48 protein-coding genes and 7 pseudogenes (1 of these 55 running past the window's edge) are annotated in these 56,927 nt (G+C 70.7%); 23 read left to right on the top strand and 32 right to left on the bottom strand.

What is annotated here, in order from left to right:
- Positions 1-835, top strand: the 3' portion of a protein-coding gene (locus ACFXPX_RS18630) for a sensor histidine kinase (protein WP_380642281.1). It extends 362 nt beyond the left edge of the window; 835 of the gene's 1,197 nt are visible here — the last part of the coding sequence; its start codon lies off the left edge, out of view; the stop codon is at positions 833-835.
- A complete protein-coding gene (locus ACFXPX_RS18625; RefSeq protein WP_380642279.1) occupies positions 832-1,494 on the top strand; it encodes a response regulator in 663 nt (220 codons plus the stop codon). The genes ACFXPX_RS18630 and ACFXPX_RS18625 overlap by 4 nt, the downstream gene beginning before the upstream one ends.
- Positions 1,495-1,515: 21 nt before the next feature.
- Here ACFXPX_RS18625 and ACFXPX_RS18620 read toward each other — a convergent pair whose 3' ends face one another.
- The 7 genes from ACFXPX_RS18620 to ACFXPX_RS18590 form a co-directional block, all read right to left on the bottom strand.
- Positions 1,516-2,355 (bottom strand): SAM-dependent methyltransferase, encoded by an 840-nt coding sequence (locus tag ACFXPX_RS18620; RefSeq protein ID WP_375884430.1) that lies wholly within the window; start codon positions 2,353-2,355, stop codon positions 1,516-1,518.
- Positions 2,356-2,430: 75 nt separating this feature from the next.
- Positions 2,431-3,183 carry a hypothetical protein gene (locus tag ACFXPX_RS18615; RefSeq protein WP_380522719.1) on the bottom strand — a complete coding sequence of 251 codons (753 nt, stop codon included), beginning with the start codon at positions 3,181-3,183 and terminating at the stop codon, positions 2,431-2,433.
- 170 nt (positions 3,184-3,353) lie between these two features.
- Complete coding sequence (locus ACFXPX_RS18610; RefSeq protein WP_380642277.1) at positions 3,354-4,673, bottom strand: nitrate/sulfonate/bicarbonate ABC transporter ATP-binding protein; 1,320 nt, start codon at positions 4,671-4,673, stop codon at positions 3,354-3,356.
- A 14-nt stretch (positions 4,674-4,687) separates the two neighbouring features.
- Positions 4,688-6,427 carry an ABC transporter permease gene (locus ACFXPX_RS18605; protein ID WP_380642275.1) on the bottom strand — a complete coding sequence of 580 codons (1,740 nt, stop codon included), beginning with the start codon at positions 6,425-6,427 and terminating at the stop codon, positions 4,688-4,690.
- Between the two features lie 156 nt (positions 6,428-6,583).
- Entirely contained in the window at positions 6,584-7,588 is a 1,005-nt protein-coding gene (locus tag ACFXPX_RS18600) for a DUF1648 domain-containing protein (RefSeq protein WP_380642273.1), read from the bottom strand.
- Positions 7,585-7,932, bottom strand: coding sequence for a GntR family transcriptional regulator (locus tag ACFXPX_RS18595; RefSeq protein ID WP_375884444.1), 348 nt, complete (start codon positions 7,930-7,932; stop codon positions 7,585-7,587). Before ACFXPX_RS18595 ends, ACFXPX_RS18600 begins: the two co-directional genes overlap by 4 nt.
- A gap of 61 nt (positions 7,933-7,993) precedes the next feature.
- On the bottom strand, positions 7,994-8,287 hold the full coding sequence (locus tag ACFXPX_RS18590; protein WP_380642271.1) for a hypothetical protein: 294 nt from the start codon (positions 8,285-8,287) through the stop codon (positions 7,994-7,996).
- Between the two features lie 236 nt (positions 8,288-8,523).
- Between ACFXPX_RS18590 and ACFXPX_RS18585 the strand changes: the two genes are divergently transcribed.
- The 3 genes from ACFXPX_RS18585 to ACFXPX_RS18575 all read left to right on the top strand — a co-directional run bounded on the left by ACFXPX_RS18585 (position 8,524) and on the right by ACFXPX_RS18575 (position 10,394).
- On the top strand, positions 8,524-9,081 hold the full coding sequence (locus ACFXPX_RS18585; RefSeq protein WP_380642269.1) for a universal stress protein: 558 nt from the start codon (positions 8,524-8,526) through the stop codon (positions 9,079-9,081).
- A 9-nt stretch (positions 9,082-9,090) separates the two neighbouring features.
- Positions 9,091-9,501, top strand: a complete 411-nt coding sequence (locus ACFXPX_RS18580; RefSeq protein WP_375884452.1) for a hypothetical protein — start codon at positions 9,091-9,093, stop codon at positions 9,499-9,501.
- Positions 9,502-9,797: 296 nt separating this feature from the next.
- On the top strand, positions 9,798-10,394 hold the full coding sequence (locus ACFXPX_RS18575; protein ID WP_380642289.1) for a GNAT family N-acetyltransferase: 597 nt from the start codon (positions 9,798-9,800) through the stop codon (positions 10,392-10,394).
- Between the two features lie 176 nt (positions 10,395-10,570).
- Here ACFXPX_RS18575 and ACFXPX_RS18570 read toward each other — a convergent pair whose 3' ends face one another.
- Positions 10,571-12,304 carry an alkaline phosphatase family protein gene (locus ACFXPX_RS18570; RefSeq protein WP_380642267.1) on the bottom strand — a complete coding sequence of 578 codons (1,734 nt, stop codon included), beginning with the start codon at positions 12,302-12,304 and terminating at the stop codon, positions 10,571-10,573.
- 60 nt (positions 12,305-12,364) lie between these two features.
- Positions 12,365-13,348, bottom strand: coding sequence for a S1C family serine protease (locus ACFXPX_RS18565; RefSeq protein WP_380642265.1), 984 nt, complete (start codon positions 13,346-13,348; stop codon positions 12,365-12,367).
- Between the two features lie 264 nt (positions 13,349-13,612).
- On the opposite strand from ACFXPX_RS18565, the gene ACFXPX_RS18560 reads away from it, so the two are divergent.
- The gene (locus ACFXPX_RS18560; protein WP_380642263.1) at positions 13,613-14,179 is read left to right on the top strand and encodes a hypothetical protein; all 567 of its coding nucleotides are present in this window, start codon (positions 13,613-13,615) and stop codon (positions 14,177-14,179) included.
- 54 nt (positions 14,180-14,233) lie between these two features.
- A complete protein-coding gene (locus tag ACFXPX_RS18555) occupies positions 14,234-14,908 on the top strand; it encodes a GPP34 family phosphoprotein (protein ID WP_380593667.1) in 675 nt (224 codons plus the stop codon).
- Between the two features lie 41 nt (positions 14,909-14,949).
- Here ACFXPX_RS18555 and tgmC read toward each other — a convergent pair.
- The 9 genes and pseudogenes from tgmC to ACFXPX_RS18510 all read right to left on the bottom strand — a co-directional run bounded on the left by tgmC (position 14,950) and on the right by ACFXPX_RS18510 (position 20,232).
- Positions 14,950-16,124: pseudogene (gene tgmC / locus ACFXPX_RS18550) on the bottom strand (ATP-grasp peptide maturase system methyltransferase).
- Positions 16,121-16,588 (bottom strand): annotated as a pseudogene (locus tag ACFXPX_RS18545) (ATP-grasp ribosomal peptide maturase); the annotation flags it as partial. The pseudogenes tgmC and ACFXPX_RS18545, both read right to left, overlap by 4 nt.
- 57 nt (positions 16,589-16,645) lie before the next feature.
- Positions 16,646-16,837: a hypothetical protein gene (locus ACFXPX_RS18540; protein ID WP_380642261.1), complete on the bottom strand. Its 192-nt coding sequence runs from the start codon at positions 16,835-16,837 to the stop codon at positions 16,646-16,648.
- Entirely contained in the window at positions 16,834-17,262 is a 429-nt protein-coding gene (locus ACFXPX_RS18535) for a hypothetical protein (protein ID WP_380642259.1), read from the bottom strand. Before ACFXPX_RS18535 ends, ACFXPX_RS18540 begins: the two co-directional genes overlap by 4 nt.
- A 96-nt stretch (positions 17,263-17,358) precedes the next feature.
- Entirely contained in the window at positions 17,359-18,207 is an 849-nt protein-coding gene (locus ACFXPX_RS18530) for a helix-turn-helix domain-containing protein (RefSeq protein WP_380642257.1), read from the bottom strand.
- A 9-nt stretch (positions 18,208-18,216) separates the two neighbouring features.
- Positions 18,217-18,729: a DUF6879 family protein gene (locus ACFXPX_RS18525; RefSeq protein WP_375891699.1), complete on the bottom strand. Its 513-nt coding sequence runs from the start codon at positions 18,727-18,729 to the stop codon at positions 18,217-18,219.
- A gap of 1 nt (position 18,730) precedes the next feature.
- Positions 18,731-19,003, bottom strand: coding sequence for a hypothetical protein (locus ACFXPX_RS18520; RefSeq protein WP_380642255.1), 273 nt, complete (start codon positions 19,001-19,003; stop codon positions 18,731-18,733).
- A gap of 201 nt (positions 19,004-19,204) precedes the next feature.
- Positions 19,205-19,405, bottom strand: a complete 201-nt coding sequence (locus ACFXPX_RS18515) for a DUF397 domain-containing protein (RefSeq protein ID WP_380522704.1) — start codon at positions 19,403-19,405, stop codon at positions 19,205-19,207.
- Positions 19,387-20,232, bottom strand: a complete 846-nt coding sequence (locus ACFXPX_RS18510; protein ID WP_380522703.1) for a helix-turn-helix transcriptional regulator — start codon at positions 20,230-20,232, stop codon at positions 19,387-19,389. The genes ACFXPX_RS18515 and ACFXPX_RS18510 overlap by 19 nt, the downstream gene beginning before the upstream one ends.
- Positions 20,233-20,380: 148 nt before the next feature.
- Between ACFXPX_RS18510 and ACFXPX_RS18505 the strand changes: the two genes are divergently transcribed.
- Positions 20,381-20,584: a hypothetical protein gene (locus tag ACFXPX_RS18505; RefSeq protein WP_375891691.1), complete on the top strand. Its 204-nt coding sequence runs from the start codon at positions 20,381-20,383 to the stop codon at positions 20,582-20,584.
- Positions 20,585-20,590: 6 nt separating this feature from the next.
- Here ACFXPX_RS18505 and ACFXPX_RS18500 read toward each other — a convergent pair whose 3' ends face one another.
- The gene (locus tag ACFXPX_RS18500; protein ID WP_380642253.1) at positions 20,591-21,007 is read right to left on the bottom strand and encodes a DUF3592 domain-containing protein; all 417 of its coding nucleotides are present in this window, start codon (positions 21,005-21,007) and stop codon (positions 20,591-20,593) included.
- A gap of 284 nt (positions 21,008-21,291) precedes the next feature.
- Between ACFXPX_RS18500 and ACFXPX_RS18495 the strand changes: the two genes are divergently transcribed.
- Positions 21,292-21,528, top strand: coding sequence for a hypothetical protein (locus ACFXPX_RS18495; RefSeq protein ID WP_380522702.1), 237 nt, complete (start codon positions 21,292-21,294; stop codon positions 21,526-21,528).
- Positions 21,529-21,594: 66 nt separating this feature from the next.
- Positions 21,595-22,779 (top strand): SPFH domain-containing protein, encoded by a 1,185-nt coding sequence (locus ACFXPX_RS18490; protein WP_380642251.1) that lies wholly within the window; start codon positions 21,595-21,597, stop codon positions 22,777-22,779.
- Here ACFXPX_RS18490 and ACFXPX_RS18485 read toward each other — a convergent pair.
- Positions 22,776-23,042: pseudogene (locus ACFXPX_RS18485) on the bottom strand (oxidoreductase C-terminal domain-containing protein); the annotation flags it as partial. The gene ACFXPX_RS18490 and the pseudogene ACFXPX_RS18485 sit on opposite strands and share 4 nt — an antisense overlap.
- Before the next feature lie 739 nt (positions 23,043-23,781).
- Here ACFXPX_RS18485 and ACFXPX_RS18480 point away from each other — a divergent pair.
- Complete coding sequence (locus tag ACFXPX_RS18480) at positions 23,782-24,360, top strand: GIY-YIG nuclease family protein (RefSeq protein WP_380642249.1); 579 nt, start codon at positions 23,782-23,784, stop codon at positions 24,358-24,360.
- Between the two features lie 317 nt (positions 24,361-24,677).
- Here the strand turns inward: ACFXPX_RS18480 and ACFXPX_RS18475 are convergent, their stop codons facing one another.
- The 3 genes from ACFXPX_RS18475 to ACFXPX_RS18465 all read right to left on the bottom strand — a co-directional run bounded on the left by ACFXPX_RS18475 (position 24,678) and on the right by ACFXPX_RS18465 (position 27,269).
- The gene (locus tag ACFXPX_RS18475) at positions 24,678-24,893 is read right to left on the bottom strand and encodes a hypothetical protein (RefSeq protein ID WP_380642247.1); all 216 of its coding nucleotides are present in this window, start codon (positions 24,891-24,893) and stop codon (positions 24,678-24,680) included.
- A gap of 251 nt (positions 24,894-25,144) precedes the next feature.
- Complete coding sequence (locus ACFXPX_RS18470) at positions 25,145-26,509, bottom strand: hypothetical protein (RefSeq protein WP_380642245.1); 1,365 nt, start codon at positions 26,507-26,509, stop codon at positions 25,145-25,147.
- Positions 26,499-27,269 carry a hypothetical protein gene (locus ACFXPX_RS18465; protein ID WP_380642243.1) on the bottom strand — a complete coding sequence of 257 codons (771 nt, stop codon included), beginning with the start codon at positions 27,267-27,269 and terminating at the stop codon, positions 26,499-26,501. The genes ACFXPX_RS18470 and ACFXPX_RS18465 overlap by 11 nt, the downstream gene beginning before the upstream one ends.
- Positions 27,270-27,298: 29 nt before the next feature.
- Here ACFXPX_RS18465 and ACFXPX_RS18460 point away from each other — a divergent pair, with 29 nt between their 5' ends.
- Entirely contained in the window at positions 27,299-28,177 is an 879-nt protein-coding gene (locus tag ACFXPX_RS18460; RefSeq protein ID WP_380642241.1) for a glycosyltransferase family 2 protein, read from the top strand.
- Positions 28,178-28,200: 23 nt separating this feature from the next.
- Here the strand turns inward: ACFXPX_RS18460 and ACFXPX_RS18455 are convergent, their stop codons facing one another.
- The 3 genes from ACFXPX_RS18455 to ACFXPX_RS18445 are packed head-to-tail and all read right to left on the bottom strand — an operon-like array spanning position 28,201 to position 31,508.
- Positions 28,201-29,352: a DegT/DnrJ/EryC1/StrS family aminotransferase gene (locus ACFXPX_RS18455; RefSeq protein WP_380642239.1), complete on the bottom strand. Its 1,152-nt coding sequence runs from the start codon at positions 29,350-29,352 to the stop codon at positions 28,201-28,203.
- An 8-nt stretch (positions 29,353-29,360) separates the two neighbouring features.
- Positions 29,361-30,416, bottom strand: a complete 1,056-nt coding sequence (locus ACFXPX_RS18450; protein ID WP_380642237.1) for an NAD-dependent epimerase/dehydratase family protein — start codon at positions 30,414-30,416, stop codon at positions 29,361-29,363.
- Positions 30,417-30,434: 18 nt separating this feature from the next.
- The gene (locus ACFXPX_RS18445; protein WP_380642234.1) at positions 30,435-31,508 is read right to left on the bottom strand and encodes an NAD-dependent epimerase/dehydratase family protein; all 1,074 of its coding nucleotides are present in this window, start codon (positions 31,506-31,508) and stop codon (positions 30,435-30,437) included.
- A gap of 127 nt (positions 31,509-31,635) precedes the next feature.
- Here ACFXPX_RS18445 and ACFXPX_RS18440 point away from each other — a divergent pair, with 127 nt between their 5' ends.
- The 6 genes and pseudogenes from ACFXPX_RS18440 to ACFXPX_RS18415 all read left to right on the top strand — a co-directional run bounded on the left by ACFXPX_RS18440 (position 31,636) and on the right by ACFXPX_RS18415 (position 39,172).
- Positions 31,636-32,997, top strand: coding sequence for a tetratricopeptide repeat protein (locus ACFXPX_RS18440; RefSeq protein WP_380642232.1), 1,362 nt, complete (start codon positions 31,636-31,638; stop codon positions 32,995-32,997).
- 629 nt (positions 32,998-33,626) lie between these two features.
- A pseudogene (locus ACFXPX_RS18435) lies at positions 33,627-34,439 on the top strand (IS5 family transposase).
- Positions 34,440-34,872: 433 nt separating this feature from the next.
- Positions 34,873-35,943: an ABC-three component system protein gene (locus tag ACFXPX_RS18430; protein ID WP_380642230.1), complete on the top strand. Its 1,071-nt coding sequence runs from the start codon at positions 34,873-34,875 to the stop codon at positions 35,941-35,943.
- Entirely contained in the window at positions 35,940-36,473 is a 534-nt protein-coding gene (locus tag ACFXPX_RS18425) for a three component ABC system middle component (RefSeq protein WP_380642228.1), read from the top strand. The genes ACFXPX_RS18430 and ACFXPX_RS18425 overlap by 4 nt, the downstream gene beginning before the upstream one ends.
- Positions 36,474-36,477: 4 nt before the next feature.
- Positions 36,478-38,427 (top strand): DUF3732 domain-containing protein, encoded by a 1,950-nt coding sequence (locus ACFXPX_RS18420; protein WP_380642226.1) that lies wholly within the window; start codon positions 36,478-36,480, stop codon positions 38,425-38,427.
- An 85-nt stretch (positions 38,428-38,512) separates the two neighbouring features.
- A complete protein-coding gene (locus tag ACFXPX_RS18415) occupies positions 38,513-39,172 on the top strand; it encodes a hypothetical protein (RefSeq protein WP_380642224.1) in 660 nt (219 codons plus the stop codon).
- 122 nt (positions 39,173-39,294) lie between these two features.
- Here the strand turns inward: ACFXPX_RS18415 and ACFXPX_RS18410 are convergent, their stop codons facing one another.
- The 5 genes and pseudogenes from ACFXPX_RS18410 to ACFXPX_RS18390 form a co-directional block, all read right to left on the bottom strand.
- The gene (locus ACFXPX_RS18410) at positions 39,295-41,259 is read right to left on the bottom strand and encodes a DUF3732 domain-containing protein (protein WP_380642222.1); all 1,965 of its coding nucleotides are present in this window, start codon (positions 41,257-41,259) and stop codon (positions 39,295-39,297) included.
- Positions 41,256-41,732, bottom strand: coding sequence for a three component ABC system middle component (locus ACFXPX_RS18405; RefSeq protein WP_380642220.1), 477 nt, complete (start codon positions 41,730-41,732; stop codon positions 41,256-41,258). The genes ACFXPX_RS18410 and ACFXPX_RS18405 overlap by 4 nt, the downstream gene beginning before the upstream one ends.
- Complete coding sequence (locus ACFXPX_RS18400) at positions 41,729-42,868, bottom strand: ABC-three component system protein (protein ID WP_380642218.1); 1,140 nt, start codon at positions 42,866-42,868, stop codon at positions 41,729-41,731. Before ACFXPX_RS18400 ends, ACFXPX_RS18405 begins: the two co-directional genes overlap by 4 nt.
- A gap of 645 nt (positions 42,869-43,513) precedes the next feature.
- Positions 43,514-43,750, bottom strand: a pseudogene (locus tag ACFXPX_RS18395) (oxidoreductase C-terminal domain-containing protein); the annotation flags it as partial.
- Positions 43,751-43,807: 57 nt separating this feature from the next.
- Positions 43,808-44,012: pseudogene (locus ACFXPX_RS18390) on the bottom strand (transposase); the annotation flags it as partial.
- 358 nt (positions 44,013-44,370) lie between these two features.
- Here ACFXPX_RS18390 and ACFXPX_RS18385 point away from each other — a divergent pair.
- From ACFXPX_RS18385 to ACFXPX_RS18365, 5 genes are all read left to right on the top strand, one after another.
- A complete protein-coding gene (locus tag ACFXPX_RS18385; protein WP_380642216.1) occupies positions 44,371-46,950 on the top strand; it encodes a tetratricopeptide repeat protein in 2,580 nt (859 codons plus the stop codon).
- Positions 46,951-47,343: 393 nt separating this feature from the next.
- On the top strand, positions 47,344-48,534 hold the full coding sequence (gene cas7u, locus ACFXPX_RS18380) for a type I-U CRISPR-associated RAMP protein Csb1/Cas7u (RefSeq protein WP_380642214.1): 1,191 nt from the start codon (positions 47,344-47,346) through the stop codon (positions 48,532-48,534).
- Between the two features lie 6 nt (positions 48,535-48,540).
- Positions 48,541-50,013 (top strand): type I-U CRISPR-associated protein Csb2, encoded by a 1,473-nt coding sequence (gene csb2 / locus ACFXPX_RS18375; protein ID WP_380642212.1) that lies wholly within the window; start codon positions 48,541-48,543, stop codon positions 50,011-50,013.
- On the top strand, positions 50,010-53,090 hold the full coding sequence (cas3u, locus tag ACFXPX_RS18370) for a type I-U CRISPR-associated helicase/endonuclease Cas3 (RefSeq protein WP_380642210.1): 3,081 nt from the start codon (positions 50,010-50,012) through the stop codon (positions 53,088-53,090). Before csb2 ends, cas3u begins: the two co-directional genes overlap by 4 nt.
- A gap of 2 nt (positions 53,091-53,092) precedes the next feature.
- Complete coding sequence (locus ACFXPX_RS18365) at positions 53,093-54,193, top strand: hypothetical protein (RefSeq protein WP_380642208.1); 1,101 nt, start codon at positions 53,093-53,095, stop codon at positions 54,191-54,193.
- 2,564 nt (positions 54,194-56,757) lie between these two features.
- Here the strand turns inward: ACFXPX_RS18365 and ACFXPX_RS18360 are convergent.
- Positions 56,758-56,927 (bottom strand): annotated as a pseudogene (locus ACFXPX_RS18360) (NAD(P)/FAD-dependent oxidoreductase); the annotation flags it as partial.

Below are 56,927 nucleotides of genomic sequence, written 5' to 3'. Positions count from 1 at the left end.
CGCCTTCGCACTGGCGGCGGTCTTCCTGGTGCTGCACATGGGCCTGGTCCACGGCAACACCGTCGGCATCTTCACCGGCACCCACATCGGCGAGGCGGACGGCGCCGCGCTGCTCGCCCTGGTCGCCTGGCTGGCCGGGCGCTCGGTGCGGCAGAACCGGGAGCACGCCGAGACCCTGAGCAGCCGGGTGGCCGCCGAGGCGGTGACCGCCGAACGGCTGCGGATCGCCCGGGAGATGCACGACACCGTCGCGCACAGCATGGGCATCGTGGCCCTCCAGGCCGGTGCGGCCCGCCGGGTGATCGACCGCCGGCCGGAGCGGGCCAAGCAGGCCCTGGGCGAGATCGAGGCGGCCGGCCGGGAGACCCTCGCCGCGCTGCGCCGGATGCTGGTCGCGCTGCGCCAGGCCGACGGCGAGGTGTCCGACACCGTCCCGGCGGGCCTGGCCGACCTCGACCGGCTGGCCGCGGCCACCACCGCGGCCGGGGTGCGGGTGGAGGTGCGGCGCACGGGCGAACCGGGGCCGCTGCCACCGGAGATCGACCTCTCGGCGTTCCGGATCATCCAGGAGTCGGTGACCAACGTGGTGCGGCACGCGCGGGCCGCCGAGTGCCTGGTGACCGTCGACCGCAGCCGGGCCGAGGAGCTCCGGGTGGAGGTCACCGACCGGGGCCGGGGCCACGGCGACGCGCCCGGCAGCGGCTTCGGCCTGGCCGGGCTGCGCGAGCGGGTCGCCCTGCTGCACGGCGAGTTCGAGGCCGGGCCGCGCCCGGACGGCGGCTTCCGGGTCGCCGCCCGGCTGCCGGTCCCGCTCCCCGAGGGGGTGACCGCGTGATCCGGGTGGTGCTGGCCGACGACCAGCCCCTGGTGCGGGCCGCGTTGGAGATGGTGATCACCGAGACGACGGACGTCGAGGTGGTCGGCGAGGCGGGCGACGGCGCCGAGGCCGTCCGGCTGGCCGCCGAACTGCGGCCGGACGTCGTGGTGATGGACATCCGCATGCCGGGCACCGACGGCATCGAGGCGACCCGGCGGGTGACCGCGGCGGGCGGGCCGACGAAGGTGGTCGTGCTCACCACCTTCGACGAGGACGAGCACGTGTACGCGGCGCTGCGCGCCGGGGCCTCCGGCTTCCTGGTCAAGGACATGGCGCTGGACGACATCCTCGCCGCGGTGCGGGTGGTGGCCGCGGGGGAGGCGCTGATCGCCCCGAGCGTCACCCGGCGGCTGATCGGGGCGTTCGCGGCCCAGCAGCCGAAGCCCGCACCGGCCGCCGCCGCGCGGCGGCTGGAGGCGATCACCGAGCGGGAGCGGGATATCCTCACCCTGGTCGGCCGGGGCCTGTCCAACACCGAGATCGCCGCCGAACTGGTGCTCAGCATCGCCACGGTGAAGACCTACATGACCCGGCTGCTCGCCAAGCTGGACGCCCGCGACCGGGTCCACCTGGTCATCCTGGCCTACGAGGCGGGCCTGGTCACCGTCCCCGGCTGACCGGACCCGCCCTTCCGGGGCTCAGTCCTTGACCGCCACGCCCGCGTACATCGCGATGTCCCGGTCGCGGACCGCCGGGGCGTGCGGGTCCGGCCGCCAGTGGTGGACCAGGGTGACGCCCGGGTCGAGCAGCCGGTAGCCGTCGAAGAAGGCCTCGGTCTCGGCCCGGTCGCGGATCTGCAGCGGGATGCCCCGGGCGTTGTACTCCCGGCCGACCCCGCCCACCCCGACCGGGTCGGTGTCGCCGGTGAACACGGTGAGGGCGAGGAAGCTGCCGGGCGCCAGCGCGTCCATGAACCGGCGGACGATGCCCTGCGGGTCGTCCTCGTCCAGCACGAAGTGGACGATGGCGATCAGCGAGAGCGCCACCGGCTGCGAGAGGTCGAGCACCTCGCGCAGCCGGGGGTCCTCGATGATCGACTCCGGGTTCCGGAAGTCGGCGTCCACGTAACAGGTGCGCCCCTGGGGCGTGCTGTCCATCAGGGCGCGCGCGTGGGTCAGCACGATCGGGTCGTTGTCGACGTAGCCGACCCGGGCCTCGGGGGCGATCGCCTGGGCGATCTCGTGCACGTTGGGCGAGGTGGGGATGCCGGTGCCGATGTCCAGGAACTGCCGCACCCCGTACTGCTCGGTGAGGTGGCGCACCGAGCGCTGCATGAAGGCGCGGGTGGTCCGCATGGACGTCGGCAGCGCCGGCCAGGCCTGGACGGAGGCGTGCGCGGCGGCCCGGTCCGCCTCGAAGTTGGTCTTCCCGCCGATGAGGTAGTCGTAGACCCGCGCGGAGTGCGGCACGTCCATCCGCAGGTCGATCGAGGGGTAGTGCTCGTCCGTCACGCTCTCGCTCCCCGTTGCTTCGGGCATCCGTCACCGGGCGCCAGGGCGGCCGGTCTTGGTGCGCATGGTAACGGTTCGCCGGTGTGACGGTATGACGAGGGCTCAGGCCAGGGGCGCCTCCGGACTGCGCGCCTCCAGCCCCACCGCCTGCCGGGGCAGCGCCCCCGCCCGGCCGTCCCGCCCGGCCGCCAGCTCCACCGCCGCACCGATCCAGGCCGCACCGAACGCCCAGGTCGCCACCCACTCGCACAGGTAGACCGGCCGCACCGCCCAGTCGGAGCCGAACCCGGACAGCCCCGTCACCACCGCCGCCAGCAGGGCGACCAGGATCAGCACCCCCGCCGCCAGGTACGCCGTCGCCACCCGGGCGGGCTGCGCCGAGCGCGGATTGCGGAAGGAGTACAGGCAGAACAGCGCCAGCATCACGAACAGCAGCCCGGCGAAGGCCAGATGGAACACCCCGACCGTGCGCTGCAACCCGGTCGGGTCCGACGGCGCGGTCGGACACAGCGCGACGCCGAGCGCGAACACCCCGGCGGCCGTGCTCCACCGGTCGTCCCGCCGGTCCAGCCGGTAGCAGATCAGGAACACCCCGAGCGCGCACAGGGCGCCCACGAAGACGTTCCGGGTGCCGCCGTAGTACGCGGCGCTCATCGACGCGGGCCAGAAGCCGTCCGTGGCCCGCCCGGTGAGCTCGTCCGCCAGCCAGTTGCCCAGGGGCAGGGCCGGTGGCAGCAGCACGCCGATCGCGCCGACGCCGAAGCGCAGGAAGGTGATGGTCCGTTCGTCCTGGACGGTCTGTTGTCGGGACTCGGGGGATGCGACGGTGTTCGCGGCACTCCGGTCGTCGGTCACGGATGCCTCCTCGCTGGTGAGCGCGATGGTTGGCCGTCAACTGGTGTACCCGCAACCGGAGATCGACCCACCACCGAATCGGGTGGTTTGGCGGTTCTCCACCACGTGGCGTCAGTCCACCAGGAGGCCTCGGCCGAAAGCGCCGCCTCGGCCGACAGCGCCGCCTCGGTCTACAGCGCCGCCTCGGCGCCGGGTTCGAGGCGGAACTCGGCGTCGTCCGCGTCGTAGTCGTAGAGCTCGCCGTAGCGGCCCCAGTCGATGGCGGTCTCCAACTGGCGCCGGGCGTCCGCGGTGTCGTAGCCGGACCGCAGCAGGTCGAGGAAGAGGTCCTCGCGGAGCTTGTGGTCCCGGGTGGCGGCCAGGGACTGGACGACGGCCCGCACCAGCGGGGCCCGGCGGGCGGCCTGGCGGGCGAACAGCTGCTTCCTGGTGAGGATGTCGGCGGCGGCGAACTCGCGGCCGGCGGCCGTGATGGCGAAGCGGCCGTCGGTGGTGCCGGCGAGGTCGAGCAGGACGGCGGCGTCGACCAGCGGGAGCAGGTCGTCGACCTCGAAGTTGAGCTCGTCGGCGATCTCGGCCAGGCCCTCCTCACCGCCCATGGCCAGCAGGATCTCCAGCAGGCCGGCCAGCCCGCCGACGGTGGCGGGCGGCAGCGGGGTGGTGATCGGGGTGACGGCCGGTCGGGCGGCGGGTTCGGTGGCGGGCTGCTCCTCGCGGCCGGTGAGGATGCCGTAGACGGTGTCGACCAGGGCCTCGAACTGGGGGGTGCGGCGGTCGCGCGGGCGGGGCAGGTCGACGGTCAGCTCGGAGCGGATCCGGCCGGGGTTGGAGGACAGCACGAGGATCCGGTCGGCCAGCAGCACCGCCTCCTCGATGTTGTGGGTGACGATCAGGATGGACTTGACCGGGGCCCCGCGGCCCTCCCACAGGCCGACCAGTTCGTTGCGCAGGTTCTCGGCGGTCAGCACGTCCAGGGCGGAGAACGGCTCGTCCATGAACAGCGCGTCCGGTTCGACCACCAGGGCCCGGGCGAAGCCGACCCGCTGGCGCATCCCGCCGGACAGCTCCTTGGGGTAGGCGCCCTCGAAGCCGTCCAGGCCGATCAGGTCGATCGCCCGCAGCGCCCGCTCGCGCCGTTCCTCCTCGCCCACCCCGCGTGCCTGGAGGCTGAGTTCGACGTTCTGCTGGACGGTCAGCCAGGGCAGCAGGGCGAAGGACTGGAACACCATGGCCACCCCCGGGCTGGCGGCCCGCAGCGGGGTGCCCCGGTAGGTGACCGTCCCGGAGGAGGGCGCGATCAGCCCCGCCAGGCAGCGCAGCAGGGTCGACTTGCCGGAGCCGGACTTGCCGAGCAGGGCGACGATCTCGCCCTCGGCCAGGTGCAGGCCGATGTCGTCCAGCACCGGCAGGGCCCGTCCGTCCGGGGTGGTGAAGGTCTTGGTGACGGCGGAGGCCTCGACGATCGTGGCGCGGGCGGGGGCGGCGGTCATCGTGCGGAGTCTCCTCAGAGGGCGTAGCGGGTCTCGGAGAGCCGGTAGAGCCGGCGCCACAGCAGCCGGTTGAGCGCGACGACGTAGCAGCTCATCACGCTCACCCCGACCAGGATCCTGGGGAGGTCGCCGGTGCCGGTGGCGTCGGCGATGTACGAGCCGAGCCCGGTGGCGGTCAGGTGGTGCGCGCCGTAGTCGACCACCTCGGCGACGATCGAGGCGTTCCAGGCGCCGCCGGCCGCGGTGATGCCGCCGGTGACGTAGTACGGGAAGACCGCCGGCAGGACGAAGGCCCGCCAGCGCAGCCCGCCCCGGACCTGGAAGCCGGTCATCGCCTCGCGCAGGTCGCTGGGGATCGCGGAGGCCCCGGCGATCACGTTGAACAGGATGTACCACTGGGCGCCGAGCGCCATCAGCAGCACCGAGCCGAGGTTCAGCGAGATGCCGAGGGCGACGAACGCGGCGGTGGCGAAGGGGAACAGGAAGTTCGCCGGGAAGCTGGCCAGCACCTGCACCACCGGCTGGGCGAAGCGGGTGACCTTCGGGTTCATGCCGATCCACACCCCGACCGGCACCCAGACGGCGGTGGCCGCCACGAGCAGCACCAGCACCCGTCCGAAGGTGGCCGCGCCGAGCGCGAAGGCGTGGCCGAACTCGCCCAGGCCGACGGTGGTGCGGACGTAGTCGAAGGCCTTCCAGGCGCCGAGGACCACCACGGCGGCCACCGCCCCGGCGAAGAACACGTCCCCGGTGCGCTCCCGGGAGGCGGGCCGGGCGAGCGGGTGCTCGGCGAGGCCGAACACCCGGGTGGCCCGGTCCAGCGCGAGCCCGACCGGCCGCAGCGGGCGGGCGGCCAGCTCCGGCAGGCTGGAGCGGCGCAGCAGGTCCAGGACGAGGCTGCGCGGCCGGTCGGCGGCCTCCGACTCCTCCACCCGGAAGCGTTCGGACCAGGCCGTCATCGGCCGCCAGAACAGCACGTTGACGCCGATCACCATCACGACCATCACGCCGATCGCGATGCCGACCTGGCCCAGGTCGCCGTTGCCGATGGCGGTGGCCGCGTAGGAGCCGATGCCGGGCAGCGCGTAGCGGTGGTTGAGCACGCTGATCGACTCGGAGGCGGCCAGGAAGAACCAGGCCCCGCCGAAGCTCATCATCCCGTTCCAGACCAGCGGGATCATGCCGCCGGGCACGTCCAGGCGCCAGAACCGCTGCCACTTGGTCAGCCGCATCACCCGGGCCGCCTCGTCCAGTTCGCCCGGCTGGCTGACCAGGGAGTAGTAGAACGCGAAGGTCATGTTCCAGGCCATCGAGGTGAAGATGGCGAAGACCGACGCGCATTCGAGGCCGAGGGTGGAGCCGGGGAAGAGGTTGATGAAGGCGGTGACGGTGATCGACAGGAAGCCGAGGATCGGCACCGACTGGAGGATGTCGAGGACCGGCAGCAGCACCTTCTCGGCCCGCCGCATCCGGGCCGCGGCGGTCGCGTAGACGAAGGTGAACAGCACCGAGGCGATCAGGGCGACGAACATCCGCAGCAGCGAGCGCACCGCGTAGAAGGGCAGCCGGGAAGGGTCGGTGGAGACGGTGGCGGGGGCCTGGTCGGGCAGGAACGGGGCGTCGAGCGAGGGGGCGAGCCGCAGCAGCCCGTACAGCCCGGCCACCAGGGCGGCGGCGACCAGGACGTCCACCCAGCGCAGTCCGGGGCGGCGCCACACCCCGCGGGAGGGGAAACCGCCGTCGCCGCCGGTCACCCCTACCACCGTCCGTCCGCTCGTCCGCCCTGCCGGGGCCGACCGCGCCGGTCCGACCGCGCACCAGCCTCGCGGCAGACGGACCGGCCCGCCACCGGAGCGCTGCTCAGGGGTGGCGGGCCGGGCGCGGGGCTCAGCGGGCCGCGTCGGGCGGGGTCAGCCGGTCGGGGCGCCGGCCCGTTCGACGAGTGCGTTGAGCAGGGCCGCGCCGCGCTCGGCGTCGTCGACGCTGATCACGAAGTCCGTCCCGCGCCTGGTGCGGACCACCAGGCACTCGCCGGAGCGCAGGAAGACGCTGGTGCCCCCGCGGAAGACCCGGAAGCCCCAGCCGCCGGCCTGACGGGCGTTGAGCCGGCCGACCCGGGCGGAGGCGATGTCCTCGGGGGCGAGGTGCCGGGCGGGCAGGCCGAACGGGCCGAAGCCGACGTGCAGGCCGTCGTCGCCCACCCGGACCCGGACCGAGGAGCAGAGCAGCAGGGCGAGGGCGCCGAGGCCGAAGAGGACCACCGACGCCCAGTCCACGGACTCGGTGCGCCCGGCCGCGGCGAGCAGCAGGCCCGCCGCCGTGAGCAGGCCCATCAGGGCGGCGACCACCTGCATCCAGTGGTTGGAGGCCCGGGACAGCCACACCAGCCGCTCACCGGCCCGGAGTTCCAGCACCGGCCCGCCGGGCCGGGCGGGCCCGTCGGCGGCCGGCCGGGTCGCCAGCCAGGCCAGCACGCCCGCCAGGCCCGCCGCGAGAGCGATCAGGAGCACCTCGACGCCCATCGGCGCGGCGTCCTGCCAGCGGGCCCGGTCCAGGTTGGCGCGCACGACGGAGGCCTGCGCCCCGCTCAGTAGCACCCCGGTGGCGGCCAGCACCGGAGCGGCGGCGCCGCGGGCGGGGCCGGGCCGGAAGCGCAGCGCGGTGGCCAGACCGGCCGCGACCAGCAGCCAGACGACGGCCGGGAACAGCGCCGCGGCCGTCAGCGGCATCGAGCCGTCCGGCCGGCTGCCGCTCCAGTGCGTGGCCACCTGCTCCGGCAGCCGGTCCCGGGCGGTCAGCGGCAGTGCCACCAGCAGAGCCGTCACGCCGAGGATCCAGACCCCGGCCCCCCACAGCGCCGTCCGGCGCACCGGCCGGTCCGGGGCGGGTTCCCCGGCGGCTGCTTCGTCCTTCACGACATCCCCCTGATCAGATCCACGAGATCGTTCCTGCTGTAGCCGGCCTCGGCCGCGTCCGCGACCAACTGCCGTACCCGCTCGACCAGTTCGCTACGGGTGTCGGCATCGGTGGCGACCGTGATGCCCCGGCCCCGGCGGAACTCCAGCACCCCCTCGTCGCGCAGGGCGCGCAGCCCGCGCAGCACGGTGTTGGTGTTCACGCCGAGGGCCCGGGACAGCTCCCGGGCGGGCGGCAGCTTGTCGCCCGGGGCGCACTCGCCCTCCGCGACGGCCCGTCTGATCGCGCCCGCCACCTGCTCGTGCAGGGGGCGGGCGTCGCCAAGGTCCAGCTTCAGCAACATGGTGCTAGTGACGATAGCACCATTCGGTCATGGTGCCACCGACCGCGCGGGGGCGGACGGTTCAGGGGACGTAGAGGCTCTGCGCGCCGGTGACCCGGGTGTCGTCGCCGGCCGCGACGGTGTCGAGGACCTCCCCGCCGCAGTCCGCGCCGGAGTGGATCTCCACCGCCCGGTCGGTGAGGTTGTCGATGATGCTGCCGCCCTCGTCCAGGGCGTAGCAGCCGGAGGGATCGGTCTGGGTGGTGCCGTTGATGGCCAGGTCCCCGGTGGCGGCGGCGGCCGGAACGGCGGTCAGGGCCAGGGCGGCGGCGGTCATCAGCGGGACGCCGAGAGCGGCGCGAAGAGTGATGGTCATGCCGGATGCATAACCGTTCGAGCGGCGCGCCTCGCCGGGAAGGACCGGGTTGCCCCCGGAGGGCGCACCGGACGGTGGGGAGCGCCGATCCGTGTGGCGGGGAGCGCCGATCCGTGTATGGAGTGCGTACGGGACGCCGTCCGGGGCGTCAGGGAGGCGTCAATGGGCGCCGGGCGGGTGGCCGGGAGGCGATTGGGTGGGGAGCGACGGAGGACCGAACCACACGAGGACGGATCATGCACGGCGACGGACGGCACCAGGACGGCACGGCACCCAGGGTGGTGGTCGGGGTCAGCGGGTCACTGGGCAGTCTGGCCGCGCTCCACCGCGGCCTGGCCGAGGCCCGCTACCGCGGTGCGGTGCTGTGGCCGGTGCTCGCCTGGGAGCCGCCGGGCGGCGAACACGGCTACCGCCGCTCGCCCTGCCCGCAGCTGCTCGCCGCCGTACGGGAGGCCGCCGAGCGGCGCCTGGACGAAGCCCTGGAGGCGGCCTTCGGCGCGGACGGCCCCGACGTGCCGATGCAGCCCGTGGTGATCCGCGGCGAGAGCGGCCCCGCCCTGGCGCACGTCGCCGACCTGCCGGACGACCTGCTGGTGCTCGGCCGCAGCGGCGGCCCGCTGCGCCGCCGGCTGCGGCGGTCGGTGTCCGCGTACTGCGCCCGCCGGGCCGGCTGCCCCGTCCTCGTCGTCCCGGTGCCCGAGCTGCTGCACGACCTGGAGGCGCTCCACCGCCGCACCCGCTGGCACCTGCCGGTCGCCCCGGCGCCCGAACCGCTCGCGGCGAAGGGCCGGTGACGGGTGCGGATGTACTCGGCGCGCCCCGGCGGCAGCCGCTACCGGCCGGTGCTGGACCGGCTCCCGCCCGGCACCTCCGGCACCACCGCCCTGCTCGGCGGCGGGCTGCTCGCGCTCGCCCTCGGCCGGGCCGGCGCCCTGCACTCCGGAACGCCCGCGCTCGCCGCCTACCTGGCGCTGTGCGTCCTGGTCGGACACTTCTCCCGCCCGTGGGCCGCGCCGCTGGTCGGCCTGGCCGCCTGGCTGTGCTGCAACGCCTTCGCCGAGCACCGGCACGGCGAGCTCGGCTGGTCCGGCACCTGGCCCGAGACCTGGCACTACGCGGCGTTCACCGCCGCGGCCCTGCTGCTCCCGCTGCCCGCGGCGCTGCCCCGCCGCAGGGTCCGGGTGGCACTGCTGCGCCCGGACCGTACGGTCTGAGGCGCCCCGTGGACGGCCCACCCCCTCCCCGGGGCCGGGCTGCCGCCGAACCCCCGGGCCCCGGCCGGTACTCCGGAGCCCGCGGCGACCGGTGGAGGACAGGTGAAGGACGGGGCGCCCCGGTGCCCCGCGGTGGAGTGGCCGACGTTCGGACCGCGGGCCCGCCGCCCGCAGCGGCCACTCCACCGCCGCTCCCGCGCACCGCTCCCGTTCCGTCATGTGCTGCGCGCCGTGGCCGAGTTGGTGCCCCCACCCTGGTGGCCGAGGGCAAGGACGCGGAGGATGTCCGTATGCGGATGACGAACGCGGACCGGCCGAGGAGCGTGACGGGCGAGGACGTCGGGGCGACGGCCCGGCTGCTGGCCCGGGCCTTCGGCGACGACCCGATGATGCGCTGGTTCTTCCCCGAGGAGGCCACCCGCCCGGCCGCACTGGCCGGCTACTTCACCACGCTGCTCACCCGGCAGTACCTGCCGTACGGGGTGTGCGAGCGCACCGGGCAGGCGGCCGCGTTCTGGGTCGCGCCGGAGGCGCAGGAGAAGGCCGTGCCGGACGAGGGGACGATCCGCGCGCTGGCCGCCCTGCTCGGCGACCGGGCCGACTGGTTCCGGGACTGCGTCGAGGCGGCCGCCGCGAACGCGCCCCAGGAGGCCCACTGGTACCTGGCGGTGCTCGGCACGGACCCCGCCGCCCAGGGCCGGGGCCGGGGCGCCGAACTGCTCCGCGCCGGTCTGGCCCGGGCGGACGCGGCAGGGCTGCCGGTCCACCTGGAGTCCTCGAAGCGGGAGAACCTCGCCGTCTACCGGCACTTCGGCTTCGAGGTGCTGGAGGAGGTCCGGCTGCCGGCCGACGGCCCGCCCCTGTGGACGATGCGCCGCGCGCCGCAGGCCTAGGGTCCGTCTTCAAACTCCCGTCGTTCGCCCGGAGGGCGGGCGGGGCGGCGTTGGGGTGCGTGCATCGCAAGGCGGAGGAGGGAGCCCAATGCAGCGCATTGGCGACCGACGACAACGCGGCGAGGCGCGTGCCCCGGCGTCGGCCCGCAGACGGGAGTTTGAAGACGGACCCTAGGTCAGCCCTGCGGTGGCCGGGCGATGCGCAGCCCGGCCCGACCGAGTTGTGCGGTGATGTCCGAGAGGTACTGCTCGGCGTCGGCCACCGTGGCGATCCCGGCGGCCCGCTGGCGGATCCGGTCGTGTTCCTGCGGGTGCAGGCGCGCCTCCTGGATCGCGGCCGTCTCGACGAATCCGCGCAGCGTCGCCGTGACGGGCCGGCCGGGGTCGGCCGGCCCGGCGGCCTCCGCCTTCCAGGAGACGCCCGACTCGGCCGGGTCGGGCAGGGTGCGGGGCGCCTCGCGCGGGGCGTCGGCGGAGAGCAGGTGGAGGAAGTCGTTCGCCCGGGCGTCGCGGTCGGTGAGCGGGGCCAGTCCGAACAGTCGCTCGACGGTGGCGAGCAGCGAGCCGTGGTCGTACTGGGTGTGGTCGATCAGGTTGCAGTTCCGCCCGTCCGTGCCGCCGTCCGTGCCACTGCCCGTGCCGCCGTCCGTGCTGCTGTCCGTGCCGGCGGGCGCGGCGGCCGGGATCCACGGGGAGACGACGACGGTGGGCACCCGGACGCCGAGCCGGTCGAAGCGGAAGCCGTGGGCGCTGTGTTCCGGGTCGGTGCGGTCGCCCGGCGGGACGGCCGCGGGCGGCGGCACGTGGTCGTAGAAGCCGCCGTGCTCGTCGTAGGTGATGACGAGCAGGCTGGACTCCCAGAGCGGCGAGCGCCGCAGCCCCTCGTAGACGGACTTGATCAGCGCCTCGCCGTCGGTCACGTCGTCGAGCGGGTGCTGGCTGTTGCCGCAGCGGAAGTCGCCGCCGTGGGTGAGGACGTGGCCGTAGTTCGGCTCGATGAAGGTGTAGGCGGCCGGGTACCCGGGGTCCTGGAGGTGCTTCGCCAGGTCGTCGAGGAGGTGGTAGTGCTCCACCGTCGTCGGCAGGTCCATCCCGGCGAGCGCGCTGACCTGGGGGAGCGCGTCCCCGGCGTAGACGCGCCACGGGAGGCCCTTGCCGTCCAGGGCCTCGTAGAGCGTCCCGTGTTCGAAGGTGTAGCCGCTCAGCTTCGACCGGACGGTGTCGACCGGGTCGGGGCTGTGGTCGAGGCCGGCGGAGCTCGCCGCGTGCAGGAAGAAGCGGTTGGGCCAGGTCGGCCCGGGCAGGGCGGAGAACCAGCGGTCGCAGACGGCGAACTCGCGGGCCAGGGTGCTGAGGACGGGGAGCTGGTCGGCGGTGAAGCAGGCCAGGACGGCGCCGGGGTCGGCGAGGGCCTCGGCGTCCTGCTTCACCGTCGCCTCGTTGACGTAGTTGTCGACGAAGCCGCCCAGGGTGATCGGCGGGTAGGTGCCGTCGTAGGCGCACCGGTCGTCGTGCGGGCGGCCGGTGATGGCGGTCGAGGCGAGCTGGAGCATGACGTCGCAGAACTCGTGCGGCGGGTCGACGGGCAGGGCGAAGGGCGCGCCGATCCGGACGGGGTGGTCCTTGCCCGCGTGGCGGTTGCCCGCGCGGGTGTCGGGGCCGTCGACGGTGGTCGGCGCGCCGGTCACCGCGTCCGTACCGACGCCGTGGCGGAGGCTGCCGTCGGCCACCGTGCCGGTCGACACCCCCAGCATGTGGTCGAACGAGCGGTTCTCCAGGACCAGGACGAAGACGTGCCGGATCCGCCCCTGGGGTGCCGGCGCCCGGCCGGCCCGCAGCCCGGCGAGCCAGGCGTGCCACTCCTCCCGCTCGTGGGTGATCGCCTGCCGGATGCGTTCGATGGGATCCATTCGCCCACCCCAGCACCGGTGGTGACGGACCGTCAAAGACCCACACCGGTCGGTGGTCGGTCAGTCGTCGGCGTGGAGTTCCGTCGGGGTGGCGATGACGTCGACGAGAGCCCCGCCGCGCAGGACGGTGAGCGGGAGCGGGCGGCCGATCGCGTCCGCGAGCATCAGCCGCTGGAGGGCCTGGGCGCTGTCCATGGGTTCGGCGGCGGCGGTGAGCAGCAGGTCGCCCTCGCGCAGGCCGGAGCGGGCGGCCGGGGAGCCGGGGACCACCTCGACGATCCGCAGGCCGGTGCGCTGGCCGGTGCGCGCGCGCAGGGCGGGCGGCAGAGGGGCCGGGACCCCGGCCAGGCCCAGGTGGGCGCGGCGGATCCGGCCGTCGGCGAGCAGGGCGGCGATGATCCGCCGGCTGGTGGCGTTGATCGGCACGGCCAGGCCCAGCCCGTTCCCGGCCACCGCGGTGGTGATGCCGACCACCTCGCCGTCGGCCGTGGCGAGCGCGCCGCCGGAGTTGCCGGGGTTGAGCGCGGCGTCGGTCTGGATCACGTCGTCGATGATCCGTACGGCGCTACCCGCCCGGGCGGGAAGGGAGCGGCCGAGCGCGCTGACCACGCCCGCGGTGACCGTGCCGGCCAGACCGAGCGGGTTGCCGACGGCGACGACCAACTGCCCGACCCACAGCCCGGTGGCCTCGCCGAGGACCGCCGGCGAGGGGGTCGGGCCGTCGGCGCGCAGCACCGCGAGGTCGGACAGCGGGTCGGCGCCGATGGTGTGGAAGGGCGCGGTGGTGCCGTCGGCGAAGGCCAGCGTGCCGGCGTCGGCGTGGCCGACGACGTGGGCGTTGGTGAGCAGGAAGCCGTCCTCGGTGAAGACCACGGCCGAGCCGAGCGCGGTGCTGAACCAGCCGTCCCGGCCGCGCCGGGGGACGTGCAGGGCGGCGACCCGCGGCGTCATGGCGGCGGCCACGGACGTGACGATCCGGGAGTAGGCGTCCAACGGCGATTCCGCCCCGGGCGCGCGCTCCGGGCCGGGGATGGTGTCGGTCAAGGGAGCTCACCCCTTCCGGAGGTCCGGGTCCACCCGGTAGCAACAACGCGGCGCCCCCGGGCCTTCCGTCCGCCGGTATACCGGGCAGGGTATGACGATCGTAGGAATGACTTTCGCCCGGGCGGGGAAGATCGCTTTCGGTGCGGCGGTGCACTGCTCCGTGCCGGGTCGATCCTGACGCCTTCTTGACGTGCGGAAAATGGCAAAGAGCAAGCAAAGTAGGCGTATCGTTCAGGCAAAGCCGCATCCGTGGGAGGGGTTTCGATGGAGACGACCGAGCTGGAGACGACCGAGCTGGAGTCGAAACGGCAGACGCAGGGCGGGACCGGCACCGACGGGCCGGACGGCGGGACCGGCGTCGCCGGGCCGGACGACGCTTCCGCCGCCCTGCTGCGCCCCACCCGGGAGGCGCTGCTCGCCCGCCAAGCCCACCGGGCCCCGCGCTGGAAGCGACTGCTGCCGCCGGGATCCGCCGGGCGCTCGGCCTGGATCCGGCTGGAGGCGGACGCCCAGGCCGAGCGCCTCGGCCGCCGCACGCCCGGCACCGAGCACGTCCTGCTGGCCCTCCTCGCGCTCCACGAAGTGGCCGGGAAGGAGCCGGAGTTGGCGCCCGAGGCGAACGCCGGTGAGCTGCTCGCCGGGCTCGGCCTCGACTACGCCCGGGCCCACGCCGCCCTCGACGCCGGACAGGTGACGCTCCCCGCCGACCCGCGCTCGGTCGAGGCCTACCTGTCCGGCGGCGCGGCGGACGGCGGCGCCGAGCCGCTGCTGAGGGTGCTGCTGGCGGAGGACACCCGGGCCCGGCGCCTGGTCGAGGCCCTGCGATCATGAGAGCCGCTCCGCGCCGCTGAGGGCCGACGGGCGATGACAGAGGAAGGACCCCCGATGCACGTCACCCTCGCCGAGGAACTGGTGCTGCTCTCGCTGGACGACCGGACCGGCGCCCCGAAGGAGGGCGTGAACACCGCCTGGGCCGCCGCGGGCGGCCTGCTGGCCGAACTGGTGCTGGCCGGGCGGGTCGACGTGGCCGACGGCCGACTCGCCGTGGTCGACCGCACTCCGACCGGTGACCCGCTGCTGGACGGCCGACTGGAGCGCCTCGACGAGTGGGTCGGCACCAAGCGACCGGGCAAGGCCAAGGCCGCGGACTGGCTCACCAAGGACCGCTCCACCGTGCTCCGGGACACCGAACTGCGCCTCTGCGAGCGCGGCCTGGTCACCGAGGAGCGGCACCGCGTCCTCGGCATCTTCCCCGTCCGGCACTACCCGGAGGCCGACGGCAGCGTCGAGCGCGCCCTGCGCGAGCGCCTGACCGCCGTCGTCCTGGACGGCGCCGAACCGGAGCTGCGCACCGCCGCCCTGATCGCCCTGCTGCACTCGGCCAAGCTGCACCGGCTGGCCTTCCCCGATCTGCCGCGCAAGCAGGTCGAGCCGCGCTTCGCCGAGATCGCCGCGGGCGACTGGGCGGGCGACTCCGTCCGCGAGGCGATCAAGAACATGCAGCTCATGATGGCCGCCGTGATCGCTGCGACCACCGCCGCCACCGCCGCGACGGCCTGAGAACACCGGGCCCGCGGGGCCCGCCGGGCCCGCGCCCAGGCTCAAGCGGGGCGGTCGAGGCGGTGCTCCCACCGGAGGGCGCCGTCGTCGCCGATCCAGTAACGGTGTGCCCTGCTGGTGATGTGGATCCGTACGGCGGTGATGTCCGGACCACCGGCGCCCCGCCAGGCGAGAAGAGCCCGCTCGACGACGTCCCACAGGGCGACGGGACCACCCTGGCGGACCGTCCACGCCCCGCCTTCGCGGACGAACTCCGCGAAGGACTCGTGCCCCGGGTCGAAGAGGTAGCGGAGCTGCGTGCCATCGTCCGCCGTGGCCCGGACGAACTGAGCGCCGGGCGAGGCGAGTTGGGCGAGGAACGCCGGCATCCACTCGCTCAGGACGGTCGGTGGAACGCGCACAGGCCGCTCGCTCTCGGGAAAGGCGGTGCGGGCGGAGAGGTCACCGGCGATCGGCACGGCGGCCTGCGATCGCGCCTGCATGAACGAGGAACGGTCGATGATTTGACCCTCGGCGGTACCGTCGCCGTTGACCACGACCTTGGCCAGGCCGGTCCCGTACCCCCAGGAGCCGACCGTCGCCAGGACGATCCCGCCCGGCCTGGTCTGGCGAATCCAGGTGTACGGGATGCGGTCGACGGCGCAGGTGGCGATCACGCGGTCATAGGGAGCGCGGCGAGGATGCCCGAGGAGCCCGTCCCCGACGACGGTCCAGGTCGAGAAGCCGACCGTTTCCAGCGCCGCATCGGCGCGGGCCGCGACGTCCGGATCCACCTCGACCGTTGTGACGTTGTCCTCGCCCAGGCGGTGGCACATCAGCGCGGAGGAGTATCCCGTGCCGGTGCCGATCTCCAGCACCTGGTGCCCGGCCGTGACGTCCAGGTGCTCGATCATGCCGACCACGGTGGCGGGCATGGTGGACGAGGACGTGGGCGAGCCCGTCACGAGGCCGAGGACCTGGTCAGCGGTCAGGTGCCCGTCGAGCTGGGTGTCAACGACTCGTCGCTGTAGGCGATCTCCGCCCAGGCGGTCGGCGCGGTACGCGCTGCGGTGGCGGGCCGCCACCGGCCGCCGTCCTCCGGGAGGAAGACCCCGGGAGTGAGGAACTCCTCGCGCGGGATCGCCTCGACGGCGGCGCGCCACTCCGGAGTCCGCAGGACGCCGGCCTCCTCAAGCCGGTCGGCGAGGGCGCGCCGGTAGGTTGCGGTGTCGGTCATGCCGTCTTCCCTCGTGTCAGCAAATCAGCGAATGCGGCGGACATCTCCAGGCCGGTCTCCTGCTCCAGCCAGCCCCATTGGCCGTTCGGATTCAGCTCCAGCCACCAGTGGTCGCCGGCTCGGTCGACAGCGAGGTCGAACGACCCGGAGACGAGACCGAGTTGGTCCAGGATGTCGTGAAGTGCCTTGTCCAGGCGGCCGGGCAGGTCCACCACCGTGTACGAGAGGGCGGAGTAGTCCCTGCGCCAGTCCAGGAGGTCACAGTCGATCCGGACGGCGAACGTGCGCCGACCGACGACCAACACGCGAATGTCGGAGGCCTTGTCGATGCGGGCCTGGAAGAGGTGCGGCGTCACCCGCACGCTCTCGTCAAGCTCGGCTGCGGAAGCTGGCTCCGCCCATCCGGTGTGCTGCATGCCGTCGCGATCGTACGGAGTCCACCGCAGCGTCTTGAAGATCACCTGATGGTCACGAGGCCTCCTTGCAGTGCGATGGTGGGATGTTCACCGGGATGGGAAACATCAGGCGGCTTCCCCCTCGACGTCGTTCTTCTGGGTCCAGATCCGCGCCGAGTCGTACGAGTAGAAGTGCAGCGGCTCGGGACGGGGCGGGAGGGCTTGCACCAGGCGGTTGGTCCTGTGGTCGTGGACGGCCCAGACGGGGAAGCTGGTGCCGGCCGGGGAGTCGGCGGGGACGATGGTGTACCGGCTCACTTCCGGGCCGCCACCTGGATGAACCCGCCGGCCTTTTCAACCGCCCGGGCGAACTCGTCGTACTCGCCGCCGATGGGGGTGATCGTCGCCTGGCTCGGGACGAGGATCGCGCCGGCCTTCCGGTCCTTGAGGTTCTGCAACGCGGCCTTGAGCAAGGGCCGCTCGTCGGGGCCCTTGTCGTTCGCGTGCTCGTCCACGATGGTGAGCGTGATGCCCCAGCCGAAGGTGTCCGCGTACCTCTCGCAGTCGCGCATCTCCCGCTCGGGGAACGCCATTCCCGGCTTGGCCAGGTAGACCACGGCGTGGAACTTCGGCGGCCTGGTCGTCGGCGCCGACACCGGCTCGGCCACGAGCGGGCCGTCGTCGTCCTCGGCGAGACACCTCTGAACACGCTTCGGGATGTCGCGCTTCGCTGTGGCACTCATCGTCGGTTCCCTCTCCTTCGCGCATGGGGGCGTGGGATGGACCGTACGAGGAGCGGCCAGCGACGCCCAACGAAGTTGCACGCAGTTGCACAGCAGTCACCCGAGAGAGTCAAGCGCCCCTGAGATCAGGGCGCGAGCGGCAGCGCCATGCACGGCATCCGTGGACAGTTCCCCGAACCGGCTGACGTACATGCCCACTTCCGAAGGCTGCGTGATCTGGAGGTACCCGGAGACAAGCTCGACGTTTACCTGCGCCGAGTCGTAGATCGAGAACGCTTCGACCTGCATCGAGTGGCGCAACAATCCCCTCGGAACGATCCCCAGGCTCACGTTCGCCAAGGACGCGACGATGTTCAGGTGGGCGAGTTGGCCGGCCGCTACCTCCGGCCCGCCAAGACCGTGGTGCAGGCACGCCTCTTCGATGATGAAGGCGAACGTCCTCCCGTGGTCTCTCAGGATCGCCTGCCGTTCCATGCGGACCTGGACTGCCTCTTCCACATCGTTCACGGCAACACGACGACGTTGGGTGGCTTGTGGTACCGAACGGGTGTAGTCCCGGGTCTGGAGTAGACCGTGAAGGATGCCGGGTGTGTATGCCCGGAACCGGGTCGTTCGCTCGTACAGGGGCAGAACCATCTCCTGGGCGCGCTTGAGCCCGCTGCGCTCCATCCGCCGCCACTCGGTGAACATGGTTTCGACGGTGCGAAGACTGGCCGCCAGGTCTTCGGCCTGGCCGTCAGCGTTGCAGGCATGGCACCAGTCCCGGATGTCCTTCTCGGAGGGCGCAGTGATGGCGTTCTCGATGCGGGAGCACTTTGACTTGCTCCACCCGCAGAGGAGAGCGAGCGCAGGCCCGGTCAGGTGTGCATCCTGACGGATCTCGCGTAGCCGATCTGCTAGCGCCTTCCGGGCCTGCTGAACGCTCGATGAGCGAGAAGTACGCATCTCTTCTGGTTACTTGAGCACGTACTCTTCGTGCGGAGTCGCCCTTTGCCACACGGTCTCGAAGGCATTCTTCACGAGCCGAACGACGTCAGGCTTGGTCGTCCACTCCCGGTCCACCACATCTCCGTCGCCGGAGAAGAAGGTGAACATGATCTTGGAGTCGTCGAACATCCACAGGTCGGTTCCGGGCAGAGCGATGTCTGCCGCCAACCGGCGCGGAAGCCAGCGGACCTGCTCACCGATGGCCAGGTTCAGGAATGTCACGTGGTGCTCGTAGCGGATGTACTCCGTGACCGGCTCGGAGACGATCCGGGCCCGACGCATGATGACGCCACGGTTGATCACCTCCCCGGCGAAGGCGGTCCAGTTCTGGAACCACTCCGGGCGGTCGTCCGGGCCGTAGCGAAGACCCTCCCGATAGCGCCGGAACTGTGGGTCGTTCGGCGTGTAGCTGTCACGCATCTCCAGGTGCACGGCGGAGAACTTGGCCTCGGCCATGGCCGAGGCGATCGGGTTGGCCACGCTATTCCTTCTCGTCCTCTTGAGTCGCCAGCCGTGCGGCGAGGTCCACGACGTACTTGATCATTTCTTCCGGGAGGCGGATCACGGTCTCGTGCTCAGGCACGTCAGTCGAGTGCCCGGGAATCGAACCGACCTCGTTGCAGCGCCTCAAGTCCTCGTCGCTGGCCTTGTACGACTGGATGAGGAGGTCGCCGTTCTCCGGGTCGCGCCAGATCGTCGGCGAGTCGACCTCTGGCGTGTTGGAGATGATCCCGATGAACTGTAGGGGTTCCACGAAGCTCCCTATGAACTCGGCAATCGCGCGTGGCTACGGGCGATCATCGTGTCGTGTGCATGTGGTGGCTGTCAGCCGTTTCGGCCGACCCGGTGAGCCCGTCGCTGATGCTGCTCTCGCTGGACGGGGAGCCCGGCGAGGTCAGCGGACAGTGACTCCGGGCCGCCCCGCCGCGCGGTGGGGCGGCCCGGCTGAACTGCGTCAGAAGTCGCCCGCCTTGATCCCGGAAACGAACGCCGCCCAGGCGTCGGCGGAGAAGCGAAGCGAGGGCCCGTTCGGATCCTTCGAGTCACGGACGGGGACGCCGTGGAAGCCGTCGGCGACCTCGATGCACTGTCCTCCATCGCCGTTGCTGTGGGTGCTCTTGCGCCAGGTGGCGGCGCTCAGGTCGGGGTCGCGCATCGTGCGAAGTCCTCCATCACTGTCTGGATCACAACCGCTGACTCGTCCGGCGGCAAGGCCGAAGCCTTGAGCAGATCGTAGGACAGGCGGAACCCTCTGACGGCCTCCGCGTCCTCCTCAAGTTGTCCCGTGTGACTGCCTTCCATGTAGGCACTCTCGGCTCCGCCGGGAAGCGTGAGTATCGTCAGCGATCCACCCATTGCCGGATGCGCCCCGGACGTGAATGGCAGCACTTGAACCACGACGTTGGGCTGTTGTGCGGCTGTCAGGAGACGGCGCAGCTGTTCCGTCATGACAGCCGGACCACCCACGGGGCGTCGCAGGACGGCTTCGTCGAGGATCAGCCAGAGGTGGGGTGGAGTGGGCCGGCCAAGGATCTTCTGGCGTTCCAGTCGGGCGGCCAGTTGCTCCTCGACGCGTTCATTCGTGTCCCACGGTCTGCCTGCGCGCAGTACGGCGCGGGCGTAGTCCTCGGTTTGCACGAGTCCCAGGACGATCTGCGCGCAATAGACCTGGATCAGGCTGGCCTGTGCTTCGAGGTCCATGTATCGGCGGTACCGGTCGGGAAACTGTTCCCGTCGAATGATCTCCCAGAGGCCTTCGAACAGTTCGCCCGTACCGAATGCGGCATCGAGTTTGCTGGACAGAGGAGGGAGCGGGAGGCGCTCCGCATTTTCGACGCCGTGAAGATGCGTCTTGCTGTAGTTGACGATCTCGGAGAGCCGGTCCAGGGACATCCCCGCGTTCGCCCGATGGCGTTTCAGCTCCTGCCCGTACAAGTGGCGTGCCGAACTCAGCGGATCGAGTTCTCGTGTTCGAGCTGCCATCTGACGTACTCCCGTTGTTCCCAAACAACATACGGAACATGACGCACAGTCAAGGATAGCGATCCTTGCGCAACCATGGAGGTGAGAGGTCTCGGCGACCGCGTGAACGGTCCCGGGGCGTGGCCAACCTGGGCGAAAGCAGGCTGACATGGACGACTTCATCGAATCCCGCCTCGGTGGGCGGATCTACCGGGTGTGGATCTTTCTCCGCTACCAGCCGGGCGACTGGTGGTTCGTCCACATCAGCCAGCGGCCGGTTTCGCGTCGGCTGCGCGCGAGGCGACGCGCGCTCCGGGCGGAGCGGGCGCGGCAGGCCAGACGGGGAGCTGTCATCCGGTCGTGGGCGCGGTGACCGAGCTCAGAGCACAGCGGCACCGAGGGTGATCGAGGCCAGCACCATCAGCAGGCCCAGCGCGACAAAGCCGTACTCCAGCCGTACCCGCTCCCGCCCGTCCACCAGGACCTGCCGGGGGTCTGCTGGGTCGTAGCGCACCGGAATGTAGCCGCCGTCGGGCAGGGGGTGGCGGGCGGTGGACGGGACGGGGGAAAACACCTCGACCACCCGGCCGTCCGCGGTCTCGAACTGGAGCAGCGGCCGCGGCGGCAGCGCCCGGTCCTCCGGCGTCGCGACGCGGGACCGTACCAGGGCCGGGACCGGCACCCCGACCCGGCGCAGCCGACGCAGTTCGCGCAGCCCGACCACTCCGGCGAGGTAGGCGACCACGCCGCCCAGCGCCCCGAGAACCACCACGGCGAACCCGGCCGTCCCGCCCACCGCACGCCTCCCAGCCCAAATACCAGCCCGAATGCCAGCCCCGAGACTCCCCGAACTCCCAGTATCGCCGAGGGCGGGCGGTCCTGACCCCCAGGAATGGTTCAGTCCACTGCGGGCCTGCGGCCGGAGTACCGTGGAAGGCGTCGAGGCATCACTGCCGTCGGCGGATGCCGCAGGTGTTCCCGGTGCGTGACACGGTCGGCGGCCCGGGCTTCTCAGGGTGCTCGGCCGCCGGGCGGCTGTGCACGGCCCGGGTGCGGCGGACCTGATGACCGGAGGCGCCGGTGGCGCATGCGCGTACGTTCCCGGCCGATGACGCCCGGCAGAGCCCGGTCGGGGCCGTCGGCAAGGTGACGGTGCCCATTCCGCTGGACGGTCCGGGCGAAGTGCTGGTGGCCCTGAGGGGCGGTTCGGAGGTGTTCGCGGCCTGGTGCTCGGAGCCGGTCGGCCGGGACGTCCGGGTGGTCGTGGTGGACGCGCTCTCGGCCCGCTCGGTGATCGTCGAGCTCCTGCCGTCCTAGGACGGCCCTTGAGGCGCGCGTCGCAATCCCGCAGGTCAGGTGGCCCAACAGGTCAGGTGGTCGATCATGTTCTTCTGGTACGTTCCCGCGCCCAACGAGGCGATGCTCATCTCCGGTTCCAAGCACCAGGCGCAGGACACCCAGTTCCGCATCGTCACCGGCCACGGCAGCCTGGTCCTGCCGGTCAAGCAGAAGGTCCGGATGCTCTCCCTGGCCCTCCGGGAGGCGGAGATCGCCGAGGACTGCGTCACCCAGCAGGGGATCCGGCTCACCGTGCGTGCGGTCTGCGTGTTCAAGGTCGGCGACGACGCCGTGTCGATCGCCAACGCCGCCCGCCGCTTCCTCTCCGAACAGGACCAGATGGAGGAGCTCGTCGGCCGGATCTTCGCCGGCCACCTGCGGTCGATCATCGGCGGGCTGACCGTGGAGCAGATCATCCGGGAGCGCAGCAGGGTCGCCCAGGAGGTGATGGCGGGCAGCCACGGCGAGATGGAGAAGCTGGGCATCGTGGTCGACGCGCTGCAGATCCAGGAGATCGAGGACTCGACCGGCTACATCGACAACCTGGCCGCGCCGCACGTGGCGGCGGTCGCCAGCCAGGCCCGGATCGCCCAGGCCAAGGCCGACCAGGAGGCCACCGAACGGGAGCAGCAGGCGGCCGCCCTCAAGGCCGAGTACGAGCGCGACACCGCGATCAAGCGGGCCGGCTTCCTCGCCGAGACGGAGCAGTCCAGGGCCCGCGCCGCCCAGGCGGGCCCGCTCGCCGAGGCCCGGGCCTCCCAGGACGTCATCGAGGAGCAGACCGCCCTCGCCCAGCGTCGGGCCGGGCTGGCGGCGCAGCAGTTGGAGGCGGAGGTGCGGCGCCCGGCGGACGCGGAGGCGTACCGGCAGCGGACGCTGGCCGAAGCCGCCCGTGACCGGGTGAAGTTCGAGGCGGACGGCAACGCCTACAGTGAGCGGGCGCTCGCCCAGGCCCAGGCGGACGCCAACACGGCCCGGGCGGACTCCCTGCGCGGCGGCAACCAGGAACTCATCGCCGCCAACCGGATCGTGGAGAACCTTCCGGCCCTCGCGGACGCGGCCGCCCGGGGCATGTCCGGAGCCGAACTCACCGTCCTCAACGGCAGCGACGGCGTCAACCAGATGGCGGCCGGCATCGTCAGCCAGGGCCTCGCGATCCTGCACTCCCTGCAACACTCGACGGCCGTGGCCGGCGACGGCAAGCCCGTACCCCGTCGCCCCGCGGCCTAGACGTCGGTGAGGGGGACGGTCGGGTCTGCCAGGCGGCCGGCGTCCACTTCGCGCCTGGAGACGATCAGTTCGCGGACCGGGTCCACCACGTCCCAGACGTTGACGTTCATCCCGGCGAGCACCCGGCCCCCGGAGAGCCAGAAGGCGATGAACTCCCGCCCGGCGACGTCGCCCCGGAAGACCACCCGGTCGTAGCCGCCGGGCTCGGCGTAGCCGACGTACTCCAGGCCCAGGTCGTACTGGTCGGGCCAGGACCCGGGAACACCCGCGCGAGGGGAAGACGGACTCGTCGCTGGTCAGTGTCGACTCCACGACCGTGCGCGCCCACCACGACACCGCTGGGATGCTCGTAGGCGAAGACGTCATGGCGGCCCTGGAGGAGGCCGCGACAAGGATTCGGCCCGGCAAAAGGGGGCCAGTCGGAGGAACAGAACTGACAGGACGAGCGCGGACGCATCCGACGGCTGCGCAGGATCCGCCTGAAAGAGCCCCGTTCAGTCGGCTGACTGACCAGCAACGGTCTATCTCGGCACCGACCGCCGGTGCGGTCGTCTCGGGGCCGCGCTGAAGGGGGTGGCGGCGGGGCGTAGTCGTTGCTCGGGGCGCCGGCCGCAGCGCGGCGCTGCGCTCCGAGGTCCTGATCAAGGGTTGTGCCGCGCGGCGCAGCGCCGCCCATGGGCGGAAGCGCTCAGCGTGCGTTCTCCGGGGTGACTGATGGGCCGTCCTGGTGCACGGGGTGGTTGCCGTGGAGGGACTTGCCGTAGGCATCTCGACAAGCCTGCGCCTACTGGCTGGCGAGGGGTGAAGCTCTCCGTAGATGGCGAGGTGTCGAGTGGTGGTGTCGCTGTTCATGGTGTCCTTTCGGGTCGGTCCTGACGGCCGGTCGGGGCTGGCGGCCGCGTGTCGCGTGGAAATGGCTCGGGCTGCTCGCCGTCGGCGAGCAGCCCGATTTGAATGTGGGGTCAGTCCTACCAGGGTGGCTAGTTGTGCAATGCTTCCGAAATGGCGCCCTTATCCGAGTCCCAGTACGCCGCCCGGCTCGCGCAGTGCGGACTCGATCCCGAAGAGTTGTTGGGCCTCCTTGAGGAGGACCAGGTCCGCACGGTACTGCTGGACGGGCTTCGTACCGAAGGAACGAACCGCGAGTCCGGAGAAGTAGCCAATCTGGTGCACTTCGTGGAGTGGCTGGCGTTGCGGCGACTCGGGCCGGCTGCCGAACGGCCCCAGATTCCGGGAACGGACCAGCTCTACGTTCTGTCGTTCGCCAGGGCGACCAGTTCGTACGTGAAGGTCGGACGTACCACCCGCTTCGGTGCGGGTCGGCTACGTGAGCTTCGGGCCGAAGCGGAGCGCGGCGGGTACGTGCTGCTCGAGGCCTGGGCCTCCGAGCTGGTCGCCGACGCGCACCCCTGGGAGCACGTGGTGCTCGGAGAGCTTCGGCGCCGACATCCGGGTGAGAGCAGAGGCGAGTACTTCTACGGCCTCGACTTCGACGATGCACGCAGCGTCGTGGACCAGCAGCGGTGCTTGCTCGCGCCCCGCTCGGTCGGTCTCACGGACTCTTCACGGCGGCCGGCTTGAGAAGGAAGGGCGGGGCGAGGCGGCGCATCGTGTCGTGCCTGTCGGGTCCGTCGAGGCGAGGACGCTGTTGATCGCGACGGCGGTGGACACCGGGGTCAGTGCCTGTTGACCAGCCAGCGCTGGGGGATGGCTCGGCCACGTCCTTGATCAGGTACATCCGGCAGACGCAGAAGAGCCCCACCAGGAGCGATCACCCGGTCCTCGCCCGACAACGTCGCCCAGAAGCGGTGTGCCGTGACCCTCAGAGAGGCTTGCCGTTCGGCCTCCGCCAGCTGCTCCTCGTCCAGCCCGCGCAGCGCGGCCCCAAGGTCACCGCCTCACACCGGCGGAGATGAGAGGACTGCCTGCCGCTCGGCCCCCGCAGTCTCCAGTTGCTGCGCCTGACGCAGGTCGGTCAGGTATTCGAAGGCCTTCTGCTTGCCAACGTCGAGAAGCGTACGTGTGAGCGAGTCCTTGCCCATCCGCGCCTCGCCACGATCCCGGTCCGGGAGAATCAAGACCACGGCCCGAAGGGCGCGGGCGGTGTCGCGCACGGCGCCCGAAGTCACCACCCCGGCGGGCGCGAGGCCGGCAGCGAGGCCAGGTGAGCGGGCGGTAGCGCCGGCGCTTCCAATATCAGCCGCGCGGAGCTGTCGACGCCGTTGCCCGGACCGATGAGAACCTCTCCGACTCCGGGGAGGCGGCGAGATGATCGCCAAGCCTTCACCGACAGGACCGCAGGCGCCAGGCTGTACTCGTTTTCCCCACGCAAAGTTGCCCCGCAGGACGATCAGGGCTGGCCGGCTCACGCCTGAGCTGATGACCGGTTGTTCCACCGCTCCTCCTCCGTCCTGTCCCGCAGGTGCGCGACGAGCCAGGGCACCAACCGCGGGGCCGCCACAGCCGCCACCTGTTCGGTCGGGTGAAGGAGGCCGAAGGAGCACTGCTCGGCTGTCCAGACGGTCACCCGGGTCAGCGGCGCGGCCGGGTTCACGCCGAGCTCTCCCTTCGGGCCGCAGGTGCTGTTGAACGGCGCGGTGACGTTCTGGCGGTTCCAGTACGTCCACGCTTCCGCGGCCTTCTCCTGCTCGAAGAGGTGGTAGAGCTGCGGGTACCGGTCCAGGAGGCGGACCTCGCGGAACAGGAGCTGGCCGAGCAGCGGGGTAGCGGACGTCCGCAGCTCGTCAGTGGTCGCCGCGGTGAAGGTGAACGTGGAGGCGTCGGCGGCTGGTGTGAGGGCGGTGGTCGTGAAGCGGTGGGAAAGGCGGTCGCGAACGAAGCCGGCGGCCGTCTCGGAGAGCCCGGGCTCGATGGTGTCGACGAGCTGGAGCAGTCGATGGTGGCCGGGGTAGAAGCGGCCCAGGTCGAAGAGGGTGCCCATGCCATCGACTGCGGTGAGGGCGAGCTGTTTGTAGAGGTGGTTGTTCATCTCGCCCAGCTCGGCGTAGGACTTCGTCGCGGTGCTGGTGGAGTGGAGCATCAGGTACTCGGCGACGGTCTCGAAGTAGAGGTACCCGAGGTAGGGCATCACCGGCACGGTGGCGGCCACCTGGTCGAGGAAGTGCACGGCTTTCGGGCGCGTGCGGCCGGCGGCGAGGCCGAGCATCAGGTCGAGCAGCGGCGCGGCGGCGCGCACCCGGTCGGCCACCGACCGGGCCACCTTCTCGTCCTCGGCGGGCGTCAGGGCATGGCGGTGGCGGTCGAAGGCGCGCCGGTGCACGGCGCCCAGGCGCAGGTAGTCCAGACCCGCCGCCTCGGCCGGACGGTCGGGGGTGATCTCGATGACCAGGGGCGTGCTGCCGCGCCTGCTGTCCAGCTCGGGTCGGGTCTCGAGGAGGTGGGCGCCGAGGTTGTGCGGGCGCAGCGCGCCGCCGGGCAGCGGGGTGAGGGGGGAGCCGTAGATCGCGCCGACGAGGCAGCCGGTGGAGGCGAGCAGGTGGCCGCTGGTGCGGACGGCGTCCAGCGAACGGGTCAGGTGCAGCAGGCGCAGGGGGCGGCCCGAGGCGAGGGCAGTGAGCATGGCGTTGCCGTCGGGCCGTAGCAGGTGCCCGTTGGGGGTGTGCTGGAGGTATTGGCGCCAGTGGTCCGGGGTGGCGGCGAGGCCGGCGGGCAGGTGCGTGCCGGTCGGGGAGTCGAGGCCAGTGTGGGCGAGGTCCCAGTCAGATGGCACAGGGCGTCTCCTCTTCGGTCGACAGGCCGCGAAGCGCCAGGTGGACGGCGTGGGTATCGGTGGCACCGTCAAGGCGGCCCTGTTCGGTGAGCACCACCAGCTCGTGGGCGAGGACGGGTGCCCAGGCGGGGACCTGGAGGCGCAACTGGTGGAGGGCGGGCCACCAGCGGGTGGCGGGGAGGCGGTAGCGGTCGAGGGCGTCGGCGGCCTTGAGCAGGTCGACGGCCAGCCGGTGGCGCCGGTAGGCGGCCTGCTGCCCGGGGGTGAACGCGTGATGGGGGACGTCGTGGAGTGCGACCGCGGTGATCGCCTCCGGACTGGGGGCGTGGCCGAACGCCGTGTGGAGGTTGGCGGGGTGCTGGGTGAGCCAGGCGGCGGCGCGCCGGCCGTGGCCGGGGTCGGTCCGGTCGTTGAGGCGGCGGCAGTCGTGACAGGCCGCTGCCGCGGCGAGCGCGAGCGCCCGGCCGGGTGCGAGGCGGTGGCCGACGGCGACCAACTGGACGAGGACGGCGACCCGGGCGCCGTGCAGGACGCCGTGGATGGAAGTGGCGGTCTCCGTGCGGGCGAACCAGGCCCGATCGGGCACCACGACCGTCGCGGGGTGTGGCAGTCTGGGCCGCGCACCCGGACCGCCCGGCCGCTGGCCGGCGATCCACGCCAGCGTCGGCCGGTCCATCACCTGGTGGTCGGGCAAGCGGCCCGCGGCCGCCAGCTCGTGCAGCGGCCGACGGGCGTCGGAGGTGGGTGCCGGAGAGTTCATCGAGTCCTCGAAGGGTCAGGTCGGTTCACATGGGCGTCACGCTGGGCGTGGTGGTGCTGACGATGGGCAACAGGCCCGCCGAGCTGGCGGCGCTGCTGGAGTCGGTGCAGGCCCAGGACGGCGCCGACACCGGGGTGCGCACGGTGGTCCTCGGGCAGGGTGTCAAGCTGCCGGAGCTGCCCCAGTGGGTGGACGCGGTGGAGCTGCCGGAGAACCTGGGCATCCCCGGGGGCCGCAACGCCGGCGTGGAGCGGCTGCGCGAGCTCGGCGGCACGGATGTGCTGGTGGTGCTGGACGACGACGGACTGCTGCCGCGCACGGACACCTTCCGGCTGATCCGGGAGGCCTTCGACCAGGACCCGAAGCTGGGCATCGTCTCCTTCCGAATCGCGGACGAGACCGGGTTCACCCAGCGCCGCCACGTCCCCCGCCTCGGCGCCTCGGACCCGATGCAGTCCGGCCCGGTCACGACCTTCCTCGGCGGCGGCCACGCCATCCGCATGACCGTGATCGACCAGGTCGGCCTGTTCCCCGCACCGTTCTTCTACGCCCACGAGGAGACCGACTTCGCCTGGCGCGCCCTGGACGCCGGCTGGGGCATCGACTACCGCGCCGACATGGTGCTCCAGCACCCCCGCACCGACCCGGCCCGCCACGCCGCCTACTACCGCATGACCGCCCGCAACCGCGTCTGGCTCGCCAAGCGCCACCTGCCCGCCCTGCTCGTGCCTATCTACCTCGCCTCCTGGATCGGCTACACCCTGCTGCGCCGCCCGCCGATGGAGGGCTTGAAGGCGTGGTGGGGCGGCTTCTTCGAGGGCGTGCGGGTGGCATGCCCGCCGCGTCGGCCGATGCGGTGGAGCACGGTGCGACGGATGGCCCAGCTGGGGCGGCCGCCGATCTTCTGACGGGCGCCCCAGCCAGGGTCGGGTCAGGCCCAGATGGCGTGCATTGCGTCGATGACCCGTTGCACGTCGGCGGCGGTCATGGCTGGGTAGCACGGCAGGGACAGCTGCCGGGCAGCGACCTGTTCGGTGATCGGCAGGTGGCACTCCAGCTGCCGGTACGCCGCGAGCCGGTGTACCGGCGTGAAGTGGACGCTGGTGCCGATCCCGTGCACATCCCTCAGCGCCTCGGCCACCGTGTCCCGCGACCGGCCGGAGGCCGGTTCGACGAGCACCGGGTACAGGAACCAGCCGTGCCGGACCCCGTCGAGGACGGCCGGCAGACGGAGCCCCGGAAGGCCTGCCAGGGACCGGTCGTAGGAGGCGGCGATCCGGGCCCGGGCGGCGGTAAGGTCCTCCAACTTCTCCCACTGCCGAATGCCGACCGCCGCCGTGATATCCGGCATCACGCTCTTGAGGCCGGGGACGGTGACCTCGTAGTCGGCAGTTCGCCGCTCGCCGTGCCGCCGCCAGGCGGAGGAGTCGATGCCGTGCCGGCCCAGCAGCCGCGCTTTCTGGACGAGGTCGTCGCGCCCGGCGAGCATGCCGCCTTCGCCGGTGGTGATGACCTTGTTGGCGTAGAAGGAGAAGACGGCCAGGTCTCCGACGGAGCCGGCCCGCGCGCCGTCGCGCCAGGCGTGCAGCGCGTGGGCGGCGTCCTCGATCAGCAGGAGCCCGTGGTCGTCGGACAGCTTGCGGAACGCGGCCATGTCGCAGGGCTGGCCGGCGTAGTGCATGACGGCGATCGCCTTCGTCCGCGGGGTGATCGCCGCCTCGGCCGCCGCAGGGTCGAGATTGAAGGTCACCGGGTCGACGTCGGCGAACACCGGGCGCGCGCCGCACTGGACGACGGTGTTTGGCACCGCGCAGAACGTCAGACTCGGCGTGATCACCTGGTCCCCGGGCCCGATCCCGGCCGCGAGCAGCGCCAGGTGCACGGCCGTGGTGCAGGACGAGACCGCGAACGCGTCTTGAACGCCGAGCGCGTCCCGCACGGCTTCCTCGAACCGGGCTGCCTTCGGTCCGTGGGTCAGCCAGCCCGAGCGCAGGGTGTCGAGAACCTCCGTCTCCTCTTCCGGTCCGATCGAGGGCCGGTTCCACGGCAGAAACGGCGCGGTGGTGGCTGGCGTGGCTGACACGTCGACGGTCATGACGCCGCCCACGCGCTGGTGTACTCGGCGCCGTACCGGCGGCAGTCGGCGCTCTCCAAACGGCCGACCTTCCCGGAGGTGACGGCGCCGAGCAGGCCCCGGTGGTTGTCGTACTGCGCCTGCCCGGGGTCGGTGACCGCGCCGGTCAGCACCAGGTCGGCGATCTCCCGCACCCCGTCCTTGAGCGTCGTGGCGCACGCGCCGGGCAGCGCCCGCTCGATCCGGGCGAAGCTCACCCGGTAGTCGCGGGCGTCGGCTTCGTTCCGCTCAGGTCCCCGGTCGATCACCGCGCTGGGCACGACCTCGGCCACCGTGGCGGCGATGTCGCCGATAGTGTGGTTCTCCGGGTCGCTGCCCACGTTCCAGGCACCGGTCAGCCGCTGCTCCAGTACCCCGGCCAGGACCCGCGCCACGTCGCCGACGTGTACGAGCGGCCGGCGCTGGGAGCCACCGTTGAGGGGGATGCGGCCGCTGGAGGCCGCGTGGGACGCCATCTTGTTGACCACCGAGTCCAGGCGCTGGCGGGGCGAGGCGCCGTGCACCGTGGCCAGGCGAAGGCACGTCAGCGCGCTCGGCGAGCCGAGGACGTCCGGGAGCCGCCGCTCCGCCAGCACCTTGGTGCGGGCGTAGATGCCCAGCGGGTTGGGCTCGGTGTCCTCGTCCACGGTGCCCTCGTGCAGCCCGTAGACGCTGCACGAGGAGAAGAAGACGTAGTGCCCGACCCCGGCCGCGGTGGCGGCCTCGGCGGCGATCATCGGGGAGCCGTAGTTGAGCTCGACCGCCAGCTGCTCGTCCAGCTGGCTGGCCGGCTCGCCGACGATCCCGCCCAAGTGCACCACGGCGTCCGCGTCCGCGCTCACGCGGGCCAGCAGGGCGGCGTCGCGCAGGTCCCCGTGCACGAAGCGGGCGGTACGGGGAAGCACCGCGGCGGGGTCGTCCTCGCGGTGGTAGATCAGCCCGTCCACCACGGTGACGTCGTGGCCGAGGGCAGCCAGGTGGTGGGAGGCGGCGGTGCCCAGGTAGCCGGCTCCGCCGAGCAGTACGACATGCATCAGGGGTGATCCCTTCGTTCAGGCGGCCAGCGCGGCCGAGGTCGTGGCGGGGGTAAGAGCGGGAGGAGTGGTGAACCAGTCCGGGATCGCTCCGGGGGTGACCTTCAGCCAGGCGACGTAGCGGCTGATGCCGTCGGCCAGGGTGATGCCGGGCTGCCAGCCGAGGAGGTCGGTGGCCAGGCGGGTGTCGGCGCAGCCGCCGCGCGGGTCGCCCGCGGGCATGGGCGTCGTGATGAACTCCGCGCCCGAGTAGTGGCCGGCGATCAGCTCGCCGATCTGCCGGACCGTCGTGGCCACGCCGGTGCCCACGTTGACCGTCCGCCCGGTCATCCGGTCGGTGACCAGGGCGAGGACGGTGGCGCGGGCGATGTCCTCGACGTGCACCATGTCCCGCACCTGACGGCCGCCGCCGTTGAGCCGGATCGGCCGCCCGGTGTGGGCGGACATGGCCATCCACGGCACCATCCACGAGTGCGACTCGGGCTTGGGCACCTGCGGCTCGCCGTAGACGGAGAAGTACCGCACGATCGCGTGCTCCGTCCCGGTGCCGGAGAGCAGTAGCCGCACCTGGTGCTCCGCCCAGACCTTGGTGTTGGCGTAGACGGAGATCGGGTCGAGCGGCTGGTCCTCGGCGAACCGGGACGGGCCGTCCCCGACCGGGAGGCCGTTGCCGTACACGGAGGCGGAGGAGACGAAGACCAGCCGCTTCACCGCGGCCCCGGCGACGGCGTCCAGCAGGACCTGCGTGCCGTGCACGTTGGAGGCGAACGCGATGTCGGGGCGGCGCGTGCAGGCCGCGACGTCCGCGTACGCCGCCGCGTGGACCACGAAGTCCGCCCGTCGGGCCAGCCAGTTCACGGTGGCCCGCTCCCGCACGTCGCCGAGGACGACCTCGGCCGCATGCCGGTCCACCTCGAAACGGTCACGCACCGGGTGCGGGTAGGCGTCGAAGCGGTCGAGCACGAGCGGCCTGGCCCCGGCGGCGGCGAGCTGCGCAACGATGCGGCTGCCGACCAGGCCGCCGCCACCGGTGACCAGCACCGTGGCGCCGTCCAGCTGCCGCAACCGCGGATCGGAGGACACGTCAGCCATGAGGAATGAACCTCCTGAGGGGGTGTGGTTGGGTTCCGCCAGTGAAACGCCGGACCACCCGGCAGCGGTACGGTGGCGGCCCACCGACCCCGTTCAATCTGTTCAAGATCGCTCCAGGGAGGTTTAATTGACTGAACAACAGCTGCGCAACCATCAGCTCGCCTCAGTCATCGAAGAATCCGGGTACACGTACGAAGCCCTCGCCAAGGCGATCCGCACGGTCGCAGCCGAAGCCGGAGAGCCGCTGCGCACCTCCCGTTCGGCCGTCCACTACTGGGTGGCCGGCAGCACGCCGACCGGCCGGACGCCGGGCTACCTCGCCGAAGCCCTCAGTCGGAAGCTCCAGCGCAAGGTGACGCCGACCGAACTCGGCCTAGGCTGCGAACCGGTCGAGGAAGCCATGTACCCCGATCCGTTGGCCGCCGCCGCCGATCTCAGGAGGCTCATCGTGCACCGCCGCCGGGACTTCCTCGCGCTCGCGTTCTCCACCGCCGCCGTCGCGCTCCCGCTCACCTACGACCACCAAGCCGCCGCCGCCATGCTCCGCGCCGTCGCCAACGGCCGCCGCATCGGGGCCGGCGAACTGGAGACCGTACGACAGTTCACCGAGATGTTCCGCACCGCCGACGAACGGCACGGCGGCGGCCACGGCCTGGCCGCCATCACCACCTACCTCGACGACGTCGTCACCCCCATGCTCCACGCGGGCGCCTTCCCGAACGATGAGGTCCGCTGCGGTGCCTTCGGCGCGGCCGCTGAGCTGGCCACCCTGATCGGCTGGAAATGCCACGATGCCGGCCGGGAAGGCGCCGCGCAGCAGTTCTACCTGCTCGCTCACCAGCTCGCCTGCGAGGGCGACCCTGCCGGACACGCGGCATGGACGATGCGCGCCCTCGTCCACCAAGCCCTCGACCTGAAACAGCCCGCCGGCTGCGTCGACCTTGCCCAGGCGGCGATGGAGCGGGCGCACGGAAAGGTCGACCGGCAAACCGAGGCACTGCTGCTGATCACCGCGGCCCGTGCCCACGGGACGGACGGCGATAGCGCGACCGCCGCCAAGCTCATCCTCGCCGCCGAGGACGCCATGCTCGCAGGTGGCGCCGACACCATCCCCACCTACGCCGCAGCAGCCGGCCCGGCCGCGGCCACTGTGGCCTCCCACACCGGCCGGACCCTGACCGCGATGAAGGACAACAAGGCCGCCGAACGTCACTATCGCACCGCCCTCGACAGCCGGCGACCAGAGACCTACCACCGTCTCCGCGGCACCACCCTCGCGAACATCGCCAAGGCCGTCGCAGCCCAAGGACGCTATGAGGAAGCCGTCGAACTGTGGGGCCAGAGCCTCGACCTGATGGACGGCGTCGCCTCCCGCCGCAACCGCACAGAGCTGGACACCATGCACTCCGCCCTCGGCCTCTACACCAGGCGAGGAGTCCACGGCGCCGCCGAGCTCGCCCGCCGAGCCCAACTGCTGCGCACGGACTGACCTACGCATTGACCAGCAGGAGGCCAATGAGCACGTTTATGAACTCTCTTGACTGGGGGTCAAGGGGTCGCAGGTTCAAATCCTGTCGTCCCGACGTTAAAGTCGCAGGTCAAAGGGCCTGGAAGCCTAGAGCTTCCAGGCCTTTTCCTGTTGCCCGGGGACGCTCCGGGGACGCGATGACCGCCGCCGGTACGTCTACGCAGGTCAAAGCTGGTCTACGGTCTTACACGCGGGTGACCCGGGCCCTGTGGGTGGAGCCCAGGTATGTGGGTCTTTGCCATCGATGGGCTCGGAAGTGGCCGGACGATCAACGGATCGTCAGATCGACGCTTTGGTAGGGAAAGTGGCCCCGTTCGCGATCGGCATGTCCGACTCGGTCGAGGGCCAGGCAGCGATCGTTTACGCGGCGCAGTTCTACTCCGCGATAGCCAATGGTCAATCCATTGGCTCGGCTCACGCCCCAGGGAAGGCGGTTGTCGAGGTCGAGGGGTTCCCCGGGCACGAGTTGCTCACGTTGGCCCACACTCCTAACGCTGGCCCTTTCGCAACTGTCTTAAAGGTCCTGACAGAAGCCGCTGCGAGCGTGACTGCAGGTCGTGCTGCTCGTTGGTCGGTGCGTGGGGAAGAGGATCTCTCGTCCGTGGATCGTGTCGGACGAACTGTGGGGACTGATCGAGCCGTTGCTTCCACCGGAGCCGCCGAAGCTCAAGCCGGGGCGCCCTCGGGTGCCGGACCGGCAGGCGCTCTGCGGGATCCTGTTCGTGCTGCACACGGGCATCCAGTGGGAGTACCTGCCGCAGGAGCTCGGCTTCGGCTCGGGCATGACCTGCTGGCGGCGACTCGCGGCCTGGAACGAGGCCGGCGTGTGGGACCGGCTCCACCTGGTCCTGCTGCGAAAGCTGAGGGCGGCCGGACAGCTCGACTGGTCCAGGGCGGTGATCGACTCCAGCCACGTCAGGGCCGCCCGACGGGGCCCAAAAGTGGACCGAGCCCGGTCGACCGCGCGCGACCGGGCAGCAAGCACCACGTCCTCGTCGACGGGCAGGGCATCCCGCTCGCCGTGTCGCTGACCGGCGGCAACCGCAACGACGTCACCCAACTGCTTCCCCTGCTCGCGAAGGTCCCCGCCGTGGCCGGCCTCGTCCGCCGGCCACGGCGCAGACCGGATCTCCTGCTCGCCGCTCGCCGACCGGGGCTACGACCACGACAAGTACCGGCGCCTGGTGTGGAAGCAGGGCATCAAGCCGGTGATCGCCCGACGCGGAGTGCCCCACGGATCAGGACTTGGCGTCCACCGTTGGGTCGTCGAGCGCACTATCGCCTGGCTCCACGGCTTCCGCCGCCTGCGGATCCGCTGGGAACGGCGCGACGACATCCACGAAGGCTTCCTCGGCCTCGCCACCTGCCTGATCACTCACAGGCATGTCCAACGCCTTTGTTAGGACCTTTTAGTCAAGCCGTTCCGCTGATCCCTGGCCCCGCCGTCTCGTCCGACCGTCGTCTTGAAGCCGACGAAGCGCCTGCCAGGCTCGGGGGTGTAGGTGACGAGGCAGGATCATCCCAACCGACTGGATCAACCACGCCCGGGACCTCAGCTCCCGCCCACAGATCGGATGAAAGCACCACACCCGAACAGCGGGCTGCGATGTGGTCCTCACGCTTGGAGCTTGGAGCCCCCGACCAGGCGCGGATAATGGCCTGGTTGACTGCGAGGACCGGCAAAGGCTGCGGCTTGCTTCAGAGGCAGGGGGTTCATTAGTGGCAGACACCTCGCACGGTGCGGCCCCGAGCGCGCTCGGGTACCAACACCAGACGTGGTGGGCCCTCCTGGAACTGCTCCGAACCGGGGATGACCGGCCGGACGGGACAATTGCCTTGGAGCTCTACGATGACGTGTCCTGGGAGGAACACGGGACGCCCACCGAGCTCCTGCAGCTCAAACACCACCGCAAGGGCAGCCGGCTCCTTACAGACCGCTCCCCGGACGTATGGGACACGCTGAAAGTCTGGATGGACACAGCTGCACCCGAAGACCCCGCAGGGCCGACTCTGGTGCTCGTGTCGACGCAGACCGCGAAAAGCGGATCCGCCATCGCTGCACTGCGCCCGCAGTCACGCGACCAGGCATGGGCCCTGGAGGTCCCGGAGTCGGTGGCCCTTGACTCCCAGTCCGACGCGACGGGTCGAGCCCGGCAGCAGTTCCTGGCCCTCGGCTCGTTGGACCGGCAGACGTTCTTGTCCAAGATCCGCGTCGTAGACGACTCCGATCACATCCAGGACATTCCCGCAGCCGTCCGCCGTGCGCTGTCGTGGGCCCTGCCGCCCGGGCACGAAGACGCGTTTCTGGCGCAGGTGTGGCACTGGTGGGACGGTCAGGCCCTCGCCATGTTGCGCCGCCTCCAGGACGGTGTCGAGGTGGGCGCCGCGAAGGCCGCCATCGCAAGGATCCGCGACCGGTTCACCCAAGCGGACCTCCCCACCTATCTTGAGCGTGCCGATGTGGACACCTCCGCGGTGACCGCCGAGCACACAGACGCTCTGTTCGTACAGCAGATGCAGTGGGTGGCCTACCCACCCCGGAACCTCCAGGGAGCGGTCGTCGACTTCTACCGGGCCACCACCCAGACGATCCGCTGGTTGGACGAGTGCCTCATAGGACCTGAGGAACTCAACCGCGTGCAGGAAGAGCTCGTCGACGAATGGGACCGGGCCTTCGAATGGATGGCCCTGGGACTCGCCCCGAACGCCGACGAGGCCACCAAGCAGGCCGCCGGTCGACAGCTACTGCGCGACTTGACGGAACGCGCAGCGAGAACCGTTCGACCGCGCTACAGCGATGCCTTCTTCACCCGGGGACAGCGTCACATTCTGGCCGACTGCGGCCAGGTTGGCTGGCATATTGACTACGCCGATCGTATCCAGGCCCCGCGTGAGGAGCGACCATGACCACGCCGCCCACCCGCCAGGATCAGCCGCCGCTGCTCGGCAGCGCCTGGGCCAAACGCCCGCCGCTGGTCGGTGCCATGTTCAATCCCGCTTTGATCACCTGCCTCCTGGCCAGCACCATCAGCGGTTACAGTGGCGGGCGTTCCTCCCAAGGCATGCCGTGGATGCTCTCCTACATTGCCGCCCCTCTGGTACTGCACCGCAGTACCAGAGAAGCTCTACCAACGGGCGCACGCGCGCGCACTTCCCACCTCGGCGCCTGGGTCCAGGAACACCCCCTCCTTCGCGCCGGCTTTCCCTCCCGGGCCCAAGCTTTGGTCACCCCCGTGCGCGCGGGCCTACGTTTCGGCCTCAGGCACCAGGTCCTCGGCCTCACGGACGACCGCCTACAGACGCGCTTGCACCGGCAACAGCCGCAACCACAGCACCCGGAACTCGACGACATCATCAACTGCGCGCGGAACGCCGGACGATGGCTGTCCAGCCTGGACACCGCCAGTGCCTTCTCTCTGCTCGGCGTGGCACCCTGAACGGGTGCAACTGCTTGCGATCATCCTCTACAGCACCCGCGGGGACCGTCGAATCGTCTCCTTCAAACCGGGCGCGCTCAATGTGGTGACAGGTGACTCGGCCACGGGCAAGAGCAGCCTTCTCGGGATCTTCGAGTACTGCATGGGGCGCTCTACGTTCGATTTGCCCGCCGGACCGGTCGCGGACGCTGTCTCCTGGTATGCCGTGCTCTTCCAGTTGCACAACGGCGGGCGCGCCTTCGTCGCCCGGCGCGCTCCAGGCCCCGGCGGGAAGGCCAGCACGAGGGCCATGCTCAGGCTGAGCTTGGACCAAGGGCCGCTGGAGTACGAAGAGCTCAAGCCTGAGCTCAACATCCACGCCGTAGGTGAGCAACTCGGACGACGCATCGGCATCCGCGAAAACACCTACGAAGACTCAGCCGGCCGTACTGTCGAGGCGAACCTCGGCCACGCGACCCTGCTATGCCTCCAAGGCCAGGCCGAGATCGCCAACAAGGATCTGCTCTTCCATCGGCAAGCCGAGCCATGGATTGGGAAGGCACTCAGGGACACGTTGCCGTACTTCATCGGCGCTGTCCCGCAGGCACAAGCACGCAAGCACGCCCAGTTGGCCACAGCAAGAATGCAGGCACAGCACGCGGAAGACAGCTACCTCACCGCGCAGGAAGCCGAAGCAGCCACTCGCAGGGCGCTCAGCCCGTTGTGGGAGGACGCCCGCAGACTGGGCATGGTTGCTCAGAACCCACCAGCCGGCTCTGCGGCCTGCATCGACGCGCTCCGACAAGCCATCACCGCAGACCACGACCCGAAGCTGATAGAAGGCAACCCACAGGCCGAGCAACGGATGGCCAGCCTGCGCCACCAATGCACGGAGCTACGCGACCAGCTGAGGGCGGTGGTTGCCGACCGTCAGATCCTTCTTGACCACGGCAAAGCAGCAGAGTCCTACGCCACATCCCTGACGATCCCCACCGACCGACTCACCTCGCTGAACCTGCTGGGACTGACAATCGACCAGAGGGAGAATCCCCTGGCCGAGCACGATGCCGCGATCTGCGTGCTGTGCGGTTCGGACCTCCCGGAAGCGGATCCGACCCCGGCTGCCCTCAGCCGCAGCCTCGATCACCTCAGTCGGCAGCTTTCCGCGGTCGTGTCCGTTCCAGCGAACAGCCGGCAGGCGCTGGAAGAACTCGACGCCCGTGCCCAGGAGCTGCGTGACCGCCTCCTGGCGGCAGAAGGAGCATTGCAGACCCTGATCTCCGAGCAGAATCTGACGGCGCGTCTTTCCCAGCGCGGACAAATCGACTTCCTGCGAGGGCGCATCCACGGTGTGCTCAGTACCTTGCCCGCCACCTCCGGCGACGACATGAACCAACTCCAGGGACTGCGCGAAGCCGCCGCTGCGAGGGTCGCGTCGTTGGAAGCGGAACTGAGCCCGGAGACCCGTCGTCGGGAGCTCGACGACCGCTTGGTCGCCATCGGGCAAGACATCACGGCGTTGGCCCATCGACTCGGACTCGAACACGCTGATCAGGTCTTTCTCGACCCAGACCGGCTGACCCTCTCCTTCCGCAGCCCTGACAGCGGGCTTACCCTCTCGCGGCTTGGCAGCGGGCAGAACTGGGTCGGCTACCACGTCCTTGCGCACCTCGCACTGCACCGCTACTTCGTGCAGCACAACCGGCCCGTGCCCCGCATCCTGTGGCTCGACCAGCCGACCCAGGCGTGGTACCCGGATGGAGGCGCCCAGCACGCGAAGGCCGACCAGGAGGCTGTGCGCCGGCTCTTCGAACTGATTGAGTCCGTTGTCCAGGAAGTGACACCGAACTTTCAGGTCATCGTCGTCGATCACGTCGATCTCCCGAACCCCTGGTTCCAAGCCGCTGTTGGCCACAAATGGCGTGGAGGACAGGAGAAGCTCGTGCCCCTCGAATGGCTCGACAGGACTGACTGAGTCAGCAGCGGACACAGCCGGCACCGACGCGGGCGAGGTCGGCGCCAGCGCCGACGTGTACGGGCTGGCGCAAACCCTCTACGTGGTGGCTAGTCGCGAGGGCCGCTATCCGCCCGGCGGCCCGCTCTGCGCTGACGAGGAGGTCTACGCCTTCCGGCAATGGCAGGACACGCGTGGCATTTCTGGTCTTCGGCACGTCCTGGAGGCAGCCACGTGTGTCAGTTCCGCTGCACGCCTCACCATGGCGGAGCTCGCCCGCCAGATGCGTATTTGGCTGCAGCTTGAACAGGACTCGCGGACCCTCCCTCGATCATCTGACAATCGGATCTTGGGGCGGGGGTTCTTCGACGACATATTCCGGCAATTTGAGAGAGACAAACAAGCCACGGTTCGGGATATGGCGCATGCTCTCGACAAACTTGCCGATGCGTACTTCTCAGCTGGCGATGACGCCACAGAAGGGGGGAAGAACGACTGGTTGGGGGAGTACGAGTGGCCAGAGCAGCCAGCAGGAACCGTGAGTTTAGAAGGCGTGAGGTTCGTTTATCACGTCGAACACCCCGCCGAGGGTCTGCGAGTTGTGCTTGGGGCCCAGACCGAGGGCGGCGCTGTCTCTTTCGCTGTAGAGCTCCAGAGGTTTGCGTCCACCCAGTGGCAACTTGTATGGCAGAGCGCCACCACCCATAGGCACCAAAAGCGCCTGCCTTCTGTTCAGCAGGAGCTGGCAGGTCTGATGAACCAGTGATGGATCAGCTTACGCAGTACGGCTACTGACGGGTGAGGCCTGGAGCCGTCCAGCCACCCGCACATAGCGGCCTGGCGGGGCCCACGGACGGACTTCCTGGGTGAGATCCGCCCGGCCGCTCATTAACTGTCTGGGGTCGGGGACTCCATCCAGGTCGAGGGTACGAGTCCTGAATCGTTGCCGTAGCGCCAGCGTTCGACGACGTGCTGGCTGAAGACTGGGTCGTCTAGGTCAGCATGTTCCATGACGATGACCTGCATCTTGCCTTCGAGTTGCTGCAGCGTTCGGTGAATGGCCTCGTAAATGTTCAGTAGATGCGTGCGGTCGTTGGTCTGCAGGACTTCCTCGCCGGTCGGTTCCGCTGGGAAGTACACCTGCGACGGTTGGTCGAGGACCAAGACGTTGGGAACTGGGCTCTGGTGCCTGGTGAACCAATCATGGAGGCTTAGATGGGTAGATACGTGGTAGCCCAGGTGGTTCTCGGCACTCCCCATGTCCTTGAGCTGGACTGGTCCGTCGGTGGTGTCGGCGACCACAGTGAGCCGGTTGAGATCGAGCCGGATGGGCGAGGTCGCGAAGTCCAGGTCCAGGCTCATGGCCTTCTCCCTGATGCCCTGGTTGATCAGGGACAAGAAGCTGGCGAGGCGCTCGTCCTGGGTGCTCCCGCTGAGCTGTTCCTCTAGCCCTGCGATCTGCTCGCGCAGCTCGTCACGGCGGTCCAGAACACGAGGCGCCGCGCCCTGCTGAGCGATCGTGTCGACGTAGAAGCTGATACGCCCCTGGACGATGGCGGCCCTGCGCAGGTCATCGGGCTCCTGTTGGGTCGTACGCAGGCTCAAGGTGAGTTCTTGAACCTGTTCCTGGTTGCGGGCAAGTTCTGAGCGGAGCTCTTGCAGGCGGTCTTCCTGGTCGGCGATGAGCCGTCGGATAGCGGGGGTGTCGTTTCGGATAACCCCGAGATCGCCGTCGAGGAGGGCGAGGTCCCGTGTGAGGCCGGCGATAGTGTCGTTCGCCGAGGGGATGGTGCTGTCGCAGACGGGGCAGTGATGGACATCCCTGGCTTCTGTGTCCTGGCGGAGGAGGCCGAGGGACGTGAGGCGGGCGCGCTGTTCGATGGCCTCGTTGCTGAATTCGTCGTTCTCGGCGAGGGCGCCCTTGAGGTCGGCGATCCGAGCCCGAGCCAGCGCGAAGTCCCGACGCAGATCCGCTCGGCGGGCGTGGAGGGTCGCAAGGGGGTCGCCATCGGTCTCGTGGGGCCGCAGTGTGCCGCTGCGGGCCAGTTCATTGCGGAGACGACGGAGGATCTGAAGGACATCGTCTGCCGATTGCGCGCTGGTCTGCGGGGGCAGCAGGGCGGCTTCGATGGCTTCGATCAGGAGTGCCTGAGCCTGGCCGCTGGCGGGGGTTCGGTCTGCGGATACGGCGAGCTTGGCCTCGTTGTCGGCCAGGTCCCGGCGAAGGTTACGGAGCTTGTTGTGAAGCAGGGCCTGCTCGGGGTCGACCGCGCCGAGGAAATACGGGACGACTCCCCGGATCGTGTTCGGCCTCCACTCCTCACCCTGCGAGTGGAAGAGAACATCGGGGTTAGCGACTTCGTTCTGAGCCTGGAGGCAGAAGAAGAGGGCATGGCGGATGGACGGGGCTATGAGTGTGTTCTTGCCGACGGCCGGCACACGGACGGTGCTGTCGATGCCGCAGAAGTCGCTCAAGTAGGCCTTGGCAGTGTCCTCGGGCGTCGTGAAGCGCAGATCTTCCAGGGCTGGTGGCAGGCTGCCGGGGGCCTGGGTGAGCACACACATCGTGGAGCTGGTCTTGGCGTTGTCCTTGGGCGCCTGACGGGCAACGAAGAGCTGCTCACCGGGCTTGGTGAGGGTGATGCCGTAGGTGCTGACGTAGGTGCGGACCTTGCCTGCCTTGACGGGATAGTCGGAGCTGGCGAGGCAGTAGTCGATGATCGTCAGCAGTGCGCTCTTTCCACGTCGGGAGTCACCCGTGACGATGTTTAGGGCGCCGAGCTGGAATGAGACGGTACGCATCTGGCCGGGCTTCTTGCCGTAGATGGTGACCGATTGAATTTGGAACGTCACGGTTTGACTCCGAGAAGGGCCAGGACTGTGCTGAGGCTGCCCGTGCTGGGCAGCCAGCGCCCGAGGAACTGGGCGGCCTGCTGCATCGCGATGGTCTGATCGGTGGCTCCCTTGACCCCCTTGGTGGTGGGGCCCAGGGCCAGGGTGAGTCCCCCTGTTGTGGCCAGCAGGGTCCTGGTCTGGAGGGCAAATAGGACGCCGGGGCGAACCACGGCGGCGAGGGGGGCCGCATTGCGGGTCATGGCGATGCGTACGCCGTCATTCGCCTCGAGCCACTTCATCAGTCCGCTGTTCAGGGTGCCCGGGAGGGCTGCCCTGACCGAGGGCTGAAGGGCCATGATCCCTGCCACGACGGCCACGGGCAGCGGACAGGGGGAGTCGTACTGCCGTTCGTGCCCTTGGACGGCGCGGGTGCACAGGAGCGCCGTGAAGGCGGGGTTGTACAGGGCGCGCTCTTCGCGGCTGAGGTTCACCCAGGCACCTCGACGGGCTCAAGAAGCTGCATCAGGCGGGCGGCGAAGTCGGGATGCCAACCGACTCGGCAATCGTCGGCGAGCATCTGGTAGGAGCCCTTGGTCACGAAGACCTCGTCGCATCCGGCGCGGATCTGGAAGCGGGCTTCTTGGTCGACCCATCGGTAGATGTGCTTGGCCTCAGCCTTCTTCTGCTCCTCGGTGGCCTCAGGCCCGAGTTCTTCCTCCATCACAGCAAAGCGGGCTTCCCACTCTTCCACCAGCCGACGCTCGTACTCGCCGATCTCACCAGGTCGCAGCAGGTTCTCGTTAGTCCATCGCGAGCGCTGCGCGAAGGCGCGCACGTAGTCTCGGACTGCGAAGCGGATGCGCGTCGAGCCCACTCCGATGAGTCCCAGTTGCCGGACGAAGATCTTCTCTGCCTGTTCCAGGGGGTCGCCGGTCATGAGGGTGATGTCGCCGTCGATCGGCAGATTGTCGTGCTGAAACTGTCGCTGGAGGCTACTGAATACCTCGTCGAACTCAACGCCAGTGATAGGGCTGCCACCTGGTGTGCGCATCTGCTCGATCACGCGGTCGTAGAACCAGCCCTCCAGCCGGTTCAAGAAGGCTTTGGCGGCGTCGTGGCCGGCGGCCACGGCGGCGAGGCGCAGCATCGCGGTCCGGACGTCGGCGATGTCCTCGGTACCCCCGACGACCTGGACTCGCGCAAGCAGGGCGCTCTGCAGCGGCTTGGCCATGCCGGTCAGCGCAGCGAATGACTTCAAGAGGTCCTGGCTCTTGGTCTTCGAGGCTTCGGCTGCAGCGCAGAGCTGCTTCAGGGCCAGCTCTTCGTCGCGGTGTCCCGTGTCGCGATGCTGGAGGAGATAGCCGACGCTGCCTGCAGGCAACTCAGCTGTGGTGAGCAGGTAAAGATTCGTCTCGTCGAGGTCGATGCGTCCTGCCGTGGCCGCCTCTGCCCAGATCCGGAGGGTCTTCCACAGATCCTTCGACGTATCGGTCAAACGCACGCCCTCGGCACGCTGTTTGAGCTGTAGAAGGTCAGTCACGGAGCCCACATGCTGCTCGATGTCGTCGGCGGCCTCAACCGCAATGCTCCAGTCAGGGCCAGCGCTCATCCACTGCTCGAAGCACATGTGCAGAGCCTTGGCGAACTGGAACAAATAGCCCAAAGCTGACGCTGACGCCTCGTACTGCTCTCCGCCGTCTGCCACCACACCCCCAAAGCCAGACCGGTCCCGCGATCATTCCATGAGGTCGACGATCCGCGTAAGGGTGGGTGCAAACCGCGAATCGCGCCGTACCGGGCGGACACGCCGCCGCGGGTGTGCCGACAGAACGTAGTGGGTGGAGGACCGGTCGGACAGGCCGACGAGCCGCATCAGCCCGGTCTTCGCCGATTCGGCGTCTGACCAAGTCCAGATTCCGCGAAGATCGGGGTGAAGTGCTCCCGCTGAGCCTGGCTTCGCTCGGCCCAGGCGGAAATATGGCCGCTGGAGCTGCTCCAGGCGGTGGACGGGGCGAGCTGGACCTCACCGCGTTGCTGCGCCCCCCGCTGCGCGGGCCGCCGCCGTCAAGCAGGTGCTGAAGGTGACCTGGGACGCCCTCGCGCTGCCGGGCCGCGACGTCCGGGACCTGCCGTTGCGAGAGCGGGGAGGCACCAGAGCGTTCGCTGGCCCGTCCGCCCTCGCAGATGAACCGGCCCCGTCCGCGTGCATCCCTCAGCGGTGAACGGACGGGGTCTTGGTTGGCTGCTCGTCGACCAGGGCTCTTGCCGTGTCTCAGACCTCGCCGAGGGGGACGTTCGGGTCCGCCAGGCGGTCAGGGTCCACCGCGCGCTTGGAGACGATCAGGTCGCGGATCGGGTCGGTGACATCCCAGATGTTCATGTTCATGCCCGCGAGGACCCGGCCGTCCTTGAGCCAGAACGCGATGAACTCGTTGGCCTTCACATCCCCTCGGAACACGACCCGGTCGTAGCCGTCGGGCTCGACGTAGCCGAGGTATTCCATGCTCAGCTTGTCGCGCGAGGCCACCGGCTCGTTAGGATGCCGGGGTGTCCACTCGGCATCGGGCCAGGACTGCGGCAAGTAGAGCGTCCGGCCGATCGGGGTCCGGCCCAGTTTGTCGGAGTAGGCTAGGAAGACTCCGACTTGGCGGGTTCTCGGTGCGGCCGTCGGTGCCGCAGTACTGCCGCTCGACTCCGGCGGAGGTGGTGCCCTTCTTCACGAAGCCGGTTTCGTCGATGATCAGTACCCCGTCGTCGGCGCCGAGATGCTCGCCGAATCCCAGTCCGGCCGCAGGATTATGTTCGACGAGGGTGTGGTTGTCCGACGGCTGTCGCCGCGTCACCCCACCTCGCGTGGGCCGGGACGACGTTGCCGGCCGCCCGAGCCGATGGCCAGTCAGAAACGCTCCGCTGACTGTCGGGGCACCTCCCCTCCCGGGCCTGACACGCCCACGCCGGCGCCGAGCGTGCAGATCCGGTCCCCGGGCGATCAGCCACTGGATCAATGGCGACAGCTCGGACCACAAAGGAGTCGATCAACGGCCGGCAGACGGCTGCCGCCCGCGCAGTCGGCGCCCGGCCCGCTAGCGTCGCCCCACGGTGTCGGGGCGGCCAGCGGGAGGGAACCGAGTGGCGAGGTGGCGGCAGAACTACACCCCGGGTGTGATCATGGCGTTGACCGGGGCGCGCTGCCAGTGGCCCGGCTGCGGACGTCCACTGGCCGCACCAGTGGACGACGAGCCGGTGCTGGACGGCGAGATCGCCCACATTCGCGCCTCGCGGCCGGGTGGCAAGCGCCACGATCCCGGTTGGACGCGCGAGCAGTTGAACGGCTTCGGCAACCTGCTCTTGCTGTGCGCGCCGCACCACAAGGCCATCGATGGCAGGAAGGCTGACAACTACTCGGTGGCGGAACTCGAAGGCTGGAAACACGAGTATGCCGCGGTCATGAACGACTTCTGGCGTCGGGACCCCGACGCCGGCTCGACTCAGCTGCCCGCGCCCCCGGCGGCATGGCGGTCGTGGCCGACCGTCGCCGCGCTCGACCCGCCGGCTGCCGGGGTCCACCCCGGGTGGCCGCACCGCGGCGACGCCCTGCCGCAGTACGTTCCGCGGGACCTCGATCCGCACCTCGCCGACCTCCTGACCCAGGCCGGCGCACGCGGAGGACTGGTGCTGGTGGCCGGTGACACCGCGTCCGGCAAGTCCCGACTCGCCCACGAGGCGAGCCGCCGTGCCCTGCCCGACCACCTGGTCCGCCTCGCGCCCAGAGGCGGTCTGCGGGAGGCGATCGCCGCCGTCCTGCGCTGCCCGAAGCCCTGCATCCTGTGGCTGGACTACCTCGAGCGCCACACTGGATCGGACCGGCTGCGATCGCAGGACGTGGCCGAGCTGAGGCGCTGTCGGATCCCGATCCTCGCCACCGTGCACACCCGGCACTTCCCAGCCCCCGCCACCCACCCGCACCGGGACAACGGGCGAACGACCGAGCCCGTGCTCTCGCAGGCCGTGCTGGACCAAGCCGCGACCGTCTTCCTCGCCCGCTCCTGGAGTGCGCCCGAGCTGGCCCGCGCCCGCGCCACGGACGACCCACGCACTCGGAGCGCCGTCGACAGCTGCACCCACGGGGGAGTGAGCGAGTTCCTCGCGGCTGGCCCAGCACTCTGGGCAACCTGGCAGGCAGCGTGGTGGATCGGCGGGAACCCCACCGCGGCCGCCTTGGTCCGCAGCGCGGTGGACCTGCGTCGGGCAGGGCTCCAGGGCCCCCTGCCCACCGATCTGCTCACCCGCGCGCACCGGTACTACCTGGCCGACGCCGGCGCCGACCTGCTGCGCCCCGAGCCCCTCGACGCGGCGTTCTCCTGGGCCCGGGAGAGCCGGATCGGGATGACCAGTCTGCTCCAGCCGGCCGCGGACGGCGCGCACCTTCTCTGTCCCGCCCTCCTCGACGGCGCACCGCGATCCGAGCCGGCCATCCACCCGCTGCTCTGGTTCGAGGCACTCGGCAGCGCCCCGGACCTCACCACCACCCTGACCGTCGTGTCCAACGCGGAGCGGGAACACCCATCGATCACGCCCTGGCTCTGGCGTTGCCTGCGCGAAGCCGGCCTCATCCCGGCCGTTTGGGGCGAGGCCTTCGCCCTGATTCGGCAAGGCCGGCCCGAGGACGCACTCGACGTCCTGCGCGAACACACCGAGCGGCACGACCCGCTGGCACGCCGCTTCACCGCCCTCGCCCTGAAGGAACTCGGGCGACTCGACGAGGCGCAGGCCGCATGCCGTGAAGCCCACGCGCTCGGAAACCCGGACGGCCTGGTCGACCTGGCGCAGATACTGGCCGAGCGGGGCCGGCTGGACGAAGCCGAGAACGCCCTCCGCCGGGCTGCACGAGCCGGAGCAACCAACGCCTGGTTCAATCTCGGCGTCCTCCTCGCCGACCGGGGGAAGACCCGACCAGCCATCCGCGCCTACCGCAAGGCTGTGGCCGCAGGGGACCTGGACGCACTGGGGAACCTCGGTGGACTCCTCGCCGACACCGGACAGACCCATGAGGCCGAGACCGTACTGCGGCGAGCGGTCGAACGGGGCAACCGGGAAGCGGAGCTGGAACTGGCCAACGTCCTCAAATACCTCCACCGCACCGACGAGGCCCAGCAGCTCTACGAGCGGCTCATCGATCACGGCGACGCCCGCGCCCGGATCAACCTCGGCAACCTGCACGCTGCCAACGACCGCCCTGAGCAGGCCGAGCAAACCTACCGCGCGGCCCTGGAAGCCGACCTGCCCGTCGCCCACGAGTACCTGGGACGCCACCTGGCCGGCCAGGAACGCTGGCACGACGCCGTACCGCACCTGCGGCACGCGGTCGAGCAGGGCGCTCCCGGCGCCAGCCTCCGTCTCGGCCACGCACTGCAGCAGGAGGGTCGGACCGAAGCGGCCAAGGACGCCTACCGCGACGCCGCCCGCGCCGGTGATCCCCTCGGCGCCGTCGGCTTCGCCTGCCTGGCCGACGAGACCGAGGCCGACGAGCGGCGCCTCCTCCTGCAGCAGGCGGTCGACGCGGGAAGCCCGGACGCGATGCTCGTCGTGATGGTCGAACTCGACCACTCCGGGCACCCCCGCGAGGCCGAAGCCCTTCGCCGCCGCATCACCGCCTGCGGGGACCCCCTGGTCTCCGGGCTCCTCGCCACCTACGCGCCCGTCAGCTGACGCTCCCTGGGCCGCAGGCCCGTCTGGCGGTTACTCAGGGGGTGACAGAGCCGGACGTCCTGTCCTTTTAGTCCAGCGCCCGCAGGGCCAACCTTGCCAGCAGCCGCCGGTAGGCCTCCTGCGGGCGGTCTCCTTGGCCGGCAGGAGGACCACCTCCCCGCGCTGGGCGACGAACCGATACCCGGATACGGCCGGCACCACATCCTGCGCGGGGTGCGCCACCTCGACGAGCAACTGCCCGGCCTCCGGCAGGTACCCGACCGCCGCAGAGTTTAGTCCAAGTAATCTCTGTAAAAGTAGTTCTGACGATCTATCACTCAGATGAGTGATGGTTGTCGGTGGGGGCTGCTTCGATGCGAGCTGTCCGAGAGGTTCTGCCCAAGGAGGGTTTTCATGGAAGCGTTGTACGAGCGGCTGGCCGAGGCGGCGAGCGGGCTGTCGGCGGACGGTGCGATCCGGCTCGTGGCCCAGTACGAACCGGTGGCCGGCGTGGGAGCGCCTGTGGCGCCGCCGACGGTGAAGCTCATGGAGAGCGACAGTCCGGGCCAGTTGTTCGAGAACCGGTGGGTCGGCGAGGAACGCACGAGGGTGGTGCTGCTGGACCAGCGGCAGTCGCAGGCGAACCGCTGCGAGACGGCTCTGTTGGAGGCCGTCGACCGGGGGGATGTGGTGGTGCCGCACCTGGCGCTGCATGTGACCGCGGAAGGCCGGGGCCTTCGGATGACGAACTTGGATGCGCCGCACCGCTCCCGTGATGCCTACTTCCGGGACGCGCTGGACGAGTCCGGGGTCAAGTTCGACGAGACGGACACGGGCCGGGCGCTGCGCGATACCGGGACCGGAGATGTGCGCGCCTTCCTGGAGTCGGCGCCGTCGGACCTCGTGTACGGGCTGTGGGACTCGCACCGCAAGCGCCGCGTGCAGCTGAAGGTACCGCGCACCTACACCTCGGAGATGGTGGGCCTGGATCCGCTGTCCGGGAAGAGGGCGGCGGGGCGCTTCGACAAGTGGAACTTCCCCGGCGACAACGTGGAGCTGACCGCCGACGGCTGGAGGCCGGTCGAGGGCAGCGGGAAGAAGGGCAAGGGGAAGACGCTCAAGGCGTCGGCGGTCGGGCACGGCATGATCCCGCCGGTCGAGGGCATGGGCGGGGTGACAGTCCGGGCGATCGAGCGGAACGCGACGCTGGCCATGGCGGGCCTGCGGGCTCTGCGCTTCGGTGACGCCTCGAAGGAGTACGTGCGGGCGGGGAGGACCCTGCTGGCGGCGCTGGCGCTGGTGGGGGACCGGCTGGCGTTCGCGGCTCCGGCGGTGCGGCTGCGGTCGGGCTGCGACCTGCTGCTGGTGTCGGAGCGGATCGAGTGGGTCGGTCGCGGGCGCGAGGGCGTGGCGGTGACGGAGCCGCTGGAGCTGGACACGGCAGCGCAGGCGCTGGAGCTGTTCGAGTTCGCGCGCTCGCGGGCCGAGGAGGCGGGCCTGGTGTGGTCGAAGGAGCCGGTGCGGCTGCGGCCGAACTCGCAGGTGCAGCAGGCGATCGAGCGCTCGTTCCGGCTGGAGGGCATCGGCGAGGCGGAAGGCGAGTAGAGCGTCATGCCTTTCCACATCTCGGTGGAGTTGCTGGAGCCGCTCTACCAGGCGACCGCCATGGACGGCGAGCGCGCGGAGTGGCCGCCCCACCCGGCCCGCCTGTTCTGCGCGCTGGTCGACCACGCCGACCTCAAGGACACCGCACACCGGATGGCGCTGACCTGGCTGGAGGCGCAGGAACCGCCAGTGGTCACGGTGCCGGCCAGGCCGATGGAAGCGGACCACCCGCGCGCGGCGTGGGTGGTGACCAACATCGTGGACCCGAAGAAAGTGACCCACGGCCTGCTGCCGGGACGCACCGCCGGCGGCGTGCCGCGCACCTGGGCACAGAAGACGCTGTCCGGTACGCGGATGGTGTTCAGCTGGGCTGCGGAGCCGGGGGAGGAGCTCGCCCCGGTGCTGAAGGAACTAGCCCGTCGGGTGCCGTACTTCGGGCGCTCGACCGGGGCCGGGCTGCTGGATGCCTGGTGCGGCCCTGACGAGCCCGGTGACGAGCACGGGAGGCGGCAGCGCTGGAGGCCTGCCGCCAACGGGGAGTACCCGAAGGGCTCGCGGCCGATCCGGATCCCCTACCGCGGCTATCTGGCGTGGCTGGAGGAGGCGTTCGAGGAGCAGCGGCCAGCCTGGAGCCAGTCGGTCACCCACCACTACCTCGACCCCGACCACACCGACCGGGACGAGCCGGCGGTGGCGGAGGGGCCGTTCGGTGACCTGCTGACGTTCTCGTTCGCCCCAGGCGTGGCGTTGGACCCGCGGTGGACGCTGGAGCTGACCGGCCAGCTGCGGAGCATGGTGATGGGCACGTTGGAGGCGATGGGCCACGACGTCGAGGCGATGACCACGGTCCACGGCCACAAGAACAGCCCGGACGACCCAAGGCCGGTCGCCTACCTCGCGCTGCCGTTCGCCGGACACCACCACGCCGACGGGATGCTGCGCGGCCTGGGCATCGCCCTGCCCAGCGAGATGCCGAAACAGGACCGCAAGGCGCTGCTCGCCGCCCTCCTTCGCCACGACGGGGGCCTGCGCTGGATCCGGGTCGCGGACGGGGAACCTCTGGACCTGGTACGGGTCAGTCCCGCCGACCACGACCAGTGGCCGCAGACAGTCCAGCCGGGCACGTGGCAGGGGCCCTCCACGGTGTGGACCACGGTGCTGCCGACGGTCCTCGACCGCTTCCCCAAGAAGTATGAGGAAGCCGCGTGGGCGGACTCGGTCGCGGCCAGCTGCATCGCCGCCGGGCTTCCCGAACCCGCGCATGTGCAGGTGAGCCCCCGCGGCGCGCTCGTACCCGGTGCGCGGGGCGTGGACGGGTTCCCGGTGCGCCGCAAGGAGGGAGAGCGACCGCTGCCGAGCTGCCATGTGCGCCTGACCTTCCCCGTGCCGGTGACGGGGCCGGTGGTGCTGGGCAGCAAGAAGAACTTCGGCCTGGGCCTGTGCCGGCCGGAGCCCGATTTCCAGGAGGACGACCAGTGACGGGCACCGAGCGGCTGCCGACGATCGAGGCAGCCGAGTTCCCGGCCTTCTTCCGGGAGGTCCACCACCACATTCACTGCCCCGACGGGTACGCGACCGCGACCTGTGACGGGTGCGAGGGCTGGGCGCCGTTCCCGTGGCAGAGCGCCTACCTGGACGCCGTGGCCGACGGCGCCGACTGGCCCGACCTCGATGTCCCCACCGCCCTGGGCAAGACCACGTTCATCGACATCTGGCTCTTCCTCCTCGCCTGGGAACACGCCCGCGGACTGGGCCGGGAGCACCGGACGGTGTCGCTGCGGCTGTTCTTCTGCGTCGACCGGCGCCTGGTGGTCGACCAGGCCCACCAGCACTCCACGGAACTGGCCGCAGCTCTCGCCGGGGCGCCGCCCGGCTCGGTGCGGGCGAAGGTCGCCGCATCGCTGCGCGACCTCGGCGGCGGAGCGTCACCTCTGGAGGTGGTGCGGATGCGCGGCGGCACCAGGTGGGAGTCGAACTGGGTGCGCAGCCCGGCCCAGCCGCTGGTGGTGACGTCGACCGTGGACCAGTACGGCAGCCGCCTGCTGTTCCGCGGCTACCACACCTCACCGCAGCGGGCTCCGATCGACGCTGCCCTGACCGGGTACGACGCCCTGCTCGCTCTGGACGAGGCCCACCTGTCGAAGGCCTTGCTGGCGACCGCCGCCGACACCGCTCTCTACCAGCAGACGGCGGCGCGCGGGGAGTTGGCGGCACGGGCGCTTCGGGTGGTGAGCCTGTCGGCAACCAGCGCCACCGGCGGTCGGCCCTGCCTGGGGGTGGGTGGTGCCGACCGCGCCCATCCGATCGCCGGGCGGCGGATCGCGGCCGAGCGCCACGTGACGCTGCTGGACGCCAGCGGCTGGTCGAAGAAGCCCGCCGAGGCGTTCGCCCTCGCCGCCGGAACCGCCCTGGACGCCGCCCTTCCCCTCCTGAAGCTGCCCGCGGTCGCGGTGATCGCCAACACCATCACCCACGCCCGCGCCGCCCACGAAGCACTGGCCCGGCGCACCGACGTGGACGTGCTGCTACTGACCGGCCGCTGCCGGCCCGCAGAGCGCGACCTGCTCGTCACCGGCCCGCTGGCAGAACTCCTCACCGGCATCGACCCCGACCGCGAACGCCCCCTCGTCGTGATCAGCACCCAGACCCTCGAAGTGGGGATCGACTGCACCTTCGGAGCGATGGTCAGCGAATGCGGCGACTGGGCCTCCGCCCTGCAGCGCCTCGGACGCCTCGACCGCCGCGGCGAACTCGGCCCCGTACCCGCGATCCTCGTACGCACCCACAACCCCGAGGACCCCGACCGCATCCCCGTCTACGGGCCAGCCGCCGCCAACTCCTGGCAGTGGCTCACCCAGCACACCCCCACCCACGACACCCAGGACCCTGCTGAGCTGACCCGCCACCTCCTGGGCGGACTGGTCCTCAACCCCGCCACCTTGCCCCAACTTCTCGACGGCACCGACACCGCACCGCTCACCCGCGCCGGCGAACACATCCCCCCGGTCGAGCAGGTACGCCTGGGCGCTTTCGCCCGCACCAGCCCCATCCCCGTCCCCGACGAATCCCCCGCCCCCTTCCTCCACGGCCTCGACACCGGCCAGCCCGAAGTCCAACTACTATGGCGCGCCGACCTCCCCACCGACACCACCGACCCCGAGACCCTCGCCGAACACATCCGCACCACCCCCGTCCACCCTGGCGAAACCCTTGCCCTGCCCCTCGCGACGGTGCGCCGATTCCTCACCGAACCCCGCGCGACCCCCGACACCAGCGACCTCGAAGGCCCCGATGCCGACATCACCCCCGAACCCCGCAACCTACCCACCCGCCTGCGCACCACCGTCCTCCAACGCGAGACCGACGGCACCTGGACCACCGCGCGCAGTGTCGGGGACCTGAAGCCCGGCGCTACCCTCGTCCTGCCCACCACCGCCGGCGGCCACGACGCCTACGGCTGGACCGCCGACCCCCACACCCCCGTCCCCGACCTCGGCGACCACCCCACCGACCACACCCGCACCCCGCTACGCCTGGACCCGGCCGTCCTGGCCAGCACCACCGGCAGCGACCCCGAGCACTTCACCCCGCTCATCAAGCAGGCCCTCACCGACCTCACCGCAGACCCCGACGACCCGGACACCCTGAGCACGACCGACGCGGTCCGCGCCGCGATCACCAGCCTGCTCGCCGCCCTGCCCACCGACACCCCAGCCGACGGCCCCACCCGACACACCCCGGCGCTGCGCCGGCGCCTGGAAGCCCTGCTGGAGGTCACCGAGTGGCGCACCGGACGGTCGGCCGCGGCCGGGGTGGTGCTACTCGACCACGGTGCTCCGGGCCGGATCGTCCTCGTCCCGCCCCGGCTCGCCGACGCCGGCCGCTACCGGATCGCCGTGGACGACGAAGACCTGGACAGAAGCAGCCTCACCCGCACCGTCACCCTCAAGTGCCACCATGAGGCCGTCGGCGAACGCGCCCGCGTCTTCGCCGAGGCCGTCGGGCTACCCGAGGACCTGGTCGACGCCGTCGTACTCGCGGCCCGGGCCCACGACTGCGGAAAGGACCACCCGCGGTTCCAGTGCATGCTCTGCTCCGGTGACCGCCTGCTCGCCGAATCCCTGCCCGAACCCCTCGCCAAGTCCGGCATGGACCCCGCCGACCGCGCCGCCCGCCGACGCGCCGCCCGCCTGGCCAACTGGTCCAAAGACCTACGCCACGAAGCCCTCAGCGCCGCCGCCGTCCACACCTGGCTCGCCACCGACCCCACCACCGCCCGAGGCCTCGACCACGACCTCGTCACCCACCTCGTCGCCGCTCACCACGGCTACGCCCGCCCGATGCTGCCCGCGTTCGCCGACCCTGAGCCGGTCCTCGTCGAATGCACCATGCCCGACACCACCACCATCACCGTCTCCAGCACCGTGATCGGCACCGACTGGGCCGGCCCCCGCCGCTTCCGCGCCCTCAACCGGCGCTACGGCTTCTGGGGCCTGGCCCTCCTCGAAACGGTCCTACGCCTCGCCGACATCGCCTGCTCCGAAGAAGGCAGCTGACCATGCACCAGCTCGAACTCCCCGCCCTGCGCTCCGACGACCCGCTCGGCTTCCTCGCCGCCCTCGGGGTCCTCGAACTCACCACCGCCACCCTGCCCACCGAGCCGCACCTCCACTGGAAGGGCCCGGCCGGCGCAGCCGTCCTCACCACCGACCAACCCCTCACCCTCGACACCCTCACCGAACTCCTCACCACCCACCTCCCGCCCAAGCCCGCCCGCACCGCCGGGAAGCTTGCGGACGCAGCCGAGACGGAAGACGGAGAAGGCGAGGACGCAGACACAGCCGGCGCCGAAGGGGAAGTCTGGGACTCCTTCCCCCACGTCCCCGGACTCCTGACCCGACCACGCGAGAACGCCACCGCCCCCAACGAAGCCCTGCGAATGCGCGTCGACACCGCGCACCAGACGCTGCGCGAACTCGCCCAAGCCGAACGCGAAACGGGCGACCGCCACGCCTCCTGGTTCGCCTCCCTGGCCAACGTCATGTGCTTCGAAGACACCAAACCCAAGACCGGCAAGAACGACCCGGAACCCGAGGAAGAACCGAGCTCCGCCACGGTGCGCCGCACCCCCGTCACCCCTCTGATCGCCGCCGCCGGCCAGATGACCATCACCGGCCTGATGCAGAAAGCCGTCCTCGGCTGCCACAAGGACCCGAGGCAGCTCCGCTCGGCCCTGGACGGCTGGCGCCGCATCCCCGACTACGCCTCCGCCAACTTCGACCACCGCTCCCTCGGCGACGCCCACACCAATTCCGAAGGCAAGCCCTACCAACGCGGAGCCCCCGGCCCCACCTGGCTTGCCCTCCACGCCCTCGCCACCTTCCGCCTCACCGCCACCGGCCGCACCCAAGCCGCCACCAGCTGGGACACCACCGACAGCCGCGGCGCCCTACGCTGGCCCGCCTGGACACCCCCACTCACCACCACCGACGTGACCGTCCTCCTCGAACACCCCGCCGTCCGCGCCACCGAACCCAGCAACACCCGCAACGCCGGCATGCTGACCAACCTCGGCGTCACCGCCCTCTACACCGCACCCCGAACCGGCCTCAAACAATCCAACGGCCCCCTCGCCGCCAGCCGCCACCTCTGGCCCTGAACCCCACCCCCGGCCACCCCACCAACACCCGATCCTTGACAACTCCACAGCGCCAACACCGAGAAAACCGTCCCGGCCGGACACGACTTCGGAACCACAAGCACACACGAGAACACCCCATCGCGCCAAAGCGAGAAGTCCGAATCACCCCAAATGGAACCCACGTATGCACGGCAGCCAACCCGCCGAACCACCAGACCAGCAGCTCAACCGCCGTCGCTCCGCACCATCCCGGTGCGGCACCATCGCAGCTTCAGTGGCTGGGACATCGCGGGCACGCTGAGCCGCGTCGCTCCGCACCATCCCGGTGCGGCACCATCGCAGCATCTCCGGCGAGGAGAACTCCGCCGACACCTGGCTGTCGCTCCCCACAGTCCCGGTACGGCACGGCCGGCGGTGTGTCACTCCGCACTATGTTGGTGCGGTACTATCGCAGCTCCTCTACCTCGACCGCGAGCTCGGCTTTCTTGGTGTCCCCCCGCACCCTGCCGGTGCGGCACCATCGCAGCTCCGACGAGGCCGAGAAGATCCTCCCCGGCCTCACGTCGCTCCGCACCATCCCGGTGCGGCACCATCGCAGCATCATCTCGGTGACGTTGCAGAAGCGGCTGAACCGGGGTCGCTACGCACCACCCCGGTGCGGCACCGTCGCAGCATCCAGTGCTGGAACCCGCGGACCGCCAGGACCGCATCGTTCCTCTGCACCTCACCAGTGCGGCTTCACCGCAGCCACAGAACGATGTCGGCGGGCCGGCCCGCCGTAAGCGGACCTCCGCACCACTTCGGTGCGGCACCATCGCAGCACCCACCCCACGAGTCCGCTGCTCTGGACGCGCTCGTCGCTCCGCACCTTCCCGGTGCGGCACCATCACAGCGACACAGTCGAGGAAGCCCTCGCCGTGGCCCACGAGTTGCTCCGCACTACCCTCCTGCGGCGCCATCGCAGCATGTCCGCGCAGGCCGCGCACGCGTCCGGGTCTTGGTCGCTCCGTACCTCCCTGCTGCGACACCATTGCAGCCGGCAGTTCGTCACCACGATCCCTCCGCCCGAACCGGAGGCCCTCCGCACCTGACCAGTGCGGCACCATCGCAGCGCCTCGCCACCGGTTTCGTCTTCCGCTCAGACGCGCCAGTCACTCCGCACCATCCCGAGGCGGCACCATCGCAGCTACGACAACGCCTCCCTCAAGGTCCACGCCGACCTCGTCGCTCCCGCACCATCCCGGTGCGGCACCATCGCAGCGCCCCCGGCAGCCACAGCCCCTGGTTGGGGCCGAGTCGCTCCGTACCCTCCCGGTGCGGCACCATCGCAGTGTCTCGACCACTCAGATGGCCGGCCGTCAGTACGGGCATCGCTTCGCACCGTCCCGGTGCGGCACCATCGCAGCGCCAACCGCATGCGCTACGCCAAGATCGGCGGCAGTCGCTCCGCACCATCCCGGTGCGGCACCATCGCAGCTCCCGCTGGCACGATCACCCGGCCGTCGAGGACTGGGGTCGCTCCGCGCCATCCCGGTGCGGCACCATCGCAGCCCCGGCTCCGACAACCTCTGGCTCCTGCGCTGCGACGTGCCTCCGCACCGCTTCGGTGCCGCTCCTTCGCAGCCAGCACGCCAGCCTGCTGGCCCGTTCCAGCGTTCTTCCGCACCGCTTCGGTGTGGCTCCGTCACAGCGTCCTGATGGATCCGCCGGTCGGCGCCACTTCGGTGGTGTCTCCGCACCGCTTCCGTGCGGCACCATCGCAGCTCCAACCCGGCCGAGTTCTGCGGCGTCTTCCTCGATGTACCTCCGCACCACTACTTCGGTGCAGCTCCATCGCTGCGCCTGCACGGCCTGCCGGCTCATCCCCGCGGCGTGCCTCCGCACCACTTCGGTGCGGCACCATCGCAGCCCCTTGAGATCGGTGGCGTTGGGCTGCGTCCACGCATGCCGCTCCGCACCCTCCCCGCGCGGCACCATCGCAGTTCCGTTTCCGAGCAGAACGTCAACCGCGCGCTCCGTAGTCGCTCCGCACCATCCGGGTGCGGCACTATCACAGCGCGGAGCATGCGTTCATGAACTTAGACGCTGGCACATCCCCCTCCACACTATCCAGGTGCGGCACCATCGCAGGCCGTTGAGGATCTGCCTGTCGAGTTTGTAGTCGAGGTTGCTCTGTACCACCCCGGTGCGGCACCATTACAGCGAGATCGGCGAGTAGGACCTGTAGATGAGTGTCCCGAGTTCCACGCTTCCGAATGGGGTTGCCTGTGGAGCGTGGCTGAGGATCGTAGCGGCAGGGGTATGGATGGGGACTTGCCGAGGACCACTCGTCGTCTACTGCCATGTCTGAGACGCCCCTTCGGCGAACGAACAGCGCGGGCTGTCGTCTGATGTGCAGCGATGGCTATGGCCGGGCGGCTGGGGGTCAAGTGGCCGGATGGGTCGCGCGACACGGTTTCTCCCTACTCGGCGAGGGTTGTACGCCCGCCGGAGGGAGTCCTGGCCACTGAGCCGGTCCCGTTCGTGCGGCCCGCGGTGGGGGTCGGTTGGCTGCTCGCTGGCCAGGGCTCCTGTCGTGTCTCTCAGACCTCGCTGAGGGGGATGTTCGGGTTCGCCAGGCGGTCGGCGTTCACCACGCGCTTGGAGACGATCAGGTTGCGGATCGGGTCGGTGACATCCCAGATGTTCATGTTCATGCCCGCGAGGACCCGGCCGTCCTTGAGCCAGAACGCGATGAACTCGTTGGCCTTCA

This window comes from Kitasatospora sp. NPDC059146 (assembly GCF_042786665.1).
Taxonomy (GTDB): Bacteria; Actinomycetota; Actinomycetes; order Streptomycetales; family Streptomycetaceae; genus Kitasatospora.
Note: the sequence above shows the minus strand (reverse complement) of the source record. Positions and strands in the feature narration are given on the sequence as shown.

Coding starts and splice junctions, on each gene's coding strand:
- ACFXPX_RS18575 (WP_380642289.1), top strand. CDS start 9,798: ATGACGAACGCGGACCGGCCGAGGAGCGTGACGGGCGAGGACGTCGGG.
- ACFXPX_RS18425 (WP_380642228.1), top strand. CDS start 35,940: ATGACCACGCCGCCCACCCGCCAGGATCAGCCGCCGCTGCTCGGCAGC.
- ACFXPX_RS18365 (WP_380642208.1), top strand. CDS start 53,093: ATGCACCAGCTCGAACTCCCCGCCCTGCGCTCCGACGACCCGCTCGGC.
- ACFXPX_RS18445 (WP_380642234.1), bottom strand. CDS start 31,508: ATGGCTGACGTGTCCTCCGATCCGCGGTTGCGGCAGCTGGACGGCGCC.
- ACFXPX_RS18530 (WP_380642257.1), bottom strand. CDS start 18,207: ATGCGTACTTCTCGCTCATCGAGCGTTCAGCAGGCCCGGAAGGCGCTA.
- ACFXPX_RS18505 (WP_375891691.1), top strand. CDS start 20,381: ATGGACGACTTCATCGAATCCCGCCTCGGTGGGCGGATCTACCGGGTG.
- ACFXPX_RS18480 (WP_380642249.1), top strand. CDS start 23,782: ATGGCGCCCTTATCCGAGTCCCAGTACGCCGCCCGGCTCGCGCAGTGC.
- cas7u (WP_380642214.1), top strand. CDS start 47,344: ATGGAAGCGTTGTACGAGCGGCTGGCCGAGGCGGCGAGCGGGCTGTCG.
- ACFXPX_RS18560 (WP_380642263.1), top strand. CDS start 13,613: ATGGAGACGACCGAGCTGGAGACGACCGAGCTGGAGTCGAAACGGCAG.
- ACFXPX_RS18450 (WP_380642237.1), bottom strand. CDS start 30,416: ATGCATGTCGTACTGCTCGGCGGAGCCGGCTACCTGGGCACCGCCGCC.
- ACFXPX_RS18555 (WP_380593667.1), top strand. CDS start 14,234: ATGCACGTCACCCTCGCCGAGGAACTGGTGCTGCTCTCGCTGGACGAC.
- csb2 (WP_380642212.1), top strand. CDS start 48,541: ATGCCTTTCCACATCTCGGTGGAGTTGCTGGAGCCGCTCTACCAGGCG.
- ACFXPX_RS18490 (WP_380642251.1), top strand. CDS start 21,595: ATGTTCTTCTGGTACGTTCCCGCGCCCAACGAGGCGATGCTCATCTCC.
- ACFXPX_RS18620 (WP_375884430.1), bottom strand. CDS start 2,355: ATGCCCGAAGCAACGGGGAGCGAGAGCGTGACGGACGAGCACTACCCC.
- ACFXPX_RS18400 (WP_380642218.1), bottom strand. CDS start 42,868: ATGTGCTTCGAGCAGTGGATGAGCGCTGGCCCTGACTGGAGCATTGCG.
- ACFXPX_RS18610 (WP_380642277.1), bottom strand. CDS start 4,673: ATGACCGCCGCCCCCGCCCGCGCCACGATCGTCGAGGCCTCCGCCGTC.
- ACFXPX_RS18510 (WP_380522703.1), bottom strand. CDS start 20,232: ATGGCAGCTCGAACACGAGAACTCGATCCGCTGAGTTCGGCACGCCAC.
- ACFXPX_RS18580 (WP_375884452.1), top strand. CDS start 9,091: ATGTACTCGGCGCGCCCCGGCGGCAGCCGCTACCGGCCGGTGCTGGAC.
- ACFXPX_RS18535 (WP_380642259.1), bottom strand. CDS start 17,262: ATGAGTGCCACAGCGAAGCGCGACATCCCGAAGCGTGTTCAGAGGTGT.
- ACFXPX_RS18515 (WP_380522704.1), bottom strand. CDS start 19,405: ATGCGCGACCCCGACCTGAGCGCCGCCACCTGGCGCAAGAGCACCCAC.
- ACFXPX_RS18460 (WP_380642241.1), top strand. CDS start 27,299: ATGGGCGTCACGCTGGGCGTGGTGGTGCTGACGATGGGCAACAGGCCC.
- ACFXPX_RS18590 (WP_380642271.1), bottom strand. CDS start 8,287: ATGACCATCACTCTTCGCGCCGCTCTCGGCGTCCCGCTGATGACCGCC.
- ACFXPX_RS18570 (WP_380642267.1), bottom strand. CDS start 12,304: ATGGATCCCATCGAACGCATCCGGCAGGCGATCACCCACGAGCGGGAG.
- ACFXPX_RS18585 (WP_380642269.1), top strand. CDS start 8,524: ATGCACGGCGACGGACGGCACCAGGACGGCACGGCACCCAGGGTGGTG.
- ACFXPX_RS18595 (WP_375884444.1), bottom strand. CDS start 7,932: ATGTTGCTGAAGCTGGACCTTGGCGACGCCCGCCCCCTGCACGAGCAG.
- ACFXPX_RS18465 (WP_380642243.1), bottom strand. CDS start 27,269: ATGAACTCTCCGGCACCCACCTCCGACGCCCGTCGGCCGCTGCACGAG.